We start from the raw sequence: 56,328 nt of genomic DNA, 5'->3' as shown, positions 1-56,328 counted from the left end.
CCGTCGCCGGCCTGCTGCATGAGGATGTCGACCGCATGATGGCTCTGGTCCAGAGCCTGCGCGACCTCCAGGGCATTACCATCGTGCTGGTGGAACACAACATGCAGGCGGTCATGCGGGTATGCCAGCACATCACCGTGCTGCAGTTCGGTTCGGTCATCGCCGATGGTTCGCCCGCCGCAATTGCGTCGGACCCGAAGGTCATCGAGGCGTATCTGGGCGTGTTCGAGAACGATGCTGCTTGAGTTGCGCAACATCGCGGTGGCATACGGCTCGGCCCGCGTGCTCGATGCGGTCTCGCTCGCGGTCGACACCGCGGAGTCCGTCACGCTGATCGGCGCCAACGGAGCCGGCAAAACGTCCTGCCTGCGGGCGATCTCCGGACTGGTGCCGCTGGCGGGCGGAGAGGTGTGGTTCGACGGCGAGCGCATCGACACCGTATCGCCGCGGCGAAAGGTCGAGATGGGCCTGGTGCACGTGCCGGAAGGCAAGCGTCTGTTTCCGCGCATGAGCGTGCGCGAGAACCTGGAGCTTGGCGCCTTTCTGCGCGGGGACGCGGCGTCACGCGGCGACATGGAGGCCATGTTCGCCCGCTTCCCCATCCTGGCGGCAAGGCGTCACCAGGCCGCCGGCAGCCTGTCGGGCGGCGAGCAGCAGATCCTGGCGTTCGCTCGTGGCCTGATGGCGCGCCCGAGATTGCTGCTCGTCGACGAGCCGAGCGTCGGCTTGGCACCGCTTATGGTGCGCGAGCTGTCGCGGACCCTGCGCGAGATCCACCGCGAGGGCGTAGCGATCCTGCTGGTGGAGCAGAACGCGGCCATGGCGCTGGCGCTGGCGAGCCGCGGCTACCTGCTGGAGACGGGGAGCGTGGTGGCGGAGGGCCAGACGGCGGAACTGCGCGCCAACGACTATGTCCGACGGGCGTATCTGGGCGTGTAGTTCGTCGATAATCGCCTAGCTCTCACGGGAGTCGCCCGCCACCCACTCGCCGTTCATCGTGCAGGAGGGCAGGGCGAGCTGGACCAGGCCCTCGCCGTGCGCCTCGGGCGGCGGCAGGGTCGCGGGATCCTCGCCGGGGAAGGCTTCCTTGCGCATGCCGGTGCGTATCGGGCCGGGATTGTAGAGATTGACCCGCACCCTGGTATGCGCGCACTCGGCGGCGTAGGTGGCGACCATCATGTCGAGCGCGGCCTTGCTCGCGGCGTAGGCGCTCCAGTATGGCACGACGACCCGCGAGATGCCGGAGGTGACGAAGATCGCGCGGCCGGCGTCGGAGCGCTGCAGCAGCGGGTCGAGCGAACGGATCAGCCGCCAGTTGGCCGTGACGTTGACCGCCATCACGCGCTCGAAGATCGCCGGCTCGATATGGCCGATCGGCGACAGGGTGCCAAGCACCCCGGCATTGCCCAGGAGGACGTCGAGCTTGCCGAAGCGCTCGTAGAGCGCGGCGCCCAGGCGGTCGATGCCCGGGCCGTCGGTGACGTCGAGCGGCACCAGAGTGGCGCCGTCGCCGCCCAACGCCTTGATCCTGTCGTCGACCGCTTCAAGCCCGCCGACGGTGCGCGCCACCAGCACGCAGTGCGCGCCCTCACGGGCATAGGCCACCGCAGCCGCCGCGCCCAAACCGCGCGAGGCGCCGGTGATCAGCGCGATCCGGCCTTTCAGGCGCATGCTCAAGCTTCCTCCCGGCGCGCAGCGCGGGGAGGTGGCGCGGTAATCCGCGACGGAGGGGTCATAGGCCACACCGATGCCGTGGCCTCTGACCCCTCCGCCCCTGCGGGGCACCTCCCCGCGCTTCGCGCAGGGAGGAACTAGATGGGCAAGGCATGATCTCAGGCCGGCTCGGCGAGCAGCGAGAGCTGGCGGTCTTCGACGCCGTTCACGTCGTCGAGCGCGATCGGATAGTCGCCGGTGAAGCAGGCATCGCAGAACGCCGGCTGCCGCGCGTCGCGGCCCTCCGGCAGGCCCATCGCCCGGTAGAGGCCGTCGATCGACAGGAAGGCGAGCGAGTCGACGCCGATGAACTTGGCCATGCCGGCCACGTCGTAGCGCGAGGCCAGCAGCTTGTCCTTGTCGGGCGTGTCGATGCCGTAGAAGCAGGGATCGGTCGTCGGCGGCGCGGCGATGCGCATGTGCACTTCCTTGGCGCCGGCACTGCGTACCATCTCGACGATCTTCATCGACGTCGTGCCGCGCACGATCGAATCGTCGACAAGGACGATGCGCTTGCCCTCGATCAGGGCGCGGTTGGCGTTGTGCTTCAGGCGCACGCCAAGATGGCGGATATGGTCGGCCGGCTCGATGAAGGTGCGGCCGACATAGTGGTTGCGGATGATGCCGAGCTCGAACGGGGTGCCCGACTGCTGCGAGAATCCGATCGCCGCCGGTACACCGGAGTCAGGCACCGGGACGATGACGTCCGCCGGAACCGGACTCTCCTTGGCCAGCTCGACGCCGATCCGCTTGCGCGCCTCGTAGACGCCGACACCCTCGATCTTGCTGTCGGGCCGCGCGAAATAGATGTGCTCGAAGACGCAGAAGCGGCGCTGCTGCCGGGCGAACGGCTTGATCGAGCGCAGGCCGCTGCCGTCGACGATCACGATCTCGCCCGGCTCGACGTCGCGCACGAAGCGGGCGCCGAGGATATCGAGGCCGCAGCTCTCCGAGGTGATGATCCAGGCATCGTCCAGCTTACCGATGCAGAGCGGGCGTACGCCCATCGGGTCGCGCACGCCGAGCAGGGCCTCGTTGGTCAGCAGCAGCAGGGAGTAGGCGCCCTTCACCCGCCCCAGTGCGTCGATCATGCGATCGACCAGGGTCGAGTAGTTCGAGCGCGCGATCAGGTGATTGATCACCTCGGTATCGGTGGTGGACTGGAACAGGCAGCCCATCCGCACCAGCTCCTTGCGCAGGATATAGGCGTTGGTCAGATTGCCGTTGTGGGCGAGGGCGAGGCCGCCGAAGTCGAAGTCGGCGAAGATCGGCTGGATGTTGCGGTCCGAGGAGCCGCCGGTCGTGGCGTAACGGTTATGGCCGATGGCACAGTAGCCCTTCAACCGGGCGATGACCGACTGCTCGCCGAATATGTCGCCCACCAGGCCGGCAGCGCGATGATCATGGAACCGGCGTCCGTCGTAGGTGACGATCCCCGAGGCTTCCTGGCCACGGTGCTGCAGGGCATGCAGACCCAGTGCGGTGTGGGCGGCAGCATCGGAGGTCCCGTAGATGCCGAACAGCGCACATTCCTCGTGGAATTTGTCGTCGTCGGGGGCTCTCTTTTGGGTCAGCACGGCGGGGTTATATCTGGGGACCGCCGGCTGCGCCATCAAGGATAAGTCACTGCGGCGGTTTGGGCGCCTCGATCGTGGGCGACGGGGAGGGGGTGGTGCTGGCGGCGGGATCTGGTTTCTGGGTCAGGCGAGCCCGAAATCCCTGCGGCAGATAAGGCTCGACGTAGTTGGCCATATCCCGGATCAGCGGGAAGGTGGCGCCCGACTCGATGACCGACGGGATGGGCTTGGGGCCCAGGTAAGTGAAGAACAGGTAGGCCACGCCCATGGCGACCCAGGCGCAGATCACGCCGAAGCCGCCGCCCAGGATGTGATCGGGCTTGTTGAGCGGGCTCACGCGGATCGTGCGCGACAGCGCGTTGGTCACGATCACCAGCACGATCAGGGCGGCGACGAAGACCACCAGCATGGAGCCGAACTTGGCCAGCTCGGCGCTCTGCACCAGCTTGACGATCTCAGGCTCGATCAGGTGTGAATAGTTCAGCGCGATCCAGCCGGCGCCGACCCACGAGACGATGAAAAGCACGGCATGCGCGAACCCTGCGGACATGCCGATGGCCGCGCCGAACACGGCGACGACGATGACTGCGACGTCGAAAACGTTGATGCCGAGCTTGTCCATGATCCTCTGTGCTGCCTTTGGGCGTTGGTCGCGGCGTTACTCGCGTCTTCGTTCCGGGCCGCCCTCGCGACGAGGTCGCTTGAGGGGCCGATCGGCGGGCTGGAAGCGGGCGACAAGGTCGGCCAGATGCTCGATTTCGTCAACAACGATGCCCTCGGGCGGTCGCGACGCGGGGCCGCTGCCCGCCCTCCCGCGCGGAACGAGCGCGCTGCGGAAGCCGAGCTTGGCGGCCTCGCGCAGCCGTGCCTCGCGCTGGCCCACGGGGCGGACCTCGCCGCCCAGGCCGATCTCGCCGAACACCACCATCTCGGATGGCACCGGCTCGTCGGCGAGCGACGAGACGACCGCCGCCGCCACCGCCAGGTCCGCCGCCGGCTCGCCGATGCGCAGGCCGCCTGCGACATTGAGATAGACGTCGTTGACGCCGGTGGTGACGCCGCAGCGCGCCTCCAGGACCGCCAGCACCATGGCCAGCCGGTTGGAATCCCAGCCGACCACCGCCCGTCGCGGCGTGCCGAGGGCGGAAGGGCTGACCAGGGCCTGGATCTCCACCAGCACCGGCCGCGTGCCCTCGATGCCGGCGAAGACGCAGGCGCCCGAGACGTGGCCGCGCCGTTCTGCGAGGAACAGAGCGGACGGATTGGCGACATCGGACAGGCCGCGGTCGGACATTTCGAACACGCCGATCTCGTCGGTCGGGCCGAAGCGGTTCTTGACCGTGCGCAGGATGCGGAACTGATGGCCGCGCTCGCCTTCGAAGTAGAGCACCGTGTCGACCATGTGCTCGAGCACGCGAGGACCGGCGATGGCGCCGTCCTTGGTGACGTGGCCGACCAGCAGGACCGCGATGCCGCGACGCTTGGCGAGCTCGACCAGCGCCTGCGCCGAGGCGCGGACCTGGGTCACGGTGCCGGGCGTGCTGTCGACCGTGTCGAGCCACATGGTCTGGATCGAATCGATGACGGCGACCTTGGGCGCATCGGGCTGCTCGAGGGTGGCGACGATGTCGCGCACCGAGGTTGCGGTGGTGAGGTGCACCGGCGCATTGCCGAGGCCCAGCCGCTCGGCCCGCAGCCGCACCTGGTCGAGCGCCTCTTCGCCGGAGATATAGGCGCAGGCCATGTGCTGCCTGGCGAGCGCCGCCGCGACCTGCAGCAGCAGCGTCGACTTTCCGATGCCCGGATCGCCGCCGATCAGCAGCGCCGAACCGACCACCAGGCCGCCGCCGCACACGCGGTCGAATTCCACGATGCCGCTCTTGTAGCGCGGCGGCTGCGGCGTCGTACCGGTGAGGCCGGCGAAGTCGAGCAGCCTGCCGCGGCCGCGGCGCGCCATGCCGCTGCCAGCCGGACCGGGGGCGGGCGCGGATTCCTCGACGATGGTATTCCACTCGCCGCAGCTCTCGCAGCGGCCGCTCCACTTGCTCGTGACCGCGCCACAGGACTGGCAGATGAAGCGCTTGATCGGGCGCGCCATCAGTGGAGTTCGTGCTTGGATAGGCACCAGCCGTCGCCGTGCAGCCAGCACGTCTCGTCGGCGTCGTGAGGATCGCGGCGCAGGCTGCGCAGGGCCGCCTGTCCCGGCCTGTCGTCGAGCGCCCGGCCGAGTGCCGCCTCGTCGGCCGCGTTGCGCGCGCCGGCGCATGGATAGAAGCCGACCCAGCCGGCCGAGCGCGCCGACAGGCCGTTGCCGTCTCGCTGGAGACGCAGCATGAACCCACCACGCTCCCGGTTCGCCGTCATCGGCAAGAGCAATCGGCCGTGATCGGCGAGGCCATCCAGCCACCAGGCGAGCGGTGTCGTGGCGCCGGCGAAGGCCACGATCGCATCCCACCGGCCGTCGATGCGACGGCTGGCGTCCGCGGCGTGGACTTGCGCCGTCGGCCAGGCACCGAGATTGCGTCGGGCGGCGGTCGCGAGCGCGGCGTCGATCTCAATTCCGTCGACATGGCCCGTTGGGCCGGCCAGCTCGGCGAGAATCGCCGTGAAGTAGCCCGCGCCGGCGCCGATCTGCAGCACCCGGCTGCCGTCGACGATGCCGAGCCCATCGAAATGCCGAGCCCATAGTGCGGGTTCGCCGGTATTGAGGCCGCGGGCCTCGTCGAGCGCAATCAGGACGTTGTGGTAGAGGTGGCGTGGATCGTCGTCCGGCGTCGTCCAGTAGCCGTCGACGAAATGGCGGATGCGCCACGGGCCGGGACCCACGAACCGCTCGCGCGGCACAGTCGCGAAAGCGGCGACGACGCGCTCGTCGCGCAGATGGCAGATCATGCGAAGATCCTCGGCGAACCAGCGCCGCGCCTCGGCCAGGGCGGGCGTTCGATCGGCCATGGTCAGAATTTCCTCACCTGCATCCGGATCGGTCCTTCGGCGCGGCCGTGGATGAACTGCTCGACGTGTGCGTTGCCGCAATGGTCGATGTCTTCCACCGGGCCCTGCCAGATCAGCTTGCCCTCGTGAAGCATGGCGAGGCGATGGCCGATCTTGCGCGCGGAAGCCATGTCGTGGGTGATCGAGATGGTGGTGGCGCCGAGCTCGTGGACGCACTTCACGATCAGCTCGTTGATCACGTCCGCCATGATCGGATCGAGGCCCGTGGTCGGCTCGTCGAAGAAGATGATCTCCGGCTCGCGCGCGATGGCGCGGGCCAGCGCGACGCGCTTCTGCATGCCGCCCGACAGCTCCGAGGGATAGAGCTCGCCGATTTCCGGACCGAGGCCGACATTGGCAAGCTTGGCGAGGGCCAGCTCCTTCGCCTTCGCCGGTGCCATGCCGTCGCTCTGGATCGGTCCGAAGGCGACGTTCTGCCACACGCGCAGCGAATCGAACAGGGCGCCGCCCTGAAACAGCATGCCGAACTTACGCATCACCTGCGCGCGCCCGCTGACGCTCAGACCGGTCGTCTCCTCGCCGTCGACCTTGATCGAGCCGCTGTCGGGCCGCATCAAGCCGAGGATGCATTTGAGGAGAACCGACTTGCCGGTCCCCGAGCCGCCGATCACGACGACTGATTCGCCGGTCGCGACGTCGAGGTCGATGCCGCGCAGCACCTGCTTGGCGCCGAAGGCCTTGGTGACGCCGCGCAGCGAGATCTTGGGCGAGCTCATCAGCGGGCGAAGAAGGCTTCGGTGATGAAATAGTTGAAGGTCAGGATCAGGATCGAGGCCGAGACGACGGCGTTGGTCGTGGCCGCGCCGACGCCCTGGGCGCCGCCCTTCGAGGTGTAGCCGTGGTAGCAGCCCATCAGCGTGATCAGGAAGCCGAAGACCGCGGCCTTCACCAGGCCGGAGAACACGTCCTGGAACTGCAGGAAATCGACGGTGTTGCGGAGATATGTGGCGTCGTTGAAGTCGAGCTTGTAGACGCCGACGAGGTAGCCGCCGAGCACGCCGATGATGTCGGCGACCAGCACCAGCACCGGCAGGGTGAGGATGCCGGCGATCAGGCGCGGCGCCACGAGGTATTTGAACGGATCGGTCGACAGGGTGGTGAGCGCGTCGATCTGCTCGGTCACCCGCATGGTGCCGATCTCGGCTGCCATCGCGGCGCCGACCCGGCCGGCGACCATCAGGCCGGCCAGCACCGGGCCGAGCTCGCGGGTCAGCGAAACGACCACCACATTGGGAATGGCCGACTCGGCGGAGAAGCGCGCGAAGCCGGTATGGCTCTGCAGCGCCAGCACCATGCCGGTGAAGATCGCGGTGAGGCCGACGACGGGCAGAGAATAGTAACCGATCTCCAGCATCTGCCGCAGGATCTGCTGGCGGTAATAGGGCGGCTGGAGACCATGGCGGATCGCCCGTACGGCGAAGGAGGTGACCGCCCCGATCATTGCCAGCAGCGCCAGCGTCATGCGGCCGAGCTGGGTCACGACGGGAACTGTCACGCCTGCGTCTCCGCATCGAGCCCAACATCGAGGGGGCCCGCATCGAGATAGACACGCGCGTAGCGCCGGCCGAGCGCGGTCATCACTTCATAGGCGTTGGTGCGGGCATGATCCGCAAGATCGTCGGTCGTCAGGTGCGGCCCCAGAATCTCCACCGGTGCTCCCGGCTGGCTCGCGGCCTCGGGCACATCGGTCACGTCGATCGTCACGAGGTCCATTGAGATGCGGCCGATCACGGACACTTTATGCCCGGCAAGATGCACGTGCGTGCGGTTGATGAGGACGCGGAAGTAGCCGTCGGCATATCCAAGTGCAATCGTCGCCACTCGACTGGGCCGGGCCGACCGCCACGCGGCACCGTATCCAACGGTCTGGAGAGCGTCAATTCGACGGACCTGCAGGATGCGTGCATGCAACGACACGGTCGGCAGCATCGGATTGGGCTGGCCGGGAAGGGGATTGATGCCGTAGAGCGACGCACCCGGCCGCAGCAGGTCGAAGTGGTAATCGGGGCCGAGGAAGATGCCCGACGAGTTCGCCAGCGACGCCGGTGCACCGGGCATCGTGCGCACGAAGCTGCGGAAGCGCGCCAGTTGCTCGCCGTTGATCGGATTGGCCTGCTCTTCCGACGCCACGAGATGGCTCATCAGCAGCGCCAGACGCAGCCCGCGCAGGCGGCCGCGCTCGTTGGAAAGCACCTGGGATTCCTCGGCACTGAAACCCAGGCGGTGCATGCCGGTATCGATATGAATCACCGCGTCGAGCGCGCGGTTGAAACGCTGGGCGGCGGCGCGCCAGGCATTGAGCTGGCCGAGATGGTTCAGCACCGGCGTGAGGCCGAACTCCACGAAGTCGGCCTCCGTGCCCGGCAGCAAGCCGTTCAGCACATAGATGGGATGGTCGGGCAGGACGCCGCGCAAGGCGATGCCTTCCTCGATGTGGGCGACGAAGAAGTGGCGGCAGCCCTCGGCGGCGAGGCGCGGCCCGACGATCGTCGCTCCGGTGCCGTAGGCGTCGGCCTTGAGCACGGCGGCGCAGTCGATCGGCTTGCCATCCGCACGGCCGGCATCGCGCAACCCGCACCAGTTGGCGGCGATGTTGGCGAGGTCGACCGTGAGGATCGCGCCGGCCCGGCGCGTCGCGTCGTTGTCGGCGGACAGGGACATCGGAAAATCCTACTCGAAAATGGGCCTACTCGAAGACGAGCCTACTCGAAGACGGGCCCCGGCCCATCGGCATCGGCTGCCAGGTTGCCGAACTTGGTGAACTGGCCCTCGAAGGCTAACCGTACGATGCCGGTCGGACCGTGGCGCTGCTTGGCCACGATCACCTCGGCCTTGCCGTAGCTCCGCTCGCAGCGCTGTTTCCAGTCGTCGTGGCGCTCGTTGAATTTCTGGTCGCTCTCCTCGGGGCGCCGCGCCGGCTCCGTGCGAGTCAGGTAGTATTCCTCGCGATAGACGAACATCACGACGTCGGCATCCTGCTCGATCGAGCCCGATTCGCGCAGGTCGGAGAGCTGCGGCCGCTTGTCCTCGCGCTGCTCGACCGCGCGGCTGAGCTGCGACAACGCCAGCACCGGCACGTCGAGCTCCTTGGCCAGCGTCTTGAGGCCGCGCGTGATCTCCGAAACCTCCTGCACGCGATTCTCCTGGCGCGACTTGCCCGAGGGCGCGAGGAGCTGGAGATAGTCGACGATCAGCAGGCCGAGCCCGTGCGTGCGCTTCAGACGGCGGGCGCGGGTACGGAGGGCGGCGATGCTGAGCGCCGGCGTGTCGTCGATGAAGAAGTTCAGATGCTCGAGCTCGCGGCTGATCTCGAGCACCTTGTCGAAGTGGCTGCTGATGAGCTCGCCCTTGCGGATTTTCTCGGACGGTATCTCGGCCTGCTCGGAGAGCATGCGCGTGGCGAGCTGCTCGGACGACATCTCGAGCGAGAAGAAGCCGACCACTGCGCCATCGACGGCCTTTGGCACGCCGTCGACGATGGCCTCGCGATAGGCCTTGGCGGCGTTGAACGCGATGTTGGTGGCGAGCGCCGTCTTTCCCATCGAGGGGCGGCCGGCCAGGATCAGCAGATCCGACCGGTGCAATCCGCCCAGGAGCATGTCGAGCTGGCTGAGGCCCGTCGCGACACCGGTGAGCTGGCCTGCCCGATTGTAGGCGGCCTCGGCCGCGACCATCGCCTCGGTCAGCGCGGCGCGGAACGGTTTGAAGCCGCCCTCCGTCTGGCCGACGCTCGCCAGGTCGTAGAGCTTCTTCTCGGCAACCTCGATCTGCTCGATGGCGGTTTCTTCAAGCGTTGGCTTGAACGCGCTATTGACCACGTCCTGGCCGAGATCGATCAACTGACGCAGCAGATAGAGGTCGTGGACGATCCGGCCGAAGTCACCGGCATCGATGACATGGACCGAGGCCGATGCAAGCTGGGCGATATAGGCCGGCCCGCCTGCCGCCTTTATCTCCTCGTCATGCTCGATATAGGTCTTGAGCGTGAGCGCGCTGACCACCTGCCCGCGCTCGATCAGGCGGGCGAGGGAGTCGAAAAGCTTGCCGTGCACCGGGTCGGCGAAATGCTCGCCCTTCAGGAACTCCGCGACGCGCTGATAGGCGGCGTTGTTGACCAAAATCGAGCCAAGCAACGCCTGCTCCGCTTCGAAGTTGTGCGGCGGTTGGCGAACCACCGTCTCGAGATGGACGATGTTCCGGGGTTTTGTCTCTTTGTCTTGTTGTGGCTCCATGCAGAGCCTTTGCCACTTTGGAGGGGAGACGAATAGCTAGAGTAGGGGAGACAAAAAGGGTCCACCAACCTTTATCCACAAAGAAGCAGAACAACAATGGGGGTTACTCCGCGGCCATCGAGCGGCCGATCGTCATGCCGCGCTCGGTGTCGACGATGTAATCGCGGGTCAGCGGCACCGTGTCCTGCTTTTTGGCGAGCTGGATCTGGAAGACCATCTGGTTCATGTACCGGAACGAGATCTCGCAGCCGGCGAGATAGAATTCCCACATGCGGCAGAAACGCTCGTCGTAGCCGACCTGCTGCTTGATCCGCTCACGATTGGCCTGGAAGCGCTGGCGCCAGTGGCGCAGCGTCTCGGCATAGTGCAGGCGCAGGATCTCGACGTCGGTCACCCACAGGCCGACCTTCTCGATCGCCGCCATCACCTCGGACAGGGCAGGGGTGTAGCCCCCGGGGAAGATGTACTTCTTGAGCCAGGTGTTGGTCGCGCCCGGCGGCTCCATGCGGCCGATCGCGTGCAGCACCATCACGCCGTCGTCCTTCAGGAGTTCCTTCACCTTGCGGAAGTACTCGACATAGTGGGCGACGCCGACATGCTCGAACATGCCGACCGACACGATGCGGTCGTAGCGGTCGGACTCCTGGCGATAGTCGAGCAGCTTGAAGCGCACCCGGTCGGCCAGGCCACCCTCCAGAGCGCGGTGGCTCGAGACGGTGTGCTGCTCCTTGGACAGGGTGACGCCGGTCACGTCGACACCGTACTGCTGGCCGAGGAACAGGCCCATGCCGCCCCAGCCCGAGCCGATGTCGAGCACCTTCTGGCCGGGCAGCAACATCATCTTGGCGGCGATGTGCTGCTTCTTGTCGAACTGGGCCTGCTCGAGCGGCTCGTCGCCATTCTTGAAGTAGGCGCAGGAATATTGCCTGTCGCGGTCGAGGAAGAAATCGTAGAGTTGGCCGTTGAGGTCGTAGTGGTGCGCCACGTTGCGCTGCGCCTTACCCACTGGATTGTACTGCTCGATCCAGCGGATCGCGCGTTGGCAGAAATAGGACCAGCGGACGAACGGTGTGGCGTCGATCGCCGCCATGTTGCGGCCCAGGAGGTCCAGCAGGTCGTATATGTCGCCGTCTTCGACCGTGAGATTGCCGTCCATGTAGGCTTCACCGAAGGCAAGCCGCGGGTGAAGAACCAGCCGGATGCCTGTCCACCATGAATGTATCCGCATGGTGACCGCCGGGCCCGCTTTGGCCCCCTGAATGCGATGCGACTGGCCGGCCGCATCGATAATGGTCAGCTGTCCCTCCCCCAGCACTCGGGAAAGAACCCTCGCTAACAACATCGTTGACCCCCGTAGCTGATCGGAACCGCCAACTCCCCGCTGAATTGTTCCACAATTTTGCCTTAAATGTGAACCCCTTGCCCGCGTTCAAGTTGCGTTCACGGTAGATTTGTACAGGCACGCAAAAGAAAATGCCTGCCCGTTCTGCGAGCGATTTGCAGTCGCGGGCGCCCAGTGCTAGACGCACATCGGCTGAATTCCTTGCGACCTGGAGGCTGCGGTGAAGCGACGAAACCTGTTGCAGTCGGGACTGGCTTTTGGTGTCGGCGTGACGATGGCTCGACAATCCATGGCGCAGGCCGGGACGCTGAATCTCTATTCAGCCCGTCATTACAACACCGACGAGGCTCTTTACGGCAATTTTGCCGATCTTACCGGCATCAAGATCAACCGGGTCGACGCGGAACCCGACCCGCTGGTCGAGCGGCTGCGGGCCGAAGGTGACAAGAGTCCGTGCGACGTCTTCATCACGACGGATGCGGGTCGAATCGAGCGAGCCCGCCAGATGGGGTTGCTGCAGGCTGCTTCCTCCAGGACCCTCGACGCCGCCGTTCCGGCTCATCTGCGCGATCCTGACGGCACCTGGTTCGGCTTCTCCAAGCGCGCGCGGGTCATCCTGTACAACAAGGCGAAGGTCCAGCCATCCGAGGTGCCAACCTACGAAAGCCTGGCCGAGCCCAAATGGAAAGGGCGGCTGCTCGTTCGCACCTCAGGGCACATCTACAACCAGTCCCTGACCGGCTCGCTGCTCGCGGCGCTCGGCCCCGAGAAGACCGAGGCATGGGCCAGGGGCATCGCGGCCAACCTGGCACGCGCTCCGCGCGGCGGCGATACCGACCAGATCAAGGCGATCGCCGCGGGCGAAGCCGACCTCTGCCTCGCCAACACCTATTACTTCGCCAACCTGCTGCGCTCGAAGAAGGCCGAAGACCGCGAGCTTGCCGCCAAGCTGGGCGTCGTCTTTCCGAACCAGGCCGATCGTGGCACGCACGTGAACATCAGCGGCGGTGCGGTCGCGCGGTACGCGCCGAACAAGGATGCCGCCGTGAAGTTCCTCGAGTACCTGGTATCGGCGCAGGCGCAGCGCTACTTCGCCGAGGGCAATTCGGAATATCCGGTCATTTCCGGCGTCGAGCTGTCGCCGGAGCTGAATTCGCTGGGCGCCTTCAAGGAGGACCAGCTCAACGCCCGCGTCTACGCCCAGAACAATGCGGAAGCGTTGAAGATCATGGACCGCGCCGGTTGGAAGTAGCCGCCGCCGCGATCGAGCGGCTGAGCAGGATCACTGGAATCAACGAGGCGGCGACGATGACGAGGGCGCCGGCCGCCGCCTCGGCAAGGCGCTCGTCGGAAGCGAATCGATAGACTCCGACAGCCAGCGTGTCGAAGTTGAACGGCCGGATGAGCAGGGTCGCCGGCAATTCCTTCAACACCTCGACGAAGGCCACGATCGCGGCGGTGATCGCCGGACCACGCAGCATCGGCAGATGGATGCGCCGCAGGATCGTCGATGGACGCGCGCCAAGGATTTGCGCGCTGGCATCCATCGCCGGATCGATTGCAGCCAGCCCCGGCGCGATGTTGGCGATGCCGACGGCGAGGAAGCGGACGGTATAGGCCAGCAGCAGGGCCACGGGCGTACCGCTCAGGACCAGGCCGACCGATAGTCCGAAAAGGTCCTTCGCCGTGTGCCCGAGCAGTCGGTCGGCGGCGGTCAGCGGGAGCAGGATGCCGACGGCGATGACGGCGCCGGGGATGGCGTAGCCGAGGGACGCGAACTCGATCACGCGATTGAAGCGTCGCCGGCGGACGAGGCGTCCGGCATAGGCGAGGAACAGGCCGAACCCCGTGATCACCACGGCTGCCACGGCCGCGAGCACCAGACTGTGGATCGCATCGCGCAGGAAGGCCGGGGCCGCCTGCGGCATATCGGAGCGGGCGGCGAGCAGGAAGAGATGCGTCGCGGGCACCGCGAAACCCAGCAGCACCGGCAGGGTGCAAGCGATGCCGGCTGCGGCGGCACGCCATCCAGTGAGGTCGCTCGGGCCGGCATTTTCGCGCAGGTTCGAGGTGACATGATAGCGCGCGCGGCCGCGCGAGCGTCGTTCGAGCACGATCAGCAGCACGGCGATGGCGAGCAGGACCACAGCGACCTGGGCGGCGCCGTCGCGATCGCCCATGCCGTACCAGATCCGGTAGATCGCCGTCGTGAAGGTCGGCACGCCGTAATATTGGACCGTGGCGAAGTCGGCCAACGCCTCGAACAGCGCCAGGGCCGTTCCCGCCGCGATCGCCGGACGTGCCATCGGCAGGCCGACGGCGAAGAAGGTTCGCCATGGGCCGCGGCCCAGGATGCGGCTAGCTTCGAGAAGCGGTTGCGATTGTGCGAGGAACGCAGCCCGGGCGGCGAGATAGACATAGGGATAGAGCACGAACGTGAAGAGCGTAGCGACGCCCAGGGCCGAGGAGGGCTCCGGGAACCAGTAATCGGCGCGCTGCCAGCCGGTGATGGCGCGGAGGCCGCTCTGCAGCGGTCCGGCGAAGGCCAGCAAGTCGGCGTAGGCGTAGCCGACGATATAGGTCGGCAGCACCAGGGGCAGGATCAGGCCCCATTCGAACATCCGGCTGAGCGGAAAACGGTGCATGGTGACGAGCCACGCCGTGCCGGTGCCGATCACCGTCGTGCCCACACCGACACCCAACAGCAGCACGGCCGTGTTGGCGACGATGTCGTGCAACTGCGTCTCCGCGAGGTGCCGCCACATCTCCGCGCGCCCGACGAGCAGGCTTGAGGCGAGGCCGAGCAACGGCAGCGCGACCAGCGCCGCCGTGGCGATCGCGCCAATCCGCCAGATCACGAGGTGCTCGAAAAAGGGGCGCCCAAACGAAAACGCATGCCATCGCGGGGCGAAGGCATGCGTACGTAGAGCTCGTGGAACCCAGGGATGGACGCGCCGCTACTTGTCGGCGGCCGGCTCTTCCTCGGCCGGAGCCGCAGTCTCGGCGGTCTCGCCTTCGGGGGCCGTCTTGGCTTCGAACAGCGCAGCCGCCTGATCGGCGATACGCTGTGCCGCTTCGGCCGCTTCCATGGCCGCGCGCTCGTTCTCGGCGACAAGCTTGCCGCCCTTGCCCAGGAACTCCGCCTCGTCCGCCGAGCGGGCGACCAGAGCGGTGATCTCGACCGAAACTTCGGGATGGAGATGGATCCTGATCTTGTGAGCGCCGAGCGTCTTGATCGGCTTGTCGAGCTCGACCTGGCTGCGCTCGATCTTGACGCCGGCAGCATTGGCGGCGTCGGAGATGTCGCGCGAGGTGACCGAACCGTAGAGCTGCAGAGCCTCGGAGGCCTGACGGATGAGCGTGACCTTCACGTCCTTCATCTTGCCGGCGACGGCTTCGGCCTCGCTGCGGCGCTCGAGGTTCTGGGCTTCCAGCACCTTACGCTGCGATTCGAAGTAGGTGATGTTGTCCTTGGTGGCGCGCAGGGCCTTCTTCTGCGGCAGCAGGTAGTTGCGGGCGAAGCCGGGCTTCACCTTCACGACATCGCCCATCTGACCAAGCTTGGGCACGCGCTCCAGCAGGATGACGTTCATCGGCATGGTGCAGTGCTCCTTACGCGATCACGTAGGGCAGCAGCGCCAGGAAGCGGGCGCGCTTGATCGCCTGGGCGAGTTCGCGCTGCTTCTTGGACGATACCGCCGAGATGCGGCTCGGCACGATCTTGCCGCGCTCCGAGATGAAGCGCTGCAGCAGGCGCACGTCCTTGTAATCGATCTTCGGTGCGTTGGCCCCGGAGAACGGGCAGCTCTTGCGGCGGCGGGTGAAGGGACGACGTTGGGCGCTCATTCTTCTTCTCCCGGGATCGCGGCGATGGCGTCTTCGCCGAAGCGCGGACGCTCACGGCGGGGTGGACGGTCGGACCAGCCGCCGCGATCGCCACGATCGCCGCCCGGCCGGTCGGCTTTCTCGCTGCTGCGCTGCATGACGGCCGACGGACCCTCTTCGAGGCTGTCCACGCGCACGGTCAGGTACCGGATGATGTCTTCGTTGATCGACATGGTGCGCTCGAGCTCCTTGACGGCAGCCGACGGCGCATCGATGTTCAGCAGGGTATAGTGACCCTTGCGGTTCTTCTGGATACGGAAGGTGAGAGAGCGCAGTCCCCAATATTCGCTCTTGGAGACGGTGCCGCCTTGCGCGGTGACCAGGTCGGTGAACTGCTTGGTGAGGGCCTCCACTTGCGTCGTCGGGACGTCCTGACGCGCAATGAAGACGTTTTCGTACAATGCCATTCGGGCTCCTTATGGCTGTTAGCGATCCGGAGTTCGCGAGAACCGCCCGGATCTAGCCGACCTCTGGGGGCCGGCAAGGAGACGGGGCCGATTAAGGCCCCGAAGAGCGGCGGTTATACAGGCAAATCTCCCGAAAGCAAGCTTTCCGGCCTTTCCCCGAGCGGGTATGACAGCCGCCGCATAATTGCCAAGACAGGGAGAAACGGCCCATGAGTCGCGCATTCGTCTTTCCGGGGCAGGGATCCCAGGCCGTCGGCATGGGCGCGGACCTTGCCGGCGCGTTTCAGACCGCCCGCGATGTGTTCCAGGAAGTCGACGAGGCCCTGAAGCAAAATCTCTCGAAACTGATGCGCGAAGGCCCGGAATCCGAGATCACGCTGACCGAGAACGCCCAGCCGGCCCTGATGGCCGTCAGCGTGGCCGTCGTGCGGATCCTGGAGAAGGACGGCCGCAAGCCGCTCCCGGCCCTGGCCTCGCATGTGGCCGGTCACTCGCTCGGGGAATATTCGGCATTGGTGGCGGCCGGCGCGCTCCACCTTGCCGACGGCGCCCGGCTCCTGAAGCTGCGCGGGCAATCGATGCAAAAGGCGGTGCCGGTTGGCGAGGGCGCGATGGCGGCGCTGCTCGGCATCGAGCTCGAACCGGCGCGGGAGGCATGCAGGGAAGCGGCGCTAGGCGAAGTGGTCGCCGTCGCCAACGACAATGGCGGCGGCCAGATCGTGGTCAGCGGCCACAAGGCGGCCGTCGAGCGGGCGATCGAGGCAGCCAAGCCGCGTGGCTCCAAACGCGGAATTCTCTTGCCGGTGAGCGCCCCATTCCACTGTCCCCTGATGCAACCGGCCGCCGACGCCATGCAGGCGGCTCTGGATCAGGTCACGCTCGGAACCCCGCAGGTGCCGCTTGTTGCCAATGTGCTGGCCTCTGAAGTGACCAATCCGGCAGAGATAAAGCAGCGGCTGGTGGAACAGGTAACCGGCCTGGTGCGTTGGCGTGAGAGCGTGCTGTATATGAAATCCGCCGGCGTTCTGGCATTGATCGAATGCGGCGCGGGCAAGATCCTGTCCGGCCTCGTCAAGCGCATCGACAAGGAGATGAGCGGCACGGCCCTCAATACGCCGGCCGACATCGAAGCCTTTCTCAAGACGGCCTGAGGCAAGACCATGTTCGATCTGACCGGCAAGGCCGCCCTGGTGACGGGCGCATCGGGCGGTATTGGGGGCGCCATCACGCGGGCGCTGTACCGACAGGGGGCGACCGTGACGCTTTCCGGCACCCGCGCCGAGGCGCTGGAGCAGCTCAAGAGCTCGCTTGGCGAGCGTGCCCATGTCGTGGTGGCAAAGATGGACGATGCGGCCGAGATCGAGCGCCTGGCAAAGGCTGCCGAAGCGGCGATGGGCAAGATCGATATCCTGGTGAACAACGCCGGCATCACGCGCGACAACATCTCGATGCGGATGAAGGACGAGGAATGGGAGAGCGTGCTGCAGGTCAATCTGACGGGCACCTTCCGTCTCACCCGCGCGGTGATGAGGGGAATGATGCGGCGACGGTTCGGCCGGGTGATCAACATCACGTCGATCGTGGGAGTCACCGGCAATCCCGGACAGGCGAACTATGCTGCGGCCAAAGCGGGGCTGATCGGCATGTCGAAGTCGCTCGCCCAGGAATTGGCCTCGCGTTCGATCACCGTGAACTGCCTCGCGCCGGGTTTCATCGCTACGCCGATGACGGATGTGCTGACGGAAGACCAGAAGAAGGTGATCCTGGGGCGCGTACCGGCCGACCGGCTGGGCACGCCCGAGGAGATCGCCGCGGGTGTCGTCTATTTGGCCAGCGACGAGGCCGCTTACATCACCGGGCAAACCCTCCACATTAACGGCGGTATGGCGATGATCTGACGAAGAAGGGCACAAGTGCCTGATTCTGTGGGCTTTCCGGCGCTGGTTTTGGCTGGGGAGCTATGTTACGAGAACCGAAATCGCCATCCCTCGGGCGAAATTGATTGAAGATACGGGAAGGACAAGAAAATGAGCGATGTTGCCGAGCGCGTTAAGAAGATCGTCGTCGAGCACCTGGGAGTCGAGGCTGCTCAGGTAAAGGAAGATGCCAAGTTCATCGACGATCTGGGCGCGGACTCTCTCGACACGGTCGAGCTGGTGATGGCCTTCGAGGAAGAATTCAGCATCGAGATCCCGGACGACGCGGCCGAGAAGATCCAGACCGTCGGCGACGCCATCAACTTCATCACCAGCAACGCCAAGTCCTGAGCCAACCCCCTTCGCGCAAGACGGAAGGCGGACTGACGATGAGACGTGTCGTCGTAACCGGTATGGGCATGGTGACGCCGTTGGGAGACGGCGTCGACACCAATTGGCGCAGGCTGATGGCAGGAGAGTCCGGGATCCGCGCGATCCAGGCCTTCGACACGTCGGACCTCGCGACCAGGATCGGCGGCGAGGTGCCCCAGGGCGACAAGGCCAACGGGCATTTCAACGCCGACCTCTACATGCTTCCGAAGGATCAGCGGAAGGTCGACAAGTTCATCCTGTTCGGCATGGCGGCCGCCAAGCAGGCGGTCGAGGATTCCGGGTGGAAACCGGTGGACGATGAAGGCCTCGACCGCACCGGCGTCATGATCGGCGCCGGCATCGGCGGCCTCAGCACGATCTATGAGACCTCGCTCACGCTGAAGGAGCGGGGGCCGCGCAGGGTCAGCCCGTTCTTCATCCCGTCGGCGCTGATCAACCTCGCCTCCGGCCAGGTTTCGATCGAGTACGGCTTCAGGGGGCCGAACCATTCCGTGGTCACGGCCTGTGCGACGGGTGCTCATGCGATCGGCGACGCCGCGCGCCTGATCCAGCTTGACGATGCCGATGTCATGGTGGCGGGCGGTGCCGAAGCTGCGATCTGCCGCATCGGCATCGCCGGCTTCAATGCCTGCAAGGCGCTGTCGACGCACTTCAACGATACACCGACCGAGGCTTCGCGGCCGTGGGACAAGCGGCGCGACGGCTTCGTGATGGGAGAGGGCGCGGGCTGTGTCGTCCTCGAGGAATATGATCACGCCAAGAAGCGCGGCGCCAGGATCTATGGCGAGATCCTGGGCTATGGCCTGTCGGGCGACGCCTATCACATCACCGCACCGGCGGAGGATGGCGGCGGCGCGCAGCGCGCCATGAAGGCGGCGCTCAAGCGCGCGAATCTCGGCACCGACCAGATCGACTACATAAATGCGCATGGTACCTCGACGATGGCCGACGTGATCGAGCTGGGCGCCGTCAAGAGAACCTTCGGCAGCGATGCCTACAATCTCTCGATGTCCTCGACCAAGTCGGCGACCGGCCATCTGCTCGGGGCCGCGGGCGCGATCGAGGCGATCTACTCGATCAAGACGATCATCGAACAGGCCGTGCCGCCGACCTTGAATCTCGACGAACCGGAGCAAGGCTGCGACATCGATCTGGTGCCCAAGCAAGCCAAGCAGCGCAAGGTGCGCCATGCGCTCAGCAATTCCTTTGGTTTCGGCGGCACCAACGCCTGTCTGATCGTCGGTCCGGTTTGATCACCAGAGGCTGAGTCGTGCTCAGCTTTTTCCGTTGGGTCCTGTTCTTCATCGCCCTGCTCGTCACCGTCATCGTCGGCGGGCTATTCGTCGGCCGATCGATGCTGGAGGCGCAGGGGCCGCTGGAGAAGACGAAGAACGTCCTGATTCCGCGCGGCGCCGGGCCTGCCACCATGGCCAAGGTGCTGGAGGAGGAGGGTGTGATCTCCCACCCGCGCCTGTTCCGCATCGCCCTGATGGTCGATCCGACGCCCAAGCCGATCAAGGCCGGCGAGTACGAGGTGCCGCCGCACATCTCGATGGCCCGGCTGGTCGAATTGCTCCAGTCCGGCAAGCTGGTGCAGCGCCGACTGACGATTCCCGAAGGGACGACGACGGCCGAGATCGTCGACCTCGTGCGCAAGACCGACGCCTTGTCCGGCGAGGTCACTGTCGACGTGAAGGAAGGCGATCTGCTGCCGGAAACATACTTTTATTCACGTGACGACACGCGCGACGGTGTGCTGTTGCGCATGAAGGAGGCGATGGAGAAGACGCTTGACGAGGCGTGGCGCAAACGCGCCCCCGGCTTGCCCTATGCAAACAAGCGCGATGCGCTGATCCTGGCCTCGATTATCGAAAAGGAGACCTCCGTACCGGCCGAGCGGACGAGGGTGGCGGCAGTCTACGTCAATCGGCTGCGGATCAGGATGAGGCTCGAGAGCGATCCGACCACGATCTACGGTGTGACCAACGGCAAGGGCATGCAGGGCCGCGAGCTGACGCGCGCCGACCTGCAGTCGAGCTCGCCCTACAACACTTATGTCGTGGCCGGCCTGCCGCCGGGGCCGATCTGCAATCCGGGCCGCGCCTCGATCCTGGCGGCGGTCGCGCCCGCGCCGCGGGAGCGCGCCCTCTATTTCGTTGCCGACGGCCAGGGCGGGCACAGCTTCGCAAACAATCTCTACGAGCATAACCGCAACGTGGCGCGTTGGAAGGATATCCAGCGGCAGCGGCAGGAGCAGGCACCAGCCGGTCCGTCGCCGTCCGCCCCGGCGCCGCTACCCAAACCCTGACCCATGCCGGCCCTGCTTCTGGCGCTCGCACTGCTTGCGTTCCTGGGGCTCGGCATCTTCTGGTTTCTGCGCGCCAATCCTTCGGCGGTCGCCCGGATTCTCCGTCCGATCGTGGTGTTGGCGGGCGGTGTCGGCGTCGGCGGCCTGCTGATCTTCGGCGTACGATTCCTGCCGGGCCTGCTGCCCGAGCTGTTCGGCCTGCTGGGCGTTCTCGGCACGGCATTGATCGCCCGCTACGTGCGGCAAAGGCCGAGCGGCGGTTTCAGCTCGCCGGGCGCGGGGCAGCGCACGGAAGTGCACACCGCCTTCGTCGAGGCCTGGATCGATCACGCCACCGGCGATGTCGGCGGCCGCATCCTGAAGGGCCGCTTCGCCGGACGCGGCCTGGATATGCTGTCCGACAGCGAGCTTCTGGATCTGCATGTCGAATGTGCTGGCGATGCCGATTCGCTGCGCGTCCTCGAATCGTACCTCGACCGCCGTCTCGGTGCGGATTGGCGCAAAGTGCAATCGCCGCCACGCGATCCACGCGCCGATATGACACGCGAGGAGGCGCACGCCGTTCTCGGCCTCGCCGCCGGGGCCACCGAGGAGGAGATTCGCGCTGCGCATCGCCGTCTCATCCTCAAGGTCCATCCCGATGTCGGCGGCAGCGCCGATCTCGCAGCACGCATCAATCGTGCCAAGGACGTTCTGCTCGGATGACTTGCCATGGGCGGGCAGGCTGTGGCATCAACCGGCCCCGTGCAAGCCATCAAATCATTGATTTATTTGTGTAATATGGTTGTTGAGAAGGAGGTCGACCGTCATGGCCCAGCGCGTCCGTAAAGCTGTCCTGCCGGTGGCCGGTCTCGGCACGCGGTTTTTGCCGGCGACCAAGGCGATGGCGAAGGAAATGCTGACCGTCGTCGACCGGCCGCTGATTCAATATGCGGTCGAGGAATGCCTGGCCGCCGGCATCGAGGAATTCGTCTTCGTGACCGGCCGCAACAAGGGCCCGATCGAGGATCACTTCGACCACGCTTATGAGCTCGAGACCACGCTGGTGCAGCGCGGCAACAAGAAGGCCGAGCTTAAGCAGACGGAAGATGCCACCATCAAGCCGGGCAATGCGATCTTCACGCGTCAGCAGAAGCCCCTCGGTCTCGGCCATGCCGTCTGGTGCGCACGTCACTGGATCGGCGACGAGCCGTTCGCGGTGCTGTTGCCGGATGAGCTGATGATCGGCTCGCCGACCTGCACTGCGCAGCTCGTTGCAACCCACGAGAAGACCGGCGGCAGCGTCGTCGCCGTCGTCGAGGTGCCGCGCGAGCAGACCAAGAGCTACGGCATTGCCGCGATCAAGGCCGAAAAGGACGGTCTTGCCGAGATCACAGGCCTGGTCGAAAAGCCCAGGCCCGAAGAAGCGCCGTCGACCCTGGCGCTGATTGGCCGGTACGTGCTGCTGCCGGAAGTGTTCGATCATCTCGACAAGCATGAGGCGGGCGCGGGTGGCGAAATCCAGCTCACCGACGCGCTGGCCAAGATGATTGGCGGCAAGCCGTTCCACTCGATGCGCTATACTGGCGGGCGATACGACTGCGGCAATCGGCTGGGATTCCTCGAGGCCAACGTCGCCGTCGCCCTCGGCAGGGCCGACACGGCAGCGGAGACGCGTGCACTTCTTGATCGTCTGCTGAAAGGTTGAATCGATGCGTATTGCGATGATTGGATCGGGCTATGTCGGACTCGTGTCCGGTGCATGTTTCGCCCACTTCGGGCACGACGTGGTCTGTGTCGACAAGGACGCCGGCAAGATCGATCGTCTCCGCGCTGGGCAAATGCCGATCTACGAGCCGGGCCTCGACACACTGGTCGAGGAGAACAGCAAGGCCGGCCGGCTCTCCTTCACGACCAATCTCGCCGACGCCGTGGGCGATGCCGACGCCGTGTTCATCGCGGTCGGCACGCCGACCCGTCGCGGCGACGGCCATGCCGACCTGACCTACGTCTATGCTGCGGCCGCCGAGATCGCCCGCTCGATCCGCGGCTACACGGTGGTGGTCACGAAGTCGACCGTGCCGGTCGGCACCGGCCGAGAGGTGGCGCGCATCGTCGGCGAGACGCAGCCCGCGGCGGCATTCGACGTCGCTTCCAATCCGGAATTCCTGCGCGAAGGCGCGGCGATCGAGGACTTCATGAAGCCCGACCGCGTCGTGATCGGCGTCGAGAGCGATCGTGCACGTGACGTTATGTCGACGATCTACCGGCCCCTCAACCTCATCCAGACGCCGATGGTGTTCACCAACATCGAGACGGCCGAAGTCACCAAGTACGCGGGCAATGCCTTCCTCGCCACGAAGATCAGCTTCATCAACGAGATCGCCGATCTCTGCGAGCGGGTCGGCGCCGACGTGCACGACGTGGCGCGCGGCATCGGCCTCGACGGCCGCATCGGGCGCAAGTTCCTGCATCCCGGCCCTGGCTTCGGCGGCTCGTGCTTCCCCAAGGACACGCTTGCACTCGCCTACACCGCACGCGAGGCGAACGCACCGCAGACCATCGTCGAGCAGGTTATCGAGGTCAACAACACGCGAAAGAAGAAGATGGCGCAGAAGGTCGTCGACTTCTGCGGCGGCTCGGTCGCAGGCCTGACGGTCGGCGTGCTGGGGCTGACCTTCAAGGCCGACACCGACGACATGCGCGACGCGCCGGCGCTCGACATCGTGCCGGCGTTGCAGGCTGCCGGCGCGAAGATCGTGGCCTTCGATCCCGAAGGCATGGACGAGGCGGGCAAGGTCTTGAAGGATATCACCTTCACCAAGACGGCCTATGAGGCGACGACCGACGCCGATGTGCTGGTGGTGATCACCGAGTGGCACGAATTCCGCGGCCTCGACCCGCGGCGGATCAAGCAGGCGATGCGCCGGCCCCGCATCGTCGACCTGCGCAACATCTTCGATCCCGAGGAAATGCGCGAGCTCGGCTTTGCCTACGAAGGGGTGGGGCGCCCCAAGCCGCGGTCCTGACTTAACGCCTTCGGGAGCCAATCGATGAGCAAAACGGCCCACCGGTTCGATTCGACGATCCTGCGCGAGTACGACATTCGCGGCATCGTGGGGACGACGCTGCATACCGCCGATGCCGGCGCGATCGGTCGTGCCTTCGGCACGCTGGTGCGGCGCAACGGCGGCAGGAAGGTCGCGCTGGGCTATGACGGCCGGCTGAGCTCGCCGGAGCTCGCCGAGGCCTGCATCGACGGGCTGAACGCCGTCGGCGTCGACGTCATCGACATCGGACTGGCCGCGACGCCGATGCTCTACTTCGCCGTCTGGCACCTCGAGGCCGATGGCGGCATCCAGATCACCGGCTCGCACAATCCGCCCGACTTCAACGGCTTCAAGATGATGATGGGCAAGAAGTCGTTCTTCGGCGCCGACATCCAGAAGCTCGGCGAGATTGCCGCCAACGGCGATTTCGAGACAGGAGCAGGGAGCGTCGAGAAGAGGCCTGTGCTGGCCGACTATGCAGCGCGCCTGCTGCAGGACGTGAAGCCCGGCCGCAAGCTCAAGGTCGCCTGGGACACCGGCAACGGCGCGGTCGGCGTCTCGATCCACGCGGTGGTCGACAGGTTGCCCGGCACGCATTTCATCCTGAACGAGAAGGTCGACGGAACCTTCCCGGCGCACCATCCCGATCCGACGGTGCCGGAGAACCTCAAGGAGCTGCAGGCCAAGGTGAAGAAGGAAGGGTGCGACCTCGGCATCGCCTTCGACGGTGACGGCGACCGCATCGGCGCGATCGACGGCAAGGGCCGCATCCTGTGGGGCGACCAGCTCATGATCCTGTGGGCGCGCGACGTGCTGAAGAGCCACCCCGGCGCCACCATCATCGGCGACGTGAAGGCGAGCCAGGCGCTGTTCGACGAAGTCCAGCGCGCCGGCGGCACGCCGCTGATGTGGAAGACCGGCCACTCGCTGATCAAGACCAAGATGGCCGAGCTGAAATCACCGCTCGCCGGCGAGATGAGCGGGCACGTCTTCTTCGCCGACACCTTCTATGGCTTTGATGATGCCCTCTATTGCGGCCTGCGGCTGCTCAACATCGTGGCCAGTGGCAACGACAGCCTGGCCGAGATGCGCGACAAGCTTCCCCAGCTCGTCAACACGCCGGAGCTTCGGTTCGACTGCCCGGAGGAGCGCAAGTTCAAGATCGTCGAGGAGGTCAAGGCGCGGCTGAAGGAGGCCGGCGCCAAGGTCAACGACATCGACGGCGTGCGGGTCAACACGCCGGACGGTTGGTGGCTGCTGCGTGCCTCCAACACCCAGGCCGTCCTGGTGGCGCGCTGCGAGAGCGCCAACGAGGCGGGGCTCGAGCGGCTCAAGGCGGACCTCAAGGCCGCGTTGTTGGCGAGCGGCGTCAGCCTGCCGGACGAGGCCCCCGGCCACCACTGATGCGGTTCTTCTTCTACGGCACGTTGCTCGATCGGGACGTGACGGCACTGGTGCTGGGTCGCCGCTTGCCGCCGGCGGCGTTCGCGCCGGCGACACTGCCGGGGCATGCGCGGAGAAGGATCAGGGGTGGCAGCTATCCCATCGCCGTCCGTGATCCGAAGAGCGAAGTGGCGGGCGCCATTGTTGGCGGTCTCAGCGCTCGCGACGTCGCGCGGCTGGCGGCCTATGAGGGCCCTCGATACCGGATCGCGCTGCTCAAGGTGCGGATTGCCGGCGTATTGTCGATCGTGTCGGTCTTCGCGCCGGTCGAGGAGCGGTTTCAGCCGACCGGCGGATCATGGGAGCTGACGCCGTGGCAGCGTCGGCACAAGCGGGCGTTCCTTGCCCGCCTCGCGCCGGCGCTCAGCGCGCTGCATTCCAGGCGGTGACCTGGATCGCCGAGCAGTAGATCTTGCGCTGGTTGAGGCGCTTGCAGCCGTCGGTGGCTTCGTCCTGGGAGAGGTTGGTGAACCGGGCGCGGTGCACGGTCTTCTGGCCATGCTTCACCTCGTCGACGGTCGCCGCGCCATGGGAGCGGATCGACTCGGGAAGGGCGTTGCTGGCCCGCTCCAGCGCGGACTGCGCGGCGCGCGAATCGCCGAACGATCCGACCTGGATCACCCAGCTGCCCTGGGCAACCGGCGCGGGCACCGGCATCCCTCCTGGCCCCGTGCCGAAGCGGAACGCTGCGGCAGTCGATGGACCCGATGGCGATTGTGGGCTGGGCTCGGCCTTGGCGACCGCGTTGACGCGCACGGCGTCGGGGGTACCGAAGCCTGGAACAAAATTCGCGGCGGAATAGCGCGCCGATGACGGTACGCGCGGCGAGGTCCAGGCCGAAACCGATGTGGCCTGGGCGGTCGCGAAGCCGCGATCCATCAGTTCGGCCATCAGCCGGTCGCGCTGGAAGGCGCTGTTGCCGCCCATCACGACGCCGATCAGCCGGCGATTGTCGCGCATCGCGGACATCACGAGGTTGAAGCCCGACGCATTGGTGTAGCCGGTCTTCAGGCCGTCGGCGCCGGCGTAGGTCGCCAGCATGCGGTTGTGGTTCGCAAGTGGCCGACCGCGATAACTGTAGCTCAGCACCGAAAAGACCGGGTAATAATGCGGGAAGTCGCGGAGCAGGGCGTTGGCGAGCCGCGCCATGTCGCGCGCCGTCGTCACCTGCTCCGGGTTGGGCAGGCCGGAAGCATTGCGGAACACCGTCGAGGCCATGCCCAGCTGACGTGCTTTCTGGGTCATCAGCCGGGCGAAGCTGTCCTCATCGCCGCCCAGCGCTTCCCCCAGCAGGACTGCGGCATCGTTGGCCGAGCGTGTCACCAACCCCATCACCGCATCCCGGACGAGGACCGAGCCGTTGGGCAGCATGCCCATCTTGGTCGGCGGAGCATTCAGGGCATTGATCGACACCGGCAGCGCATCGCCGAGCGAGAGCCGACCCGAATCGAGGGCGGAGAAGGTGAGGTAGAGCGTCATCAGCTTGGTCAGCGACGCCGGATGGCGCAGCTCGTCGGCCTGATCGGACGCCAGTTCCCGCCCGCTGGCGGCATCGACGATGAGATACGAATCCCTGGAGCTAACGTTCGGATTCGGCACCCAGCGCGATGACGCGCGCAGGTTCTTTGCGGCTACATGCGATTTCGCCGACGGCGCCGCGCGGGCCTTGCTCGACGTGTTTTGTGCGCTCGCCCCCGCCAACGGCAGCATGGCGGCAACGAAAGAGCAGACGGCAAATCCGCACACTATTGCCGCAAAGCGCCTGAGGGAGGGGGTCATCTCAAAAACGCCACACGCTGGGATTCTAATTATTCCGCCTAAACCAAGAGGTTAGGAGCGGTTCTTCGAACAATACAAAAGTCGGGAGCGTGTTGCAACTTCTTGCCGGCCCTACTGCCGCCCTATTGGTGCGAAAACTGCATGGAAAAGAGGGTCGGAATATGATGAGGATCATGGCTGCGGCTTTAGGGCTCACCTTGGGTATGGTTTCGACGGCTTGGGCCCAGCGCGCCGAGCGTACCGTCGATCAGCCGATCGTGCGCAGCCTCAACTGGTTCTCCTATGTCGCCGCGGAGGACATTCGTGCCGCCTGCCGTCCCGGCGGAAGAAATCGCGTACGCCTCATCTACAATGCACTGTGGGAGGAGCAGGTCCGGGCCTACGAGCTGTTCCTGCAGCCGGACGGCACGGCGGGCCTGAAGATCGGCGTGCTTGCCGACCAAGCGCCGGCGACGACCGTGTCGAGCATCACTATTGGCGAGCTTGGGGACATCACTGCTCCCTGGCGCATGCGGCGCGGCCAGCGTCTGCTGACCGCCGCCCAGGCCGGCGACCTGATGGCTGCGCTTCAGGCAAGCGCGGCTTTCGGGCCGCCGCGCGATGGGCTGCGGCTACCCGACAACGATTTCTGGTGGACGGTGGCGTCATGCCGCGACGGTGTGTGGGGCTTTCAAGCGTACCACTATCCAACGGATCGCTTTGCGAACGTGAAGTTCGCTGAGAAACTGTTTTCCTTCGACAACGTTGGTGTCGCAGTCAATCGTCCGCGTATCCTCGAGCCGGCCGAGTTGCGCCGCGACCCCAATCTGCGTCCGGGACGCGAAAGGGCGGATCGGTGGATGTTGGTCGTCGGCAAGGATGGTTTGCGGGCGAGGTAGCGGAAAGGCCCGGCGTGCCTATATAATTTCAGATGTCCTAGACAGAGGTCCGATCACGACGATGATGCCTACCCGTTCTGCATATGACTGGCGCCTCGTCGGCGACCGGCTCGGCGGCCCGAATGAGCCTCCGGGCGGCCCGCCGCAGCAACCGCCGTCGCGCCGGAATGGCGGAAACGGCGATGACGATGGTGACGGAGAGAAGCGCTCCGGCGCACTGACGCTCACCCGGACGCGGACGAAGAAGCCGTCGATGTACAAGGTGCTGATGCTGAACGACGACTACACGCCGATGGAGTTCGTGATCGACGTGCTGCAGCATATTTTCCAGAAGAACCGCGAAGAGGCGACCAAGATCATGCTTCACGTCCATCAGAAGGGCGTGGGCGTGTGTGGCGTCTATACCTACGAAGTGGCCGAGACCAAGGTCACGCAGACCGTCGATTACGCGCGCAAGAACCAGCATCCGCTGCAGTGCACGTTAGAGAAAGAGTAGTAAGCCCCTTTTTTCAGTCGAGGTGGGTCTAATGTCCATGCTGTCCAAGAACCTCGAGAAGTCGCTCCACCGGGCGTTCGCCCTCGCCGGAGAGCGGCGGCACGAATACGCCACGCTCGAGCATCTGCTGCTGGCGATGACGGAAGACGAGGACGCGACGCCGGTGCTCAAGGCGTGCGGCGTCGATATCGACCGGCTGCGGCATGACCTCGAATCCTTCATCGACAACCGTCTGAAGGGCATCGTCACCCAGACGCCGAGCGAGCCGCTGCCGACCGCCGGGTTCCAGCGCGTGGTTCAGCGGGCTGCCGTGCACGTCCAGTCGTCCGGACGGAAGGAAGTGACCGGCGCGAACGTCCTGGTCGCACTGTTCTCCGAGCGCGACAGCCACGCCGTCTCGTTCCTGGAGAACCAGGGCATGTCGCGGCTCGATGCCGTGGACTACATCAGCCATGGCAAAGCCAAGGTGCCGGGTCGTGCCCGCGCCCGCCGCGTCTCGGGCTCGGAGGAAGAGAACGGCGGGGAGGCGGCTGTGAAACAGGGCAACGAAGCGCTTGCTGCATACTGTGTCGACCTCAACCAGAAGGCCCGCGAGGGCCGGGTCGATCCGCTGATCGGCCGCGAGCACGAAGTCGAGCGGACGATCCAGGTGCTCTGCCGCCGCACCAAGAACAACCCGCTCTATGTCGGCGAGCCGGGCGTCGGAAAGACTGCGATCGCCGAGGGGCTGGCGCGCAAGATCGTCGAGGGCGAGGTGCCCGAGGTGCTCAAGGAAGCGATCATCTACTCGCTCGACATGGGCGCGCTGCTGGCCGGCACGCGCTATCGCGGCGACTTCGAGGAGCGGCTCAAGGCAGTGCTGGGCGAGCTCAAGAAGAAGCCCAACTCGGTGCTGTTCATCGACGAGATCCACACGATCATCGGTGCCGGCGCCACCTCGGGCGGCTCGATGGACGCGTCGAACCTGCTGAAGCCGTCGCTGCAGTCCGGCGAGCTGCGCTGCATCGGCTCGACCACCTATAAGGAATACCGGAACTACTTCGAGAAGGACCGCGCGCTGGTCCGCCGCTTCCAGAAGATCGACGTCAACGAGCCGTCGATGAGCGATGCCATCGAGATCATGAAGGGGCTGAAGTCGGTGTACGAAAAGCACCATCATGTCAGCTACTCCGACGACGCCATCAAGGCATCGGTCGAGCTCTCGGCGCGCTACATCCACGACCGCAAGCTGCCGGACAAGGCGATCGACGTGATCGACGAGGTCGGCGCGGCGCAGATGCTGCGCAAGCCCGAGGATCGCAAGTCGACCATCGAGCTTCACGACATCGAGGAGATCGTCGCCAAGATCGCCCGCATCCCACCGAAGTCCGTGTCGAAGGACGACACCGAGCTGCTGCGCAGCATCGATCGCGACCTGAAGACCGTCGTGTTCGGGCAGGACAAGGCGATCGACCAGCTCGCCTCGGCGATCAAGCTGGCCCGCGCCGGTCTTCGTGCGCCGGAGAAGCCGATCGGATCGTATCTGCTGGCCGGTCCGACCGGCGTCGGCAAGACCGAGGTGACGCGCCAGCTCGCGCGCCTGCTCGGCCTCGAGCTGGTGCGCTTCGACATGTCGGAATACATGGAGCGCCACAGCGTCAGCCGGCTGATCGGCGCGCCGCCGGGCTATGTCGGCTTCGATCAGGGCGGGCTGCTGACCGACCAGGTCAACCAGCATCCGCATTGCATCATCCTGTTCGACGAGATCGAGAAGGCGCATCCCGACGTCTTCAACGTGCTGCTGCAGGTGATGGACTACGGCAAGCTGACCGACCACAACGGCCGGACCGTCGACTTCCGCAACGTCATCCTGTGCATGACGACCAACGCGGGCGCCGCCGATCTCGCCAAGCCGGCGCTCGGCTTCGGCCGTGAGGCCCGGCACGACGAGGACGACGACGCGATCAACCGCCTGTTCGCGCCGGAGTTCCGCAATCGGCTCGACGCGATCATCAAGTTCGCGAACCTCGGTCCCGAGAGCATGAACCGCGTGGTCGACAAGTTCGTGGCCGAGCTCGAGGTCCAGCTCGCCGACCGCAAGGTCTTCATCGAGCTCTCCGACGGGGCGCGCCGCTGGCTGGCGGAGAAGGGCTACGACCGCTTGTTCGGCGCGCGTCCGCTGGCCCGCGTCATCCAGGAGCATCTCAAGAAGCCGCTGGCCGAAGAGGTGCTGTTCGGCAAGCTCGCCAACGGCGGCGGCACGGTACGGGTCGACACGGAAGGCGAGGGCGCGGCGGCGAAGCTGGTCTTCGCCTACCTTCCGCCCGAGCCCAAGGCGCTGCCTCCGGCGAGCCAGGAACCCGTGCTGGCCGAGTAAAGGCACTCCTGCCGCCCTGCATGGCCTTGTACAGACCGCGGTGCTTGCCACCGCGGTTTCGCGGGTGGCGCTGGTGCGTGCCAGCATGGCGCATGCCGAGGGCCGCGGGCCGGCTCTGACATTTTTGTTTCAAGGAATCGTTAGCTGAAACATCCCTAACCGATGGCATGAGTTGCTGTTACAGTACGTACAGTAATCGGGTCTTGACCGGGATTTAGGACGCCTCAATGCTTCATTACCGACAGCGGCCAAAGGAAGTAATCGTTTCCCGCCAGCCGGCAGCTGACGGCACCGCAGCGATCCGGCTCGGCACCATCAGCAAGGCCAGCTTCAAGGTGGAAATAGCCGCTGAAGCCAAAGTCACGTCGGAAGAGCGCCAGGAAATAGACAGCGTGGCGGCAATTTATCGTTCCGCTGCGACGTCACACCGGCAGTGGAGCGCGCTCAAGTTTCCGGAAACGACGGGCGAGGTTCTGGAGCACTATGAATCCGGTGCGACGGAGTTCGAGAAAGATCTAATTCGGACAACAGTTGTTCGAGCAGCGCGTAAGATGCGAGTACGCGGCGCCGGCGCCGAGCCAGGCAAAGCGGAAACCCCTCCACCGCCGAAAGCAGCACAGTCGGCGGTGCCTTCGCCGGAAGCCATAGCAAGCGCTCTCTACGAGACCTTGGCACGAGATCGGCGGGCGAAAGTGGAAGGGGACCCTCGCAAGGCCCAGAAAACCCAGTTGAACGGCGAGTGGGATTTGCTCGCAGTGGCGCGCGCTTTGATGATGAAGTTGGCTTAGCAGCCGCTTCGGCTGGATACCGTCTACTGCTCGTTTTCCTTTCGGAACGGCGAATATTGCATCAGGCTCGCGATCTCCTGCTCGACCGCCGGCCTTTCCTGCTTGAGGTAGCTGTCGACGGCGCGTCGGAAGCCCGGATCGACGATCCAGTGCGCCGAGTAGGTTTTCACTGGTAGGTATCCGCGCTGGATTTTGTGGTCGCCTTGGGCGCCGGCCTCCACTCGCGCCAGCCCATGCTCGATCGCATGGTCGATCGCCTGGTAGTAGCAGGCCTCGAAATGCAGGAACGAATGGCTCTCGAGGCAACCCCAGTATCGGCCATATAGGGTGTCGTCTCCCTTGAGGTTGAGCGCGCCGCCGACCGGGCGTCCGTCCGCCTCGGCCATCACCAGCACGACCTTGTCGGCCATCGTGCAACCCAGGATGTCGAAGAAGGCCCGTGTCAGGTAGGGCGTGCCCCATTTGCGGCCACCGGTATCCATGTAAAATGCAAAGAAGGCGTCCCAGTGCGCAACCTTGATATCGTCACCGCACAGCCGGCGCACGGTCAGTCCCTCGCGCCGCACGGATTCGCGTTCCTTGCGGATCGCTTTGCGCTTGCGCGATGAGAGCGCGCGCAGGAAATCGTCGAAGCTTGTGTAGCCGTCGTTGCTCCAGTGATACTGCTGGCCCAGGCGTAGCAGCCAGCCGTGCGCGCCGAATCGCTTCCAGTCGTCCTCCGTGCAGAAGGTGGCGTGCACCGAGCTGATGTTGTTGTCGCCGGCGATCTTGGCCAGCATGTCGATCAGCGCGTCGCGCACGCCGTCGGCGTAGGGGCCGGGGCGGACGAACAGGCGCGGGCCGGGAACCGGTGTGAACGGGATCGCCGCCTGGAGCTTGGGATAGTAGCGCCCGCCGGCGCGCTCGAACGCCTGCGCCCAGCCGTGGTCGAAAATGTACTCGCCCTGGCTGTGGCTCTTCATATAGAGCGGCACGGCGCCTTGCAGGGTGCCGTCGCCCGATTCGGCCAGGAGATATTGAGGCTGCCAGCCGGTGCGGCGGCCGACCGACTTCGAATCCTCCAGCGCCTTGAGGAGCCGGTGACTCAGGAACGGGTTGCCGGCGGCGCCGGGCGCCAGGGCGCACGCATCCCATTGGGCAGCGTCGACCGCCGCAAGCGATTCGACGACGCGCAGGCCGACGGTCGGGCTGTCATCGGGCATAGAGAAAGCATAGCGCGTTTCGTGCCACGAAGTGCGGCGGCGGTGAGAAATTACTCGGCAGGTTTGTGCAGACGAGCCATGTCGTCGGCCGAGCGGTGGAGGCGCTTGCGCGCCCAGACCCCGATGCGGTCGATGTAGACCAGCACGACCGGCACGACGACCAGGGTGAGCAGGGTCGAGCTGATCAGGCCGCCGATCACCGCGTGGGCCATCGGCGCGCGCTGGCTGGCGCCTTCGCCGATGCCGAGGGCGAGCGGCATCATGCCGAAGACCATCGCCAGGGTGGTCATCAGGATGGGCCGCAACCGGATCGAACCGGCCTCGAGCAGGGCCTCGTTCACGGCCATGCCGCGGCCGCGCGCCTGGTTGAAGAAATCGACCAGCAGGATGGCGTTCTTGGTAACCAGGCCCATCAGCATGATGAAGCCGATGGCGCTGAAGATGTTGAGCGTGGAGCCGGCGATCAGCAGCCCGAGGAACACGCCGATCAGCGACATCGGCAGCGACATCATGATCGCGACCGGCTGGAGGAAGCTGCCAAACTGCGAGGCGAGGATCAGGTAGATCAGGATGACCGCGAGCAGCAGCGCCTGCCCGGCATAGCCTGCGCTTTCGTTGATGTCCTTGGTCGAGCCGCCGAACACGAAGCGGTAGCCGGGCGGCAGGGAAGTGTCGGCGAGGATCTTCTGCAGGTCGTTGCTGACCTCGCCCGTGGAGCGTCCCGAGACGTTGGCGGTGATCTGGACCTCGCGATTGAGGTCGCGTCGGTTGATCTGCGAGGCGCCGACGTCGTTCACGATGTCGGCGATCTGGGCAATGTGCACCATGCGCGGCAGGCCGTTGGACTCGGTCCCCGCGGTGAACCAGATGCGCTGGAGGTCGGCCACGCCGGTGCGGTCGTCGAGCGGCAGGCGGAGCATGACTGTGTAATTCTCGCCATCGGGCGCGCGCCACAGGCTGGTCTCGTCGCCGGCGAAAAGCGGCCGGAGCGACTGCGCGACGAGCGCCGTGCCGAGGCCGAGATCGGAGGCGGCATCGCGCCGCAGGCGTACCGACAGCATCGGCTTCGCGGCTTTCAGGTTGCGGTCGAGGTCGACGAGACCGGGCACCTCGGCCGCCCGCCGCATCACCTCGCGCGAGATCCGGTCGAGCACCGCCATGTCCCGGCCCTGCAGCGAAAGCTGGAGCTGCTTCTGCACGCCGCCGGCGGGGCCGCCGGGAATGTTGATCGAGACCAGGATGCCGGGAATGGTTGCAAGCCGGTCGCGGATCGGCTGCGCCAGCTGTTCGGGCGATCGCTTGCGGTCCTTCAGCGGCTTGAAGCGCAGGTAAAGGCTCGCCTGGTTCTTTCCGTTCGCGTACCCGGTGTTGACCGTGCCGTAGGTGTAGTCGATCTCGGGGAACTCGCGCACCGCGGCATCGACCTGCCGGAGCTTCGCCTCGGTGTAGTCGAGCGACGAGCCGACCGGCGTTTCGATCGCGACGACCTGCTCGCCGAGATCGGCCTGGGGCGCGAACTCGAAGCCGATGTATTTCGGCAGGGCGAAGCTGCCGCCGAAGGCGGCGAGCGCGATCAGCAATGTCGTCTTCGGCCAGCGCAGGGCGCCGCTCAGGATCCACCGGTAGGCCCGGGCGGCGCTCTCCTCGAACGCCCTCACCGTGCGCGCAAACCGGCTGTTGCTGTGCGCCTGCGGATCGTACCAGATCGACGACAGCATCGGGTCGAGCGTGAAGGATACGAACAGCGAGATCAGGACGGCAGCCGACACCATGATGCCGAACTGGAAGAAGAAGCGGCCGATGATACCGCCCATGAAGGCGACCGGCAGGAACACTGCGACGATGCAGAAAGTGGTGGCGAGCACCGCGAGCCCGATCTCGTCGGTGCCGTCGATGGCGGCCTGGCGATGCGTCTTGCCGAAGCCGATGTGCCGCATGATGTTCTCGCGCACCACGATGGCGTCGTCGATCAGGATGCCGATCGCCAGGCTGAGCGCCATCAATGTGAGCACGTTCAGCGTGAAGCCGAAGGCCGCCATCACCATGAACGAACCGAACACCGAGATCGGCAGGGCGAGGCCGGTGATCACCGTGCTACGCCACGAATGCAGGAAGAGGAAGACGATGGCGATGGTGAGAAAGCCGCCCTCGATCATCGTTTGCTGGACGTTGCTCACCGAGTTCTGGATGCCGCGCGAGCTGTCGCGCACGATGTCGAGCCTGACGTCGACAGGAAGCGACTTCTGGAGTTCGGCGACCGCGGCGCGCACGCCCTTGGCGACGTCGATGGTGTTGGAGCCCTGGGTCTTGACCACGTCGATGGCGAGCGCCCGGACGCCGGCCAGCATCGCGATGTTGTCGCGCTCCTGCTGTCCGTCGACGACATTGGCGACCTGGCGCAGGTAGACCGGCGCGGCGCCGCGCCGGGCGACGATCAGGTCGGCGAAATGTCCGGGCTCCGCCATTCGTCCGGTAACCTCGACGATGCGGTCGTCGTTGCCGCGCTGGACGTTGCCGGCCGGGAAGTTCTGGTTCTCGTCCCGCACCGCCGCCAGTACGTCATTGACGCCGACCCGCAGCGCCTGCATGCGGCCGGGGTCGAGCTCGATGTTGATCTGGCGCTTTACGCCGCCGGCAATGGTGGCGCGTCCGACGTCGCGTGCCGTCTGGATGCGCTTGATGATGATCTGGTCGGCGATGGTCGTGAGCTCGCGCACGCCGCGGATGTCGGACCGCACGGCGATCGACACGATCGGCTGGTCGTCCGGGTTGAGGCGTTGGATCAGCGGCTCCTTGACCTCCGGCCGGAAAGCGGAGCGCACTGTCTGCACCTTCTCGCGCACGTCCTGCATGGCGACGGCAGAGGGAATCGAAAGCTCGAACTCGGCGATGACGATCGACTGGCCTTCCAGCGATCGAGACGACAGTGTCTTGAGGCCGGCGATGGCGTTGACGCTCTCCTCGATCTTGCGGCTGATCTCGCTCTCGACCGTTTCCGGCGTCGCGCCGGGATAGTTGGTCGTCACCACCACGACCGGAAAGTCTACGTTCGGGAACTGGTCGACGCCGAGCTGGCGATAGGAGAATAGGCCCAGCACCAGCAGCGCCACCATCATCATGGTGGTGAAGACGGGATTGTCGACCGCGATCCGGGTGAGCTTCATGGCGTGCTACCGGGTGTCGGTGAGCTTCACCGCCTGCCCGGCCTTGAGCCCGGGCAGAGGAGCGGCGACGACGACCATGCCGGAGTCGAGGCCCTTCACCTCGACCAGCTCGCCACGCGACCAGGTGCGCACGGCGCCGACGGGCTTGCGCACGAGGGTGGCGTTCTCTACCGCCAGCACGAAGTCGCCGTCGTCGTCCTTGCGCATCGCCGCGGCCGGCACGGCCAGCGCGTGAGCCTTCTCCTTGACCGCGATGGCGCCCGTGCCGAACAGCCCGCCGCGCAGGCCGTCGTCGTGGTCGAGGATCTCGACATAGACGGGAATCGATCGCGAGCCTGGCTGGGCCGTCGGGCTGATGCGCGTCACCTTGCCGTTGAACGGCCGCTCGCCGAAGCCTTCGAGGCTTATGGTGGCCATCTGGCCGACCTGAAGGCGCACGACGTCTGCCGCCGGCATCTGGGCGGCGATCTCTACATGACTGGTGTCGAGCAACGCCACGATCTTGCCGTCGATCGGCAGCGATTCACCCTGGTTGGCGATGCGCTCGCCGACGATGCCGGCGAAGGGGGCGCGCACCTCGGCATCGGCGAGGTTCCTGCGCGCGACCTCGAGCTGGGCTTCCGACACCGCCACCATCGAGGTCCTGTTCTCGGCTGTCGACCGCGCCTGGTCGGCTGCCGATTGCGAAACGATGTTGCGGGCGGAAAGGGTTTCCTTGTCCGAGCGGTCGCGCGACGCCCAGCGTAGCTCGGCCCGCGCAGCGTCGACCGCCGACTGACGTTCGTTGACCTTCGCCTGGAGCTCGGCGGTTTCGAAGCGCGCGAGCAACTGGCCCTTCGTGACCTTGTCGCCTTCGCGGACCAGGACCTCGACAAGACGTCCTGCGACGCGCGCCTTGACGACGGTCTGGTTGATCGGCTGGGTCGTGCCCGTGAACCGTATGATGTCGACGAGCCCGCGCGGCTTGATCGTATGGAGTTCCTGCGGAATCAGCTCGAGCGGCCGGGAGGTCGTCACAGATCGGGAGGCGACCTGGGACGCGGGGGCACGGGTCGCCTTCCACGCGAAGGCCCCGCCGGCGAGCACAGCGGCAACGCCGACGGCTGCGATCAGAGCTCTCTTCGTGGCGGTCATGACCGTAGACCCTTGAGGATCAGATCGAGATAGGCGGCGTAGAACGCGTCGTTGGTCGGAGCCTGCTTGTCGAAGGGTGCGAGCGAGCGCAGCCACACCGAGTGCATCGCCAGCGGCTGGGCGACGACGATGGCGGTGGCGTCGATATCGGCGATCGGACGGAACTCGCCGCGCGCCACGCCGCGACGCAGGGTCTTGGCGAACAGGGCGCGGCCGCGCAGCTCGAAGGTCGAGCAGTAGAAGTGCGCGACGTCGGGAAAGTTTCCAGCCTCGGCGAGGATCAGCTTGATCACGCCGCCCAGCGGGCTCTCGGCGAAAGCACGAAACCTGACGATGAGGTCGCGCAGCAGGTCTTCGGTCGAGCCTTCGTAGCTGTCGACGAATTCGGTCGCTTTCACCAGCGGCTCGCCGATCGCCTCGGCGATCACGGCCTTGAAGAGCTCTTCCTTGTTCCTGAAGTAGAGGTAGGGGAGGCCCTTGCTGACACCGGCGGCCTTTGCGACGTCTTCGAGCTTCGTGGCGGCAAAGCCGCGCGTGACGAACAGGTCGAGCGCGGCGCGCGCGATCTCGGGGCCGCGGTCATCGGGGCGCCGGGTCCGGGTAGAACGAGGGGAATCGGGCAGATTGACTGACTGGTCAGTATCCATTTCCGCTGGATAGAGCCGAATTCTGGCAGGATCAAGCCGGACAAAAAAAGTCCGGCAGACCAGATCAGGTCGCCGGACGTCCGAAATCAGTTTCACCTTTCCATCCCCGCGAACGGGGATGCGCATTGGCTTTAATGCACGAATTCTTGAAGGTGGCCTCCGGCGGGGTCCCTGATGAGGGGCGCCCGACCGGAGGCCGAAAGGCGTTTGGTTAGAGGGGTCAGGGTCTGGAACCCTGACTTACGCCCTTACCTGATTACTGCTTCTTCTTCTTAGCAGCCTTTTTCTTAGCGACCTTTTTCTTGGCAGCCATAACTGTCTCCTATGGTTAGCTTTGAGGTCCCCAACCGCGAGGGCCCCGGGGTACGCGGGTACGCTACGCCACGCATGCTCAACTGCAGCCAGTGGTGCCGCCGCAGGTCGTGCATTTGAGGCACGTCCCGTTGCGGACCATGGTGAAGTTGCCGCATTCCGGACAGGCATCTCCTTCGAAGCCTTGCAGCTTCGCGGTGAATGCCGTTCTGGTCGCGACGCCGACGACGGCCGCTGTGGCGTTGGGCGCCGAAGCGACGGCTGGGCCGTCTGTCAGTTCGTTGGGCAGGTGGCCGGCTGCGAGCGCTTCTTCGGCGATCGCGACATTGCCGGCCGTCCGGCCGTTCAAGACGTAAAGATTGCTGCGCGTGTAGCCCGCGCCGGCGATGCGGCTCACGGCATCGGCGGCAGCCCGCGCGGCCGTGCTGCCGGAGGACGGCAGGCCGTCGGCGACCGTGCCGCGGCCCACGCCGTCGGGGCGCAGGTCCGCCTGCTCGACATGCGAGAGGTCGGTGCGGCCGGCATAGGAGATCGCGAGCTCGCGGAAGATGTAGTCGAGCACCGACGTCGACATCTTGATCGCGTCATTGCCTTCGACCAGGCCCGACGGCTCGAAGCGGGTGAAGGTATAGGCCTCGATGAACTCCTCGAGCGGCACGCCGTATTGCAGGCCGATCGAGATGGCGATGGCGAAGTTGTTCATCACGCTGCGGAAGGCCGCACCTTCCTTGTGCATGTCGATGAAGATCTCGCCGACCCTGCCGTCCTCGTACTCCCCGGTGCGCAGGTAGACCTTGTGACCACCGACGATCGCCTTCTGGGTGTAGCCCTTGCGCCGCTGCGGCAGCCGCTCGCGTCCGCGCCGCACCTCGCGCTCGACGATCCGTTCGACAATGCGTTCGGCGATCACCGGCGCACGCGCCGCAGGCGTCATCTCCACGAGGTCGTCGTTGGCGGCGCGGTCGTCGCCGATTGCCATTGCCGACAACGGTTGCGAAAGCTTGGAGCCGTCCCGATAGAGAGCATTGGCCTTCAGGCCAAGCTTCCAGGACAACTCGTAAGCCTTGCGGCAGTCTTCGACCGTTGCGGTGTTAGGCATGTTGATCGTTTTGGAGATCGCGCCTGAGATGAACGGTTGTGCTGCCGCCATCATGCGTATGTGACTCTCCGCAGACAAGCAGCGCGTGCCATCTCGTCCACAGGGATTCGCACAATCGAACACGGAAAGATGCTCGCGCTTCAGATCAGGCGCGCTTTCGATCGACATCGTCCCGCAGGCGAAGACGTTCGCGGCAGCGATGTCGCTGCGGGAGAAGCCGAGACGCGCGAGCAGGTCGAGCTCGGGATCGGCGAGCGTTGCCTCGTCGAGCGCCAGGATCCCGCGGCAGAAATCGTCACCCAGGGTGTAGCGCGAGAAGGCGGCGCGGATGTCGAACGCCGTCGGCAGCGCCTTCTCGATCCGCTGGAGCGTCGCGGCATCGAAGCCACGCGCCGCAAGCGCTTCGTGATTGATCGCAGGCGCGCCCTTCAGCGTGCCGTGACCAACCGCATGCGCCACGATGCGAGCGGCACTCTCGTCGTCGTAGCCGAGGTGTTCGAGAGCGAGTGTCACCGTCCGGTTGATGATCTTGAAGTAGCCGCCGCCGGCCAGCGTCTTGAACTTCACCAGAGCGAAGTCGGGCTCGATGCCGGTGGTGTCGCAATCCATCACCAGTCCGATCGTGCCGGTCGGCGCGATCACGGACACCTGTGCATTGCGGAAGCCGTGCTGCTCGCCGAGCTCCAGTGCCTGATTCCAGGCGTTTTTTGCTGCTGCGACGAGGGGGGCGTCGGGGCAGTTGGCGATATCGAGTGCGACCGGTGCGATGGCCAGCGCTTCGTAGCCGGCATTCTTGCCGTGCGCGGCGCGCCGATGGTTGCGGATCACCTTCAGCATTGCCGCGCGATTGGCGTCGAAGCCGGGGAAGGCGCCCATCGTCTCCGCCATTGCGGCAGAGGTGGCGTAGGCGGTACCGGTCATCACCGCGGCGATCGCCCCGGCGATGGCGCGACCGCCGACCGAGTCGTAGCCGAGCCCGCGCGCCATCAGCAACGCGCCGAGGTTGGCATAGCCCAGGCCGAGGGTACGGTAGCGGTAGGACAGCTCGGCAATCCGGCGCGACGGGTATTGCGCCATCATCACTGAGATCTCGAGCACGATGGTCCACAGGCGGCTGGCATGCTCCAGCGCCGGGACATCGACCGCGCCGTCGTCCCGGCGGAACCGCATCAGGTTCAGCGAGGCGAGATTGCAGGCCGTGTCGTCGAGGAACATGTACTCCGAGCAGGGGTTGGACGCGTTGATGCGTCCGGACTCGGGGCAGGTGTGCCAGTCGTTGATCGTCGTATCGAACTGCACGCCGGGATCTGCCGAATGCCAGGCTGCCTCGGCGATGCGCTCCCACAGGGCCTCGGCGCTGACCGTCTTCAGCGCCACGCCGGTCGTGCGGGCCGTCAGCGCCCAGTCACGGTCCGCTTCGACCGCGCGCAGGAATTCGTCCGTCACCCGCACGGTGTTGTTGGCGTTCTGCCCGGCCACCGACGCATAGGCCTCGGACTCCCAATTCAGGTCGAAGACCGGGAACTCGATGTGGCTGTAGCCTTGGCGTGCGAACTGGATGACCCGCTGAATGTAGTTCTCCGGCAGCTCGGCCCGGCGCGCGGCGGCGATCTCGCGCCGCAGCCGTGGGTTCTCCCTGGGATCGAGTCCCTCGGCGCAGGCGTCCATGATCGCGTTGAGGTGCCTGTTGGCGAGCCTGGAGCCCGCGACCAGCGCCGCGACCTTCTGCTCCTCGAGCATCTTCCAGGAGATGAACTCCTCGATGTCGGGATGGTCGACGTCGACCACGACCATCTTGGCCGCGCGCCGCGTCGTGCCGCCCGACTTGATGGCGCCGGCCGCACGATCGCCGATCTTCAGGAACGACATCAGCCCGGACGACTTTCCGCCGCCCGACAGCCGCTCGCCCGAGCCGCGGATACCGGAGAAGTTGGATCCGGTGCCCGAGCCGTACTTGAAGAGCCGCGCCTCGCGGACCCACAGGTCCATGATGCCGCCCTCGCTCACCAGCTCGTCGGACACGCCCTGGATGAAGCAGGCGTGCGGCTGCGGCCGCTCGTATGCAGACTCCGATGGATGGGACGCGCCGTCGCGATGGTCGACATACCAGTGGCCCTGGCCCGGCCCATCGATGCCGTAAGCCCAGTGCAGGCCGGTGTTGAACCACTGCGGCGAATTGGGCGCAGCCATCTGCGCTGCCAGCATGAAGCAATGCTCGTCGTAGAAGGTGAGGGCGTCGCCTTCGCTGTCGAAGTAGCCGCCCTTCCAACCCCAGTAGGTCCAGGCGCCGGCCATGCGATGGAAGACGTCGCGCGCGCTGGCCTCGCCGCCGAAGCGCCGGTCGGCCGGCAGCGCGGCAAGCGCATCTTCGTCCGGCACCGAACGCCACAGCCATTCGGGCGTATCGGCCTCGGCAACCTTCTTTAGGAGCCGTGCGACGCCGGCGCGCCGGAAATATTTTTGCGCGATCACATCCGTCGCGACCTGAGACCACGCCGCCGGCACCTCGATGCCGCGATGCTGGAAGATGATCGTGCCGTCGGGATTGCGGATTTCCGAATCGCCAGTACGGAAAGCCATCCCTTCGAATGGTGATCTTCCTGCTCGCGTAAACCGGCGCTCCAAGCGCATCATCGGACCCCCGTGCCCAGTTCCCGTTATCTCGTTCGATCGTGGGGTGCTCTCACTCGATGCTGAGCACGCAGATATAGGCACACGATGATACTAAATTACAAAATCTTGTGTGCGCAACTATATTTTGTAGAGCAAGCTGTTGATGGCACTACATGATGCAAAGTGGCAACACAGTGTCGAATCACGGTACAGCGAATGATCCGCGCACCGTCATCGATGCGTCGCGTTGCCAGCCAGCAGACGCCCGCGTACAAGCGGCGCGAGACATTTTTCGAGAGTGAGTGAATGACGTTCGGCACCTGGCTCTTCACCAAGATGCGCGGCGAACTCGTCGGCAGCGACGCACAAGGCAATCGCTACTTTCAGGACAAGCGCCCCGTCGAAGGGCAGCGCCGCAAGCGCTGGGTCATGTACAACGGCGACGTGGAAGCCTCGCGCGTGCCGCCGGACTGGCACGGCTGGCTGCATCACACGACCGACGCGCCGCCGCCCGCCGGCGGTCTGCCGCGCAAGACCTGGCAGAAGGATCACGTGCGCAACCTCAGCGGCACCGACCTCGCCTACCGGCCACCGGGCTCGACCCTCGTGACCAGCCCTGACAAACCCAAGCCGCCCTACGAGGCGTGGCGTCCGGGTTGAGCGCCGCGCGGTAGGGGAGAAGCGCGTGGGTCGCAGTGTCGTCGAGACGATCGTTGGAGCCTTGGTGCTGGTGGTGGCCGGCGTCTTTGTCTTCTATGCCTTCGCCAAGTCGGATCGGGGCGGGGCGGACGGCTACGAGATCACTGCCCGGTTCGGGCGCATCGATGGGCTGAAGCGCGGTGCCGATGTCACCTTGAGCGGCGTGAAGATCGGCACCGTCACCTCGGTCGATCTCGACCGCAAGACCTATCAGGCCGTCGTCCACATGGCGGTGACCTCGAGCGTGCAGGTTCCCGTCGACACCAATGCCAAGATCGTCAGCGAATCGCTGCTCGGCGGCATGGTGATCGTGCTCGATCCCGGCGGCGACAAGACGATGATCCAACCCGGTGGCGAAGTCGCCAACACGCAGGACGCCATTTCCATCACCGAACTGATCGCCAAGTTCATGTTCAGCGGCACGGGGTCGAAGTGATGAATGCACAGGTTCCCAAAGCGCCACCGGTATGGCGGCAGTCCGACGGCAAGCCGGTGTCCTGCCTCGAAAAGATCAAAGTGCTGAACCAGAACATCGAGGAAATAGAGGGCCTCTGCGCCGATGCGCTGGAGGACGGAGTCCTGATGGGATGCGACGCACAGCAGATCAAGGCGGCCTTGCACGAGTTGATCGACGCCCTGGCGGTTCCGCACGCGACAGAGAAGTGATGCGGCTGGGAGCGCGGCTCTCCAGAGCCGATCATGGGATGCGATTGACCGAAGGAAGAGCGGCTCTGGAGAGCCGCGCTCCCAGCAGAGTTGCATTGGCCTTTCTGGCACTGCTCGTCTGGCTTGGCCCCGCGACCGCGCAGCAACAGCAGCCCCTGCCGCCCCCGCGCAACGACAATCCCGCGACCTTGCGCGGCATCCCCGATGGGCCGGGCCGGCGCGTCGCCGAGCTTCAGGGCCTCGACAAGGTGACGGCGCGCACCCAGCGCTTCTACGCGCCGGTCGGCCAGGCTACACGCTTCGGCACGCTCGATATCAATGTCGGTGACTGCCTGGTGAACACGCCGGACGCGCCGCCTGAATCGGCGGCCTATCTCACCATCGTCGACCATAAGCCCGGCCAGCCCGAGCAGAAGCTGTTTGCTGGCTGGATGTTCGCCTCGACGCCGGCGCTGTCGGCGCTCGACGACGGCGTCTACGACGTGCGCGTGCTCGCCTGCACGATGGCAACCGGATCCTCGCCGCCCAGCTCGCGCTGAAAATTTGCGGTCCGGTCGACCGCGTCGGCGAGCTTCGTCCGGAACTCATCGCGCGGCACCTCGATCGCGCCGAAGCTGCGCAGGTGATCGGTCATGAACTGGCAGTCGAGCAGGCGAAAGCCGCCCTTGATCAGCCGCGCCATGAGATGGACCAACGCGACCTTGGACGCATCGCGCTGGCGGCTGAACATGCTCTCGCCAAAGAAGGCCGCGCCCACCGAGACGCCATAGAGGCCGCCGACCAATAGGCCATCGTGCCGGCATTCGACGCTGTGCGCATGGCCGCGTGCGAATAACTCGCTGTAGAGTGCCAGGATCGGTTCGTTGATCCAGCTTTCGGGATGGCCAGGTCGCGGTTCGGCGCAGGCGCGCATCACCCCGGTGAAATCCGTGTCGGCGCTGACTTCGAAGGTGCCCTGACGTACGGTACGCGCGAGACGCCTGGGCAGATGGAAGCCGTCGAGCGGCAGCACCGCGCGCAGCCGGGGGTCGAGCCAGTAGAGCTTGGGGTCGTCGCGGCGCTCGCCCATCGGGAAGACGCCGATGCGATAGGCCTGCAGCAGCAGCTCGGGCGTGATCTCGAGCATGCCGTCCTTATTTCTTCAGGCCGACCAGCTTCTCCAGCCAGTGAATGTTGTAGTCGCCGTCGATGAATTCCTGCTGCTGGATGATCTCCTGGTGCAGCGGGATGGTGGTCTCGATGCCGCCGATCACGAACTCCTCGAGCGAGCGCCGCAGCCGCATCAGGCATTCGTTGCGGCTTGGGCCGCTGACGATCAGCTTCGCGACCATCGAATCGTAGAACGGCGGGATCGAGTAGCCGCCGTAGAGGCCCGAATCGACGCGAACGCCGAGGCCGCCGGGCGGATGATACTCGACCACCTTGCCGGGCGAGGGCACGAAGGTCCGCGGGTTCTCGGCGTTGATGCGGCACTCGATGGCATGGCCGTGGATGGCGATGTCCTCCTGGCGCAGCAAGAGCGATCCGCCGGCAGCGATGCGGATCTGCTCGCGTACAAGGTCGATGCCAGTTACCGCCTCGGTGATCGGGTGCTCGACCTGCAGGCGGGTGTTCATCTCGATGAAGTAGAACTCGCCATCCTGGAACAGGAACTCCATCGTGCCGGCGCCGCGATACTCGAGCTTGCGAACCGCGGCAGCGGCGAGCTCGCCGATGCGCGCGCGCTGCTCGGCATTGAGAGCGGGCGAGGGGGCTTCCTCGAGCACCTTCTGGTGACGGCGCTGCAGCGAGCAGTCGCGCTCGCCGAGATGCACGCCCGCGCCGCGGCCGTCGCCCAGAACCTGGATCTCGATATGGCGCGGCCGGCCGAGGTACTTCTCGACATAGACGGAGTCGTTGCTGAAGGCGGCCTTCGCTTCGGCGCGTGCCAGCGAAAACGCCTCCGACGCCCCCTCCGGCGCCTCGACGACCTTCATGCCGCGTCCGCCCCCGCCCGCGACCGCCTTGATCAGCACCGGCCAGCCGATCTTTTCGCCCAGCGCCAGGATCTCTTCGACCGACCCGACCGGACCGGGAGAACCCGGCACCAGCGGCAGGCCGAGGTCGTGCGCGGTCTGCTTGGCGACGATCTTGTCGCCCATCATGCGGATATGCTCCGCCGTCGGTCCGATGAAGGTGAAGCCATGCGCTTCGACCGCGTCGGCGAAGCGCGCATTCTCGGACAGGAAGCCGTAGCCGGGATGGATCGCGTCGACGCCGGTTATGGTGGCGGCCGACAGGATGGCGGGAATGTTGAGGTAGCTGTCGCGGGCCGGCGGCGGGCCGATGCAGACCGACACGTCGGCCAGGCGCACATGCATGGCGTCGCTGTCGGCCGTCGAATGCACCGCCACGGTCTGGATGCCCATCTCGCGGCAAGCGCGATGAATGCGGAGCGCGATCTCGCCCCGATTGGCGATCAGGATCTTGTCGAACATTATTCGATGATCATCAGGACTTCGGCGAACTCCACCGGCCGCGCATTCTCGACCAGGACCTGGGTGACCACACCGGCCTTGGGGGCCTTGATCGGATTGAAGGTCTTCATCGCCTCGATGATCAGCAGCGTCTGTCCGGCCGTGACCTTGTCGCCGACGTGGACGAATACAGGCTTGCCGGGCTCCGGTGAAAGGTATGCCGTGCCGACCATCGGCGATTTGACGGCGCCGGGATGCTTGCCGAGATCGCCGGATGCGGGAGCCACGGCGCCAGCAGGCCCAGCCATCGCCGGGCCGGTTTGAGCAACCATGGGGGGTGCCATCGTGAACTGCGCCGGACCTGCCACGGTCGCCCGCGCAACGCGAATCTTGCGCTCGCCGTCGGCCAGCTCGATCTCGCCGAGGTCTGTTTCCTCGAGGATGGCCGCCAGCTTACGGATGAAATCCGTATCCATCTCGAACTTGGCCATGGACGAACGCTCCCGAATGAGGCTTCAGCGTGCCAGCAGGCGCGCCAGCGCCTGTAAAGCCAGAAGGTAACCCTGGCTTCCCAACCCCGCGATCACGCCGACAGCGGCGGGACTTATATAGGAGTGGTGGCGGAAGGCTTCACGCTTGTAGATATTGGAAAGATGCACTTCCACCGTCGGCAGCTCGGCGGCGTTCAGCGCGTCGAGCAGGGCGACGGAGGTATGGGTATAGGCCCCGGCGTTGATCACGATGGCGCTGTTCTGCTCGCGGGCAGCCTGGATCCGGTCGACCAGCGCCCCCTCGTGGTTGCTCTGGAAGAATTCCACCGCGAGGACGAGGCGCGCGGCTTCGTCCCGGCACGCCCTCTCGACGTCTGCCAGGGTTTCCCGGCCGTAGATTTCCGGTTGCCGCTTGCCCAGCATGTTCAGATTGGGCCCGTTGATCACCAGCACCGGCTTGTTCTGTTCGGCCGATGGGCGCCGGGCGGCCTTTGCGGCCAAAACTGCCTCCATGTTGTGTGTCCGCGGCCTTATAGCAGCAATTAGCGGCTTTGGCGCAAGGCCTGCGCGTGGATGAAAAGCCGATCGCTCAGCCCGTCGAACTTGTGCCGCTCCTCGGTGCTGAGCGCTTCGTACAGCCGTTGCTCGTATTCCAGCGCCAGCGGGACGATCCGCGCATGCATCGCTCGCCCCTTGGCGCTCAGCTCGAGAGAGGCGCGGCGCCGATCCCGGTGATCGGTCGCCCGTTCGACCAGCCCGCGCTTCATCAGGCCAGCGACTGCCCGGCTGACGGCCACCTTGTCCATGACGATGCGCTGACCCACATCTGAGGCCGTCAGCGGCGCGAAGCGGCCGAGCGCCGCCATGACCCGCCACTGCGTGACGGTGAGATCGAACGGCCCGGCATAGAGGTCGTGCAGCGATTCACTCACGACCTGGGCCAGCACGGACAGCCGGTAAGGGAGAAAATTCTCCAGCTCGAGTGTTCGCAATTGGGCTTGCAAAGGCTTCGGCATAATAGTTACATATGAAACTAATTCGACTTGGAGGTCAATCATGGCAAGTGTCAGCGACCCCAAACTGCTCGAGCCCGACCCCATCAATCCGATGGGCACTGACGGCTTCGAATTCGTCGAATACACCGCGCCCGAGCCCGAGGCGCTTGGCCGCCTGTTCGAGACCATGGGTTTCATGAAGGTGGCGCGTCACCGCTCGAAGGACGTTTCTCTGTTCCGCCAGGGCGACGTGAACTTCATCGTCAACGGTGAGAAGGAGAGCTTCGCGCAGGGTTTCGCCCGCGTGCACGGCCCCAGTGTCTGCGCCATCGCCTTCCGGGTGAAGAACGCCGCCTTCGCCTACAAGCGCGCCTTGTCGCTCGGCGCCTGGGGCGTGGAGAACAAGGTCGGGCCGATGGAACTCAACATCCCGGCGATCAAGGGCATCGGCGATTCGCTGATCTACCTGGTCGACCGATACGGCGAGCGCGGCAGCATCTACGATGTCGATTTCGAGTTCCTGCCGGGCGTCGATCGCCATCCGAAGGGCGTCGGGCTCACCGGCATCGATCACCTGACCCACAACGTGCATCGCGGCCGCATGGCCGAATGGTCGGACTTCTACGAGCGCCTCTTCAATTTCCGCGAGATCCGCTACTTCGACATAGAAGGCAAGCTGACCGGCTTGAAGTCCAAGGCGATGACCAGCCCGTGTGGCAAGATCCGCATCCCGATCAACGAGAGTTCCGACGACAAATCGCAGATCCAGGAATATCTCTCGGCCTATCATGGCGAGGGGATCCAACACATCGCGCTCGCCACGGCCGACATCTACGAGGCGGTGGAGACGCTCAAGACCAAGGGCGTGCCGTTCCAGGACGTGCCGGACACCTACTACGAACAGGTCGATGCGCGCCTGCCGGGCCATGGCGAGGACCTGAAGCGGATGGCTGACGATCGCATCCTGGTCGACGGCGCACCGACCAAGGGCGGCGGGTTGCTGCTGCAGATCTTCACTCAGACGGTGATCGGCCCGATCTTCTTCGAGATCATCCAGCGCCGCGGCAACGATGGCTTCGGCGAGGGCAACTTCCGCGCCCTGTTCGAATCGATCGAGCTCGACCAGATCCGGCGAGGGGTGCTGAAGGGATAGCGTCATATTTCTCCCCGCGCTGCGCGGAGGGAGGAAGGGTTTCAAAGGAGGAAGCAAGATGGCCAAGAACTGGATTCCCCTCCGTCAGGTCGAGGGAACGGCCTCGCGTCAGGCGCATGTCCGCCTCCCCGAAGGCACCTACGAACGCGAGATCAGCAAGGAGGGCTTCTTCGGGCCCTCGGCGCAGTTCCATCACAGGCACAAGCCGACCGACTGGGTCGAGTTCGACGGCCCGATCCGGCCGCGCGCGCTCGACCTCAGCAAGCTCGCGACGGCGCAGCCGAGCCCGTGGCAGGCCGAGCGGGTAATGGACAATCCGCACCTCCAGATGCGCATCTGGAAGCTCGACCGGCCGATGACCGAGCTGGCGCGCAACAGCGACGGCGACCAGCTCCTGTTCATCCACGAGGGGGCGGGCGAGCTGTTCTGCGACTACGGCCGGCTGGAGTACCGCGACGGCGACTATCTCGTGATTCCGCGCGGCACGATGTGGCGGCTGTCGCCGAGCCAGTCGACGACATCGCTGATGGTCGAGGCGACCAACGAGCACTTCACCTTGCCGGAGAAGGGCATCATCGGCCGGCACGCGATCTTCGATCCGGCGATGCTCGACACGCCGCATATCGACGACGCGTTCAAGGCGCAGCAGAACGAGCGCCCCTGGAAGGTTTCGGTCAAGCGGCGCAATACGCTGTCGACGGTGACCTTCCCGTTCAATCCGCTCGATGTCGTAGGCTGGCACGGCGATCTCAGCGTCGTGCGTATCAACTGGCGCGACCTGCGGCCGGTGATGAGCCACCGCGCGCATCTGCCGCCGTCGGCGCATACCACCTTCGTGGCGGGGCGCTTCGTCGTCTGCACCTTCGTGCCGCGGCCGTTCGAGAGCGATCCGGAGGCACTGAAGCTGCCGTTCTTCCACAACAACGACGACTTCGAGGAGATCATCTTCTATCACAAGGGCAGCTTCTTCAGCCGCGACAACATCCATCCCGGCATGATGACGGTGCATCCCTCGGGCTTCACGCACGGCCCGCATCCCAAGGCGTTCAATGCCGCGACCAAGGGCGGCAGGACCGAGACCGACGAGGTCGCCGTCATGATCGACACGCGCGACGCGATCGACATCGCCGCCATGCCGGCCGGCGTCGAGTTCGAGGGCTACGTGAAGTCGTGGCGTCCGGTCGAGCTGAAGCAGGCGGCCGAGTAATGAAGCTCGCATCGCTAAAAGAAGGCGGCCGCGACGGCACGCTGGTCGTCGTCGATCGTGCGCTGAAGCGGGCGGTCCGCGCTACCGGCATCGTGCCCACGCTGCAGAAGGCGATCGAGGACTGGGTCAACGTCGCGCCCAAGCTCATGGATCTCTCCGAGCGGCTGCGCGACGACAAGGCGCCGGGCTCATTCGAGCTCGATACCGGCGCGCTCGCCGCGCCTTTACCGCGCGCCTATCAGTGGGCCGACGGGTCGGCCTACGTCGTCCACGTCGAGCTGGTCCGTAAGGCGCGCGGCGTCGAGATGCCGCCCAGCTTCTGGACCGATCCGCTGATGTACCAGGGCGGCTCGGACTCCTTCGTCGGCTGCAACGACGAGATCGAGGTGGCCGACGAGGCGTGGGGCATCGACTTCGAGGGCGAGATCGGCGTGATCGTCGACGATGTGCCGATGGGCGTCTCGCCCGAGGCGGCGCGCAAGCACATCAAGCTGGTCACCATCCTGAACGATGTCTCGCTGCGCAACGTGATCGTCGGCGAGCTGGCCAAGGGCTTCGGCTTCTTCCACGGCAAGCCGGCGACGGCCTTCGCGCCGGTTGCGGTCACGCCCGACGAGTTGGGCGAGGCCTGGGACGGCGCAAAGCTGAACCTGCCGCTGATCTCGACCTTCAACGGCAAGGAGTTCGGCCATCCCAACGCGGCGACCGATCTCACCTTCGACTTCGGCCAGCTGATCGCCCACGCCGCGAAGACCCGATTCCTGGAGGCGGGCACGGTGGTCGGCTCCGGCACCGTCGCCAATCGCGATCCTTCGGTCGGCTGTTCCTGCATCGCTGAGCGCCGTGTGCGCGAAACGATCGAAAGCGGGAAACCCACCACGCCGTTCATGAAATTCGGCGACCACATCCGCATCGAGATGCTCGACCGCGCCGGCCGCTCGATCTTCGGCGCAATCGACCAGAAGGTCGTGAAGTACGACCCGCCCTGAGGGGAGGTGCCCCGCAGGGGCGGAGGGGTCATGGACCGCACCGATGACGAGGCGATCATGCCTTGAAGTGGCCACTCGGCTTCGCTCCGGGCCGCGGCTATAACGGCGGCGGAGGCTCCATGAAGCTCATCGGCTACTTCCGCTCGTCGGCGGCGTTTCGCGTGCGCATCGCGCTCAACCTCAAGGGAATTGCGGTCGAGCATGCGTTCCGGCACCTGCGCAAGGGCGAGCAGCGATTGCCCGACTATGTCGCGATCAATCCACAGAAGCTTGTGCCCGCCCTGGTCCTCGATTCGGGCGAGGTGCTGACTCAGTCGATGGCGATCCTCGAATATCTCGACGAGACGCACCCCAATCCGCCGCTGCTGCCCACGGATCCGGTCGGCCGGGCGCGCGTGCGGTCGCTGGCGCTGATCCCGACGGCCGACATCCATCCGATCCAGAACCTGCGCGTCATGGCCTATCTGCGCGAGAGGTACGAGCAGTCGGAGGAGGCCACCTTTGCCTGGTCGCGCCATTGGATCGAGACCGGCTTCGAGGCCTATGAAGCCTCGATTGCAGGCAACCGGCATACCGGCAGCTACAGCCACGGCGACCGGCCGACCATGGCCGACCTCTGCCTCGTGCCGCAGGTCTTCAATGCGGCGCGCTTCAAGGTCGATATGTCGAGGTTCCCGACCATCCAGCGCGTCCATGCAACCTGCATGAAGCACCCGGCATTCGATGCGGCGCAACCTTCGAAGCAGCCGGACGCCGAACCATGAAGAAGCTCCTCGTTGCCGCCGTTGTCGTTGTCCTGTTGGTCGGCGGTGCCGTGGCGGCAGTGCCGACTATCGAGAAGCACGCCGCGGCACAGATCAAGAGCGACATGGAGCTCGATGGAAAGACGACAGTCGGAGCGGTCGAGGTTGGACTGCTCGATCGGCGCATCCAGCTCACCAATTTGCGGACGAAGCAGTTCGGCGAGATCACCATCGGTCGCTGGCAGGCTTCGGGACTCGCCTGGCCCCTTGGCGAACTGATCAAGGGCCACACTCCGCTTTCGGGCCTGCAACTCGGCGATCCTTTGCAGGCCGGCCGGCTCGAGCTCGACGATATCCACGCGGTCGAGGAGCGGGCGAACTGGTCGATCGATTCGCTGGTGGTCGAGGGCTTCGACCTCCAACGCTACGAGCCTCCGCCTGTCGGCAGCCCCAATCCGCTCAGCCATCTCGGTGCGCGCATCGCCAGAGCGCTATCGATGGCGCGCCTCGAGCAGAAGGGCACCGTCTTCACGGACATCAAGGGCGACTCGGTCGCTCTGGGCGCCGTGCACATCGAACGGTTCGACAAGGGCATGATCGGCTCGGTCGCAATTACGGGCTTCGACATCGCGCCCAAGGCGGCCAAGGCACCCTCCATCCGGGTCGCCGATTTCAAGCTCACCAATCTCGATCTGCGGCGGGCGTTCACCGCCATGAGCGCGCCGGCATGGCGGCCGGGCATGCCGGTCGGACGGGTCGATCTCGACGCCGCAAACGTGTCGGGCTTCGGCGGCGAGGCGCTGACGCGCTACGGCATCTCCCTGGGCAGCATCAGCTCGGAAACCAGGCGTGAAGGCCAGGACGTCAAGCGCTCCGGCTTGCGTATCCAGGGTTTTGTGCTGGCGCCGCCGCTGCGCGGCCTCGAGACGCTGCAGTTGCGCATCGCCCTGCAGGCGATGGGCCTGAAAGACCTTCGCCTCGAGCTCGATTGCGCAGGTACGGAGGATCGCGCCAAGTCCGAGGTGTCGGTCGATCGCTGCGCCTTGACGGGGCCCGAACTGGGCGAGATCGACCTGTCGATGAAGCTGGTCGGGACGGATGGGGCTTTCTGGCAGGCCATCGATGACGGTGACACCCTCGCCTTGCTGCGGACCAAGGCCGGCCTGAGCGGCGCCAAGCTCGGCGTCGCCGACCGCGGCCTGGTCGAACGTTCGCTCCGGGCGGTGGCGACGACCAGCGGCCAGCCGCTGGCCGCCGTGCGCGCCGGCTTCGCTCAGGAGGTGCGGCGCTTCCAGCCGTCGGGCGTGCTGATCTCGGAGGACATGACCAAGCTGCTCGACACGGTCGCGCGCTTCATCGAAACCGGCGGGACGCTGACCCTCGAAGCCAGGCCCGATCCGCCGATCGGCATCGACAAGCTCGAGTATTTCCGCCGCCCGGGATCCGACCTGGTCAACATGCTTGGTCTCAGCGCGACGCTGTCGCGGTAAAGCCGGACAAGCCCTCCTCCCCATGGGGATGGGGAGGAGAGGGATTATCCCTTGGTGCGCGCGTCGCTGATCATACGCTTCAGCGTGTCGGCGTCGACGGCGCCGGGGACGAACTGGTTGCCGATCACGAAGGCGGGCGTGCCGCGCACGCCGAGCGCCGAGGCGAGCGCCATGTTGCGCTCGATAAGCACCTTGAGCTTGGGATCGTCCATGTCCTTCTGAAGCTTGGCGATGTCGAGGCCGACCGAAGCTGCGATCTCCATGATGCGGTCGCGGTCGAGCTTCCCGCTGAACTCCATCAGGGCATCGTGCAGCGCGAGGTGCTTGTTCTGCGCCCGTGCCGCGAGCGCCGCGAATGCCGCGATGCGCGACGGCTCGCCCAGGATCGGCAGGTCCTTGAAGACCAGCTTCACCTTGCTATCGGCAGCGAGCACCGACTTCACCGCGCTGTGAGCGCGCTTGCAGTAGGGGCACTGGTAGTCGCTGAACTCGACGATCGTGACGTCGCCGTTCGGGTTGCCGACGATCGGGCTCTCCGGATCGCTCATCAACGCCGACCGATTCTCCTGGATCGCTTTCTGGGCGACGGTGTCGCGCTGGCTGTCCTGCTTGCGCTCGAGCTCCTGCATGGCCTCGACCAGCACCTCAGGATTGGCCATCAGATAGTCGCGAATCGACCTGCCGAGCGCCGCCTTGTCGCCGCTCGTCGCGGGCGCCGTCGCCAGGCCGGTCGGCATCGTGCCGCGCGCCGCCAGGACGACGCCGACGGCCACCAGGCCGCCGCACAGGATCAGAAGGATGGAACGCATGCAGGTCACTCCGAAAAGAGGGCGTCTTATTTCCGGCGTGGCCGGGAGTTTATGTAGGCTTTGATGTCCTGGGCGCGTTGCCAGGCGGGCGTGCCTTGCTGGAGCTGGCGTTCAGCCGTTGCGGCATGGGACTGTGCCTCAGCGCGATTGCCGCGGATGATCGCCATTTCGGCGCGCGCGAGCGAGGTCATGCCGGGATTGTTGAGCCTGGAATAGCCCGTGGCCATCAGGCGCCACAGGTCGAAATTGCCCGACTCGGTCTGGTTGGCGAGCTCGAGGTTGCGCACCGCCTCGCGGTCGTTGTCCGGCTTGTTGGTTTCCAGCAGGGCGCGGGCAAAATCGACCTTCAGGATGCCGACGGCCGGCAGGAGCTGCACGGCGCGGCGATAGGACGGCACTGATTCGGCAGCGCGACCGTTCTCGAACAGCATCTGACCGCGCAGCTCGTGGAAGTACGGATCGTTGGGGTAATCCTTGAGCAGGCCATCGATCGTGAGCAGCGCGGAGCCGAGGGCCCCCGTGCGGTAGAGCGCGATCGCGCGGGCGTAGCGTGCCGGCACCGCACGGTCGCCCTCGGCGTAGCGCTGCAGCGCAACGCTCGGCGTCAGGAAGCCCATAAGCTTGGCCACGATGCGATGGTGCATGTCGAGAAATTGCGCCGACTCGGGGACATTGGTGTATTGCGAGCGGGCGGCTGCCTCCTCGAAGAAGGCGATGCGGTCGGGTGTCAGCGGATGGGTTGAAAGATAGGGATCTCGGCGGCCCACCAGCATGCGTTCGTCGCGCTGCAGGATGCGTAGGAACTCAATGGTCCCCTTGACCGACTGGTGGGTGCGCTCGAGGAAAGTCATCGCAGCCTGGTCGGCCGAGTTCTCCTGGGTCTGGGTATATTTCAAGAAATACCTCAGCGAGCCGGGCGCGCCCAGGCCGCCGCCGGCATCGGCGGGAGCCGGCCGGCCGGCACCGCCGGCCACAGAGCCGCCGGCCATCGCGCCCGCGCTGAGCAGCGCCTCGAGGATCTGCAGCGTGCTGAGCTTCTCCATTTCCTCCTGCGCGCGCGCCAGATGGCCGCCCGCGATGTGGCCGGTCTCGTGCGCCATTACACCGATCAGCTGGTTGGGTCGCTCCGTGCGCAGCAGCAGGCCGGTGTTGATGAAAATGCGCTGGCCGCCGGCGACGAAGGCGTTGAGCGTGCCGTCCTGCACGATCATGATCTCGACCGCGCTGGGATCGAGGCCCGCCGCCCGCCAGATCGGCGTAACCATGACCCGGATCGAGTTCTCGATCTCGGCGTCGCGGACCAGACTGAGCCGTTGACCTTGCTGCGCAACGGCGTCACGAAGCGGCGTGAGCGCAAGCAACACGGCACAGGAGAGGGCGAAGATGCGTTGGATCACGGGCGGCACGGCTAACCGTCAAGCTATGAATGGCCGGCCGCGCCGTCAATTGCGCAAGCTGGCGCTGGCCGCCGGGTTTTTGCTCTCGGCTTGTGGCGGAAGTGAGCCCTCGCCGGAAAATCTTGCCAATCCCACGGGAATCGCGGCCAACCGCGCACCGCTCAGTGCCCTCTTGCGCGGTGTCAAATTCGCCGCTGTCGCGGCCGACGAAAGCCGCGCGGCCGAGGTAGGACGTGATGTTCTGCTGGCCGGCGGCAACGCAACGGACGCCGCAGTCGCGATGTATTTCGCCATGGCGGTCACCTTGCCATCCGCCGCGAGCCTCGGCGCATCGGGTGCATGCATCGTGCATGATGCAAAGACCCGTGCCGGCGAGGCGTTCGTCTTCGCGCCCGTTTCGGCACCGGGCGGTATCCGCGGCGTTTCGATCACGGTTCCGAGCGGCGTGCGCGCGATCACGCTGATGCATGTCCGCCATGGCCAGGCGCGCTGGGAGGCGACCGTTGCTCCCGCGGAGCGGCTTGCGCGACTCGGTGTGCCGGTGTCGCGCGCCCTGTCGCGCGACCTGCAGGCGGGAGCGGTGGCGCTCGGTGCCGACAGCGAGGCGCGCCGTATCTTTGGCAAGGGGGGCGGAATCGCGGTGACCGAAGGCGACAGCTTCGCCCAGACCGATCTTGCCGCGACTCTCGGCGTCCTCCGTCAGCGCGGCGGTGTCGATCTCTCGCAAGGCACTCTGGCCCGGCTGGTGTCAGAACAGGTATCGCAACTCGGGGGGAGCATGCCGCTCGAGACGATCCGCAGCGCCGTTCCCCAGGCCGGCCCGCCCGCCGGCGAAAGCTATGGTGGTTTCCGCGTCTATGTGGCGCCCGCGCCGATGGCCGGGGCCAGCGCGCTCGCCGGATGGAAAGGCCAGCCCGGAGGCGGCGGCGCGGCGCCTTCGGATTCCGGCGGCATCGCGGGGCTCGCGGCGATCGACGAGAAGGGCAACGCGGCGGCGTGCAGCCTGTCGATGGGCCAGCTCTTCGGATCGCGCATCATCGTGCCCGGTACCGGCATCCTGCTCGGCACGCCGACCGCCGACAGCACGGCCGTCAGCCCGCTCGTGATCGGCAATCCGGGCAATGGCGAGGTGCTGTTTGCCGGCGCGGGCGGCGGTTCGCCGTCCGCTGCCTACGCCACCGGCTTGATTGCGCGCGGCACGGTGCAGGACAAGCAATATGTCGCGGCGGCGCTCAAGGCGCATGCCGGCCGGGGCGGATATGTCGAAGCGATCGCTTGCCCCGACGGCATCAGGAGCGGCGGCGTAAGCTGCAACAGCGGTATCGACCCGGCCGGTGGCGGTCTGGCGCTGAACGCCACGTCGCGCTGACGCACGCCATGTCGCGTCCCGTCTCGCGCCGTTCCGGCGCCGTCGATCCGTTCATCGTCATGGACGTGATGGCCGCTGCCGCCGAGAAGGAAGCGGCGGGCGACACCGTCATCCATCTCGAGGTCGGCCAGCCCAGCAC

55 protein-coding genes (2 of these 55 only partly in view) are annotated in these 56,328 nt (G+C 65.8%); 28 read left to right on the top strand and 27 right to left on the bottom strand.

Translation table 11 applies throughout. From position 1 onward, the window contains the following. Positions 1–245, top strand: the 3' end of a protein-coding gene (locus ACQY8M_RS27825) for an ABC transporter ATP-binding protein (RefSeq protein ID WP_428662669.1). The gene continues 532 nt to the left of window position 1, outside the view; only the last 245 of its 777 coding nucleotides appear in the window; its start codon lies off the left edge, out of view; the stop codon is at positions 243–245. After that, the gene (locus tag ACQY8M_RS27820; protein WP_428675515.1) at positions 238–939 is read left to right on the top strand and encodes an ABC transporter ATP-binding protein; all 702 of its coding nucleotides are present in this window, start codon (positions 238–240) and stop codon (positions 937–939) included. Before ACQY8M_RS27825 ends, ACQY8M_RS27820 begins: the two co-directional genes overlap by 8 nt. A gap of 15 nt (positions 940–954) precedes the next feature. On the opposite strand, the gene ACQY8M_RS27815 is transcribed toward ACQY8M_RS27820, so the two are convergent. From ACQY8M_RS27815 to ACQY8M_RS27770, 10 genes are all read right to left on the bottom strand, one after another. Continuing rightward, positions 955–1,671 (bottom strand): SDR family NAD(P)-dependent oxidoreductase, encoded by a 717-nt coding sequence (locus tag ACQY8M_RS27815; protein ID WP_428675513.1) that lies wholly within the window; start codon positions 1,669–1,671, stop codon positions 955–957. A gap of 161 nt (positions 1,672–1,832) precedes the next feature. Beyond that, positions 1,833–3,290 carry an amidophosphoribosyltransferase gene (purF, locus tag ACQY8M_RS27810; protein WP_428662666.1) on the bottom strand — a complete coding sequence of 486 codons (1,458 nt, stop codon included), beginning with the start codon at positions 3,288–3,290 and terminating at the stop codon, positions 1,833–1,835. Positions 3,291–3,336: 46 nt separating this feature from the next. Then, positions 3,337–3,912 carry a CvpA family protein gene (locus ACQY8M_RS27805; protein ID WP_428662664.1) on the bottom strand — a complete coding sequence of 192 codons (576 nt, stop codon included), beginning with the start codon at positions 3,910–3,912 and terminating at the stop codon, positions 3,337–3,339. 36 nt (positions 3,913–3,948) lie between these two features. Next, entirely contained in the window at positions 3,949–5,388 is a 1,440-nt protein-coding gene (gene radA / locus ACQY8M_RS27800) for a DNA repair protein RadA (RefSeq protein WP_428662661.1), read from the bottom strand. Continuing rightward, a complete protein-coding gene (locus ACQY8M_RS27795; RefSeq protein ID WP_428662659.1) occupies positions 5,388–6,242 on the bottom strand; it encodes a protein-L-isoaspartate O-methyltransferase family protein in 855 nt (284 codons plus the stop codon). Before ACQY8M_RS27795 ends, radA begins: the two co-directional genes overlap by 1 nt. A gap of 2 nt (positions 6,243–6,244) precedes the next feature. Then, positions 6,245–7,018 (bottom strand): ABC transporter ATP-binding protein, encoded by a 774-nt coding sequence (locus ACQY8M_RS27790; protein ID WP_428662656.1) that lies wholly within the window; start codon positions 7,016–7,018, stop codon positions 6,245–6,247. Beyond that, a complete protein-coding gene (locus ACQY8M_RS27785) occupies positions 7,018–7,797 on the bottom strand; it encodes an MlaE family ABC transporter permease (RefSeq protein WP_428662653.1) in 780 nt (259 codons plus the stop codon). Before ACQY8M_RS27785 ends, ACQY8M_RS27790 begins: the two co-directional genes overlap by 1 nt. Further along, positions 7,794–8,963 (bottom strand): alanine racemase, encoded by a 1,170-nt coding sequence (gene alr / locus ACQY8M_RS27780; RefSeq protein WP_428662650.1) that lies wholly within the window; start codon positions 8,961–8,963, stop codon positions 7,794–7,796. The genes ACQY8M_RS27785 and alr overlap by 4 nt, the downstream gene beginning before the upstream one ends. A 41-nt stretch (positions 8,964–9,004) precedes the next feature. Then, on the bottom strand, positions 9,005–10,534 hold the full coding sequence (locus ACQY8M_RS27775) for a replicative DNA helicase (protein WP_428662647.1): 1,530 nt from the start codon (positions 10,532–10,534) through the stop codon (positions 9,005–9,007). A 103-nt stretch (positions 10,535–10,637) separates the two neighbouring features. Then, complete coding sequence (locus tag ACQY8M_RS27770; protein ID WP_428662644.1) at positions 10,638–11,762, bottom strand: class I SAM-dependent methyltransferase; 1,125 nt, start codon at positions 11,760–11,762, stop codon at positions 10,638–10,640. Positions 11,763–12,096: 334 nt separating this feature from the next. On the opposite strand from ACQY8M_RS27770, the gene ACQY8M_RS27765 reads away from it, so the two are divergent. Further along, a complete protein-coding gene (locus tag ACQY8M_RS27765) occupies positions 12,097–13,128 on the top strand; it encodes a Fe(3+) ABC transporter substrate-binding protein (RefSeq protein ID WP_428662642.1) in 1,032 nt (343 codons plus the stop codon). Here ACQY8M_RS27765 and ACQY8M_RS27760 read toward each other — a convergent pair. The 4 genes from ACQY8M_RS27760 to rpsF form a co-directional block, all read right to left on the bottom strand. Beyond that, the gene (locus ACQY8M_RS27760) at positions 13,103–14,734 is read right to left on the bottom strand and encodes an ABC transporter permease (RefSeq protein ID WP_428662639.1); all 1,632 of its coding nucleotides are present in this window, start codon (positions 14,732–14,734) and stop codon (positions 13,103–13,105) included. The two genes, ACQY8M_RS27765 and ACQY8M_RS27760, sit on opposite strands and share 26 nt — an antisense overlap. 99 nt (positions 14,735–14,833) lie before the next feature. Then, entirely contained in the window at positions 14,834–15,469 is a 636-nt protein-coding gene (rplI, locus tag ACQY8M_RS27755) for a 50S ribosomal protein L9 (RefSeq protein WP_428675511.1), read from the bottom strand. Between the two features lie 19 nt (positions 15,470–15,488). After that, positions 15,489–15,722 (bottom strand): 30S ribosomal protein S18, encoded by a 234-nt coding sequence (rpsR, locus tag ACQY8M_RS27750; RefSeq protein WP_296396370.1) that lies wholly within the window; start codon positions 15,720–15,722, stop codon positions 15,489–15,491. After that, positions 15,719–16,168, bottom strand: coding sequence for a 30S ribosomal protein S6 (gene rpsF / locus ACQY8M_RS27745; protein ID WP_428662636.1), 450 nt, complete (start codon positions 16,166–16,168; stop codon positions 15,719–15,721). The genes rpsR and rpsF overlap by 4 nt, the downstream gene beginning before the upstream one ends. 209 nt (positions 16,169–16,377) lie before the next feature. On the opposite strand from rpsF, the gene fabD reads away from it, so the two are divergent. The 10 genes from fabD to ACQY8M_RS27695 all read left to right on the top strand — a co-directional run bounded on the left by fabD (position 16,378) and on the right by ACQY8M_RS27695 (position 25,646). Continuing rightward, positions 16,378–17,319: an ACP S-malonyltransferase gene (fabD, locus tag ACQY8M_RS27740; protein WP_428662633.1), complete on the top strand. Its 942-nt coding sequence runs from the start codon at positions 16,378–16,380 to the stop codon at positions 17,317–17,319. Positions 17,320–17,328: 9 nt separating this feature from the next. Beyond that, a complete protein-coding gene (gene fabG, locus ACQY8M_RS27735) occupies positions 17,329–18,066 on the top strand; it encodes a 3-oxoacyl-[acyl-carrier-protein] reductase (protein ID WP_428662630.1) in 738 nt (245 codons plus the stop codon). Between the two features lie 129 nt (positions 18,067–18,195). Further along, a complete protein-coding gene (locus ACQY8M_RS27730) occupies positions 18,196–18,435 on the top strand; it encodes an acyl carrier protein (protein ID WP_428662627.1) in 240 nt (79 codons plus the stop codon). A gap of 38 nt (positions 18,436–18,473) precedes the next feature. Next, complete coding sequence (fabF, locus tag ACQY8M_RS27725; RefSeq protein WP_428662624.1) at positions 18,474–19,730, top strand: beta-ketoacyl-ACP synthase II; 1,257 nt, start codon at positions 18,474–18,476, stop codon at positions 19,728–19,730. Positions 19,731–19,747: 17 nt separating this feature from the next. Further along, the gene (gene mltG, locus ACQY8M_RS27720; protein ID WP_428662621.1) at positions 19,748–20,785 is read left to right on the top strand and encodes an endolytic transglycosylase MltG; all 1,038 of its coding nucleotides are present in this window, start codon (positions 19,748–19,750) and stop codon (positions 20,783–20,785) included. A gap of 3 nt (positions 20,786–20,788) precedes the next feature. Next, positions 20,789–21,490 carry a DnaJ domain-containing protein gene (locus ACQY8M_RS27715; protein WP_428662618.1) on the top strand — a complete coding sequence of 234 codons (702 nt, stop codon included), beginning with the start codon at positions 20,789–20,791 and terminating at the stop codon, positions 21,488–21,490. 103 nt (positions 21,491–21,593) lie between these two features. Beyond that, positions 21,594–22,472 carry a UTP--glucose-1-phosphate uridylyltransferase GalU gene (galU, locus tag ACQY8M_RS27710; protein ID WP_428662616.1) on the top strand — a complete coding sequence of 293 codons (879 nt, stop codon included), beginning with the start codon at positions 21,594–21,596 and terminating at the stop codon, positions 22,470–22,472. A 4-nt stretch (positions 22,473–22,476) separates the two neighbouring features. Next, on the top strand, positions 22,477–23,793 hold the full coding sequence (locus ACQY8M_RS27705; protein WP_428662614.1) for a UDP-glucose dehydrogenase family protein: 1,317 nt from the start codon (positions 22,477–22,479) through the stop codon (positions 23,791–23,793). Positions 23,794–23,817: 24 nt separating this feature from the next. Then, the gene (gene pgmG / locus ACQY8M_RS27700; RefSeq protein WP_428662612.1) at positions 23,818–25,218 is read left to right on the top strand and encodes a phosphoglucomutase/phosphomannomutase PgmG; all 1,401 of its coding nucleotides are present in this window, start codon (positions 23,818–23,820) and stop codon (positions 25,216–25,218) included. After that, positions 25,218–25,646: a gamma-glutamylcyclotransferase family protein gene (locus ACQY8M_RS27695; RefSeq protein ID WP_428662610.1), complete on the top strand. Its 429-nt coding sequence runs from the start codon at positions 25,218–25,220 to the stop codon at positions 25,644–25,646. The genes pgmG and ACQY8M_RS27695 overlap by 1 nt, the downstream gene beginning before the upstream one ends. On the opposite strand, the gene ACQY8M_RS27690 is transcribed toward ACQY8M_RS27695, so the two are convergent. Next, entirely contained in the window at positions 25,621–27,036 is a 1,416-nt protein-coding gene (locus tag ACQY8M_RS27690) for a D-alanyl-D-alanine carboxypeptidase (protein ID WP_428662607.1), read from the bottom strand. The genes ACQY8M_RS27695 and ACQY8M_RS27690 overlap by 26 nt on opposite strands. Before the next feature lie 161 nt (positions 27,037–27,197). On the opposite strand from ACQY8M_RS27690, the gene ACQY8M_RS27685 reads away from it, so the two are divergent. The 4 genes from ACQY8M_RS27685 (at position 27,198) to ACQY8M_RS27670 (ending at position 31,554) form a co-directional block, all read left to right on the top strand. Next, complete coding sequence (locus ACQY8M_RS27685) at positions 27,198–27,914, top strand: hypothetical protein (RefSeq protein WP_428662604.1); 717 nt, start codon at positions 27,198–27,200, stop codon at positions 27,912–27,914. Positions 27,915–27,975: 61 nt separating this feature from the next. Next, positions 27,976–28,410, top strand: coding sequence for an ATP-dependent Clp protease adapter ClpS (clpS, locus tag ACQY8M_RS27680; RefSeq protein WP_428662601.1), 435 nt, complete (start codon positions 27,976–27,978; stop codon positions 28,408–28,410). Positions 28,411–28,441: 31 nt separating this feature from the next. Continuing rightward, positions 28,442–30,766 carry an ATP-dependent Clp protease ATP-binding subunit ClpA gene (clpA, locus tag ACQY8M_RS27675; protein ID WP_428662598.1) on the top strand — a complete coding sequence of 775 codons (2,325 nt, stop codon included), beginning with the start codon at positions 28,442–28,444 and terminating at the stop codon, positions 30,764–30,766. A 227-nt stretch (positions 30,767–30,993) separates the two neighbouring features. Further along, complete coding sequence (locus ACQY8M_RS27670) at positions 30,994–31,554, top strand: hypothetical protein (RefSeq protein WP_428662596.1); 561 nt, start codon at positions 30,994–30,996, stop codon at positions 31,552–31,554. Between the two features lie 23 nt (positions 31,555–31,577). Here the strand turns inward: ACQY8M_RS27670 and ACQY8M_RS27665 are convergent, their stop codons facing one another. The 5 genes from ACQY8M_RS27665 to ACQY8M_RS27645 form a co-directional block, all read right to left on the bottom strand. Then, on the bottom strand, positions 31,578–32,756 hold the full coding sequence (locus tag ACQY8M_RS27665) for a GNAT family N-acetyltransferase (RefSeq protein ID WP_428662593.1): 1,179 nt from the start codon (positions 32,754–32,756) through the stop codon (positions 31,578–31,580). 50 nt (positions 32,757–32,806) lie between these two features. Next, positions 32,807–35,920 (bottom strand): efflux RND transporter permease subunit, encoded by a 3,114-nt coding sequence (locus ACQY8M_RS27660; RefSeq protein ID WP_428662590.1) that lies wholly within the window; start codon positions 35,918–35,920, stop codon positions 32,807–32,809. A gap of 6 nt (positions 35,921–35,926) precedes the next feature. Further along, entirely contained in the window at positions 35,927–37,054 is a 1,128-nt protein-coding gene (locus tag ACQY8M_RS27655; RefSeq protein ID WP_428662587.1) for an efflux RND transporter periplasmic adaptor subunit, read from the bottom strand. Further along, positions 37,051–37,701, bottom strand: a complete 651-nt coding sequence (locus ACQY8M_RS27650) for a TetR/AcrR family transcriptional regulator (RefSeq protein ID WP_428662584.1) — start codon at positions 37,699–37,701, stop codon at positions 37,051–37,053. Before ACQY8M_RS27650 ends, ACQY8M_RS27655 begins: the two co-directional genes overlap by 4 nt. 391 nt (positions 37,702–38,092) lie before the next feature. Then, on the bottom strand, positions 38,093–41,743 hold the full coding sequence (locus ACQY8M_RS27645) for a vitamin B12-dependent ribonucleotide reductase (RefSeq protein ID WP_428675509.1): 3,651 nt from the start codon (positions 41,741–41,743) through the stop codon (positions 38,093–38,095). Between the two features lie 288 nt (positions 41,744–42,031). Between ACQY8M_RS27645 and ACQY8M_RS27640 the strand changes: the two genes are divergently transcribed. The 4 genes from ACQY8M_RS27640 to ACQY8M_RS27625 all read left to right on the top strand — a co-directional run bounded on the left by ACQY8M_RS27640 (position 42,032) and on the right by ACQY8M_RS27625 (position 43,629). Then, positions 42,032–42,385: an NADH:ubiquinone oxidoreductase subunit NDUFA12 gene (locus tag ACQY8M_RS27640; RefSeq protein ID WP_428662581.1), complete on the top strand. Its 354-nt coding sequence runs from the start codon at positions 42,032–42,034 to the stop codon at positions 42,383–42,385. Between the two features lie 25 nt (positions 42,386–42,410). Continuing rightward, positions 42,411–42,860: an outer membrane lipid asymmetry maintenance protein MlaD gene (mlaD, locus tag ACQY8M_RS27635; protein ID WP_428662578.1), complete on the top strand. Its 450-nt coding sequence runs from the start codon at positions 42,411–42,413 to the stop codon at positions 42,858–42,860. Then, positions 42,860–43,090: a hypothetical protein gene (locus ACQY8M_RS27630; RefSeq protein WP_428662576.1), complete on the top strand. Its 231-nt coding sequence runs from the start codon at positions 42,860–42,862 to the stop codon at positions 43,088–43,090. Before mlaD ends, ACQY8M_RS27630 begins: the two co-directional genes overlap by 1 nt. Positions 43,091–43,185: 95 nt before the next feature. Beyond that, on the top strand, positions 43,186–43,629 hold the full coding sequence (locus ACQY8M_RS27625) for a DUF2155 domain-containing protein (RefSeq protein WP_428662573.1): 444 nt from the start codon (positions 43,186–43,188) through the stop codon (positions 43,627–43,629). On the opposite strand, the gene aat is transcribed toward ACQY8M_RS27625, so the two are convergent. From aat to ACQY8M_RS27600, 5 genes are all read right to left on the bottom strand, one after another. Next, positions 43,566–44,216: a leucyl/phenylalanyl-tRNA--protein transferase gene (gene aat, locus ACQY8M_RS27620; RefSeq protein ID WP_428662570.1), complete on the bottom strand. Its 651-nt coding sequence runs from the start codon at positions 44,214–44,216 to the stop codon at positions 43,566–43,568. The two genes, ACQY8M_RS27625 and aat, sit on opposite strands and share 64 nt — an antisense overlap. A 7-nt stretch (positions 44,217–44,223) precedes the next feature. Further along, positions 44,224–45,567, bottom strand: a complete 1,344-nt coding sequence (accC, locus tag ACQY8M_RS27615) for an acetyl-CoA carboxylase biotin carboxylase subunit (protein WP_428662567.1) — start codon at positions 45,565–45,567, stop codon at positions 44,224–44,226. Continuing rightward, entirely contained in the window at positions 45,567–46,037 is a 471-nt protein-coding gene (accB, locus tag ACQY8M_RS27610; RefSeq protein ID WP_428662564.1) for an acetyl-CoA carboxylase biotin carboxyl carrier protein, read from the bottom strand. Before accB ends, accC begins: the two co-directional genes overlap by 1 nt. Before the next feature lie 24 nt (positions 46,038–46,061). After that, on the bottom strand, positions 46,062–46,460 hold the full coding sequence (gene aroQ, locus ACQY8M_RS27605; RefSeq protein WP_428675507.1) for a type II 3-dehydroquinate dehydratase: 399 nt from the start codon (positions 46,458–46,460) through the stop codon (positions 46,062–46,064). 119 nt (positions 46,461–46,579) lie between these two features. After that, on the bottom strand, positions 46,580–47,029 hold the full coding sequence (locus ACQY8M_RS27600) for a MarR family winged helix-turn-helix transcriptional regulator (RefSeq protein ID WP_428662561.1): 450 nt from the start codon (positions 47,027–47,029) through the stop codon (positions 46,580–46,582). Positions 47,030–47,093: 64 nt separating this feature from the next. Here ACQY8M_RS27600 and hppD point away from each other — a divergent pair, with 64 nt between their 5' ends. From hppD to ACQY8M_RS27575, 5 genes are all read left to right on the top strand, one after another. Further along, positions 47,094–48,185 (top strand): 4-hydroxyphenylpyruvate dioxygenase, encoded by a 1,092-nt coding sequence (gene hppD, locus ACQY8M_RS27595; RefSeq protein ID WP_428662558.1) that lies wholly within the window; start codon positions 47,094–47,096, stop codon positions 48,183–48,185. A gap of 58 nt (positions 48,186–48,243) precedes the next feature. Further along, entirely contained in the window at positions 48,244–49,392 is a 1,149-nt protein-coding gene (locus ACQY8M_RS27590; RefSeq protein WP_428662555.1) for a homogentisate 1,2-dioxygenase, read from the top strand. Further along, entirely contained in the window at positions 49,392–50,381 is a 990-nt protein-coding gene (locus ACQY8M_RS27585; RefSeq protein ID WP_428662552.1) for a fumarylacetoacetate hydrolase family protein, read from the top strand. The genes ACQY8M_RS27590 and ACQY8M_RS27585 overlap by 1 nt, the downstream gene beginning before the upstream one ends. A gap of 119 nt (positions 50,382–50,500) precedes the next feature. Continuing rightward, positions 50,501–51,145: a maleylacetoacetate isomerase gene (maiA, locus tag ACQY8M_RS27580; protein WP_428662549.1), complete on the top strand. Its 645-nt coding sequence runs from the start codon at positions 50,501–50,503 to the stop codon at positions 51,143–51,145. Then, positions 51,142–52,614 carry a hypothetical protein gene (locus ACQY8M_RS27575; RefSeq protein WP_428662547.1) on the top strand — a complete coding sequence of 491 codons (1,473 nt, stop codon included), beginning with the start codon at positions 51,142–51,144 and terminating at the stop codon, positions 52,612–52,614. Before maiA ends, ACQY8M_RS27575 begins: the two co-directional genes overlap by 4 nt. Before the next feature lie 44 nt (positions 52,615–52,658). On the opposite strand, the gene ACQY8M_RS27570 is transcribed toward ACQY8M_RS27575, so the two are convergent. Further along, entirely contained in the window at positions 52,659–53,423 is a 765-nt protein-coding gene (locus tag ACQY8M_RS27570) for a DsbA family protein (protein WP_428662544.1), read from the bottom strand. 26 nt (positions 53,424–53,449) lie between these two features. Next, on the bottom strand, positions 53,450–54,829 hold the full coding sequence (locus ACQY8M_RS27565; protein WP_428662541.1) for a M48 family metalloprotease: 1,380 nt from the start codon (positions 54,827–54,829) through the stop codon (positions 53,450–53,452). On the opposite strand from ACQY8M_RS27565, the gene ACQY8M_RS27560 reads away from it, so the two are divergent. Both ACQY8M_RS27560 and ACQY8M_RS27555 read left to right on the top strand, forming a co-directional pair. Next, on the top strand, positions 54,807–56,189 hold the full coding sequence (locus ACQY8M_RS27560) for a gamma-glutamyltransferase (protein ID WP_428662538.1): 1,383 nt from the start codon (positions 54,807–54,809) through the stop codon (positions 56,187–56,189). The two genes, ACQY8M_RS27565 and ACQY8M_RS27560, sit on opposite strands and share 23 nt — an antisense overlap. A gap of 8 nt (positions 56,190–56,197) precedes the next feature. Beyond that, positions 56,198–56,328, top strand: partial view of a pyridoxal phosphate-dependent aminotransferase gene (locus ACQY8M_RS27555; protein ID WP_428662535.1) — the start only. It continues 1,021 nt past the right edge of the window; only the first 131 of its 1,152 coding nucleotides appear in the window; it begins with the start codon at positions 56,198–56,200; the stop codon falls past the right edge of the window.

Source organism: Reyranella sp. (genome assembly GCF_965279465.1).
GTDB lineage: Bacteria > Pseudomonadota > Alphaproteobacteria > Reyranellales > Reyranellaceae > Reyranella.
The sequence above is the reverse complement of the archived record's forward strand: the minus strand, read 5'-3'. Positions and strand labels throughout refer to the sequence as shown.

Coding starts and splice junctions, on each gene's coding strand:
- ACQY8M_RS27585 (WP_428662552.1), top strand. CDS start 49,392: ATGAAGCTCGCATCGCTAAAAGAAGGCGGCCGCGACGGCACGCTGGTC.
- ACQY8M_RS27590 (WP_428662555.1), top strand. CDS start 48,244: ATGGCCAAGAACTGGATTCCCCTCCGTCAGGTCGAGGGAACGGCCTCG.
- ACQY8M_RS27570 (WP_428662544.1), bottom strand. CDS start 53,423: ATGCGTTCCATCCTTCTGATCCTGTGCGGCGGCCTGGTGGCCGTCGGC.
- ACQY8M_RS27775 (WP_428662647.1), bottom strand. CDS start 10,534: ATGGAGCCACAACAAGACAAAGAGACAAAACCCCGGAACATCGTCCAT.
- ACQY8M_RS27665 (WP_428662593.1), bottom strand. CDS start 32,756: ATGCCCGATGACAGCCCGACCGTCGGCCTGCGCGTCGTCGAATCGCTT.
- ACQY8M_RS27705 (WP_428662614.1), top strand. CDS start 22,477: ATGCGTATTGCGATGATTGGATCGGGCTATGTCGGACTCGTGTCCGGT.
- ACQY8M_RS27730 (WP_428662627.1), top strand. CDS start 18,196: ATGAGCGATGTTGCCGAGCGCGTTAAGAAGATCGTCGTCGAGCACCTG.
- ACQY8M_RS27770 (WP_428662644.1), bottom strand. CDS start 11,762: ATGCGGATACATTCATGGTGGACAGGCATCCGGCTGGTTCTTCACCCG.
- pgmG (WP_428662612.1), top strand. CDS start 23,818: ATGAGCAAAACGGCCCACCGGTTCGATTCGACGATCCTGCGCGAGTAC.
- ACQY8M_RS27670 (WP_428662596.1), top strand. CDS start 30,994: ATGCTTCATTACCGACAGCGGCCAAAGGAAGTAATCGTTTCCCGCCAG.
- ACQY8M_RS27640 (WP_428662581.1), top strand. CDS start 42,032: ATGACGTTCGGCACCTGGCTCTTCACCAAGATGCGCGGCGAACTCGTC.
- aat (WP_428662570.1), bottom strand. CDS start 44,216: ATGCTCGAGATCACGCCCGAGCTGCTGCTGCAGGCCTATCGCATCGGC.
- ACQY8M_RS27655 (WP_428662587.1), bottom strand. CDS start 37,054: ATGACCGCCACGAAGAGAGCTCTGATCGCAGCCGTCGGCGTTGCCGCT.
- aroQ (WP_428675507.1), bottom strand. CDS start 46,460: ATGCTGGGCAAGCGGCAACCGGAAATCTACGGCCGGGAAACCCTGGCA.
- ACQY8M_RS27630 (WP_428662576.1), top strand. CDS start 42,860: ATGAATGCACAGGTTCCCAAAGCGCCACCGGTATGGCGGCAGTCCGAC.
- hppD (WP_428662558.1), top strand. CDS start 47,094: ATGGCAAGTGTCAGCGACCCCAAACTGCTCGAGCCCGACCCCATCAAT.
- radA (WP_428662661.1), bottom strand. CDS start 5,388: ATGGCGCGCCCGATCAAGCGCTTCATCTGCCAGTCCTGTGGCGCGGTC.
- ACQY8M_RS27685 (WP_428662604.1), top strand. CDS start 27,198: ATGATGAGGATCATGGCTGCGGCTTTAGGGCTCACCTTGGGTATGGTT.
- rplI (WP_428675511.1), bottom strand. CDS start 15,469: ATGAACGTCATCCTGCTGGAGCGCGTGCCCAAGCTTGGTCAGATGGGC.
- galU (WP_428662616.1), top strand. CDS start 21,594: ATGGCCCAGCGCGTCCGTAAAGCTGTCCTGCCGGTGGCCGGTCTCGGC.
- ACQY8M_RS27660 (WP_428662590.1), bottom strand. CDS start 35,920: ATGAAGCTCACCCGGATCGCGGTCGACAATCCCGTCTTCACCACCATG.
- ACQY8M_RS27560 (WP_428662538.1), top strand. CDS start 54,807: ATGCGTTGGATCACGGGCGGCACGGCTAACCGTCAAGCTATGAATGGC.
- ACQY8M_RS27815 (WP_428675513.1), bottom strand. CDS start 1,671: ATGCGCCTGAAAGGCCGGATCGCGCTGATCACCGGCGCCTCGCGCGGT.
- accB (WP_428662564.1), bottom strand. CDS start 46,037: ATGGCCAAGTTCGAGATGGATACGGATTTCATCCGTAAGCTGGCGGCC.
- ACQY8M_RS27795 (WP_428662659.1), bottom strand. CDS start 6,242: ATGGCCGATCGAACGCCCGCCCTGGCCGAGGCGCGGCGCTGGTTCGCC.
- fabD (WP_428662633.1), top strand. CDS start 16,378: ATGAGTCGCGCATTCGTCTTTCCGGGGCAGGGATCCCAGGCCGTCGGC.
- ACQY8M_RS27690 (WP_428662607.1), bottom strand. CDS start 27,036: ATGACCCCCTCCCTCAGGCGCTTTGCGGCAATAGTGTGCGGATTTGCC.
- ACQY8M_RS27575 (WP_428662547.1), top strand. CDS start 51,142: ATGAAGAAGCTCCTCGTTGCCGCCGTTGTCGTTGTCCTGTTGGTCGGC.
- fabF (WP_428662624.1), top strand. CDS start 18,474: ATGAGACGTGTCGTCGTAACCGGTATGGGCATGGTGACGCCGTTGGGA.
- ACQY8M_RS27695 (WP_428662610.1), top strand. CDS start 25,218: ATGCGGTTCTTCTTCTACGGCACGTTGCTCGATCGGGACGTGACGGCA.
- alr (WP_428662650.1), bottom strand. CDS start 8,963: ATGTCCCTGTCCGCCGACAACGACGCGACGCGCCGGGCCGGCGCGATC.
- rpsR (WP_296396370.1), bottom strand. CDS start 15,722: ATGAGCGCCCAACGTCGTCCCTTCACCCGCCGCCGCAAGAGCTGCCCG.
- accC (WP_428662567.1), bottom strand. CDS start 45,567: ATGTTCGACAAGATCCTGATCGCCAATCGGGGCGAGATCGCGCTCCGC.
- ACQY8M_RS27650 (WP_428662584.1), bottom strand. CDS start 37,701: ATGGATACTGACCAGTCAGTCAATCTGCCCGATTCCCCTCGTTCTACC.
- ACQY8M_RS27805 (WP_428662664.1), bottom strand. CDS start 3,912: ATGGACAAGCTCGGCATCAACGTTTTCGACGTCGCAGTCATCGTCGTC.
- fabG (WP_428662630.1), top strand. CDS start 17,329: ATGTTCGATCTGACCGGCAAGGCCGCCCTGGTGACGGGCGCATCGGGC.
- ACQY8M_RS27790 (WP_428662656.1), bottom strand. CDS start 7,018: ATGAGCTCGCCCAAGATCTCGCTGCGCGGCGTCACCAAGGCCTTCGGC.
- ACQY8M_RS27715 (WP_428662618.1), top strand. CDS start 20,789: ATGCCGGCCCTGCTTCTGGCGCTCGCACTGCTTGCGTTCCTGGGGCTC.
- clpA (WP_428662598.1), top strand. CDS start 28,442: ATGTCCATGCTGTCCAAGAACCTCGAGAAGTCGCTCCACCGGGCGTTC.
- ACQY8M_RS27645 (WP_428675509.1), bottom strand. CDS start 41,743: ATGCGCTTGGAGCGCCGGTTTACGCGAGCAGGAAGATCACCATTCGAA.
- clpS (WP_428662601.1), top strand. CDS start 27,976: ATGATGCCTACCCGTTCTGCATATGACTGGCGCCTCGTCGGCGACCGG.
- maiA (WP_428662549.1), top strand. CDS start 50,501: ATGAAGCTCATCGGCTACTTCCGCTCGTCGGCGGCGTTTCGCGTGCGC.
- rpsF (WP_428662636.1), bottom strand. CDS start 16,168: ATGGCATTGTACGAAAACGTCTTCATTGCGCGTCAGGACGTCCCGACG.